General features: G+C 50.7%; 58 protein-coding genes and 2 other annotated features (2 of these 60 cut by a window edge). Of the genes, 9 read left to right on the top strand and 49 right to left on the bottom strand.

The annotated features are described in order from the left end of the window. Positions 1 to 15, top strand: the end of a protein-coding gene (locus OUY18_RS06310) for a putative ABC transporter permease (protein ID WP_268057909.1). Its footprint begins 807 nt before the window's first position; only the last 15 of its 822 coding nucleotides appear in the window; its start codon lies beyond the left edge, outside the window; its stop codon occupies positions 13 to 15. A 56-nt stretch (positions 16 to 71) separates the two neighbouring features. Here the strand turns inward: OUY18_RS06310 and OUY18_RS06305 are convergent, their stop codons facing one another. The 36 genes from OUY18_RS06305 to OUY18_RS06130 form a co-directional block, all read right to left on the bottom strand. Continuing rightward, positions 72 to 449, bottom strand: a complete 378-nt coding sequence (locus OUY18_RS06305; RefSeq protein WP_268057908.1) for a RidA family protein — start codon at positions 447 to 449, stop codon at positions 72 to 74. 48 nt (positions 450 to 497) lie between these two features. Further along, positions 498 to 1,700, bottom strand: coding sequence for a threonine ammonia-lyase (ilvA, locus tag OUY18_RS06300; protein WP_268057907.1), 1,203 nt, complete (start codon positions 1,698 to 1,700; stop codon positions 498 to 500). Positions 1,701 to 1,735: 35 nt separating this feature from the next. Continuing rightward, entirely contained in the window at positions 1,736 to 2,224 is a 489-nt protein-coding gene (gene ilvN / locus OUY18_RS06295; protein ID WP_268057906.1) for an acetolactate synthase small subunit, read from the bottom strand. A 12-nt stretch (positions 2,225 to 2,236) separates the two neighbouring features. Beyond that, entirely contained in the window at positions 2,237 to 3,907 is a 1,671-nt protein-coding gene (gene ilvB, locus OUY18_RS06290) for a biosynthetic-type acetolactate synthase large subunit (protein ID WP_268057905.1), read from the bottom strand. A gap of 64 nt (positions 3,908 to 3,971) precedes the next feature. Then, positions 3,972 to 4,205: a binding site (T-box leader), on the bottom strand. Positions 4,206 to 4,279: 74 nt separating this feature from the next. Beyond that, positions 4,280 to 4,579, bottom strand: coding sequence for a DUF2087 domain-containing protein (locus tag OUY18_RS06285; RefSeq protein WP_268057904.1), 300 nt, complete (start codon positions 4,577 to 4,579; stop codon positions 4,280 to 4,282). A 121-nt stretch (positions 4,580 to 4,700) separates the two neighbouring features. Continuing rightward, positions 4,701 to 4,967 carry a hypothetical protein gene (locus tag OUY18_RS06280; RefSeq protein WP_268057902.1) on the bottom strand — a complete coding sequence of 89 codons (267 nt, stop codon included), beginning with the start codon at positions 4,965 to 4,967 and terminating at the stop codon, positions 4,701 to 4,703. 293 nt (positions 4,968 to 5,260) lie between these two features. Then, positions 5,261 to 5,641, bottom strand: a complete 381-nt coding sequence (gene dhaM / locus OUY18_RS06275; protein WP_268057901.1) for a dihydroxyacetone kinase phosphoryl donor subunit DhaM — start codon at positions 5,639 to 5,641, stop codon at positions 5,261 to 5,263. A 21-nt stretch (positions 5,642 to 5,662) separates the two neighbouring features. Continuing rightward, positions 5,663 to 6,286: a dihydroxyacetone kinase subunit DhaL gene (gene dhaL / locus OUY18_RS06270; protein WP_268057900.1), complete on the bottom strand. Its 624-nt coding sequence runs from the start codon at positions 6,284 to 6,286 to the stop codon at positions 5,663 to 5,665. Positions 6,287 to 6,399: 113 nt separating this feature from the next. Continuing rightward, on the bottom strand, positions 6,400 to 7,389 hold the full coding sequence (dhaK, locus tag OUY18_RS06265; RefSeq protein WP_268057899.1) for a dihydroxyacetone kinase subunit DhaK: 990 nt from the start codon (positions 7,387 to 7,389) through the stop codon (positions 6,400 to 6,402). A 52-nt stretch (positions 7,390 to 7,441) separates the two neighbouring features. Then, positions 7,442 to 7,795, bottom strand: a complete 354-nt coding sequence (locus OUY18_RS06260; RefSeq protein WP_268057898.1) for a DUF1667 domain-containing protein — start codon at positions 7,793 to 7,795, stop codon at positions 7,442 to 7,444. After that, a complete protein-coding gene (locus OUY18_RS06255; RefSeq protein ID WP_268057897.1) occupies positions 7,792 to 9,060 on the bottom strand; it encodes an NAD(P)/FAD-dependent oxidoreductase in 1,269 nt (422 codons plus the stop codon). Before OUY18_RS06255 ends, OUY18_RS06260 begins: the two co-directional genes overlap by 4 nt. Continuing rightward, positions 9,053 to 10,504 carry an NAD(P)/FAD-dependent oxidoreductase gene (locus tag OUY18_RS06250; protein WP_268057896.1) on the bottom strand — a complete coding sequence of 484 codons (1,452 nt, stop codon included), beginning with the start codon at positions 10,502 to 10,504 and terminating at the stop codon, positions 9,053 to 9,055. The genes OUY18_RS06255 and OUY18_RS06250 overlap by 8 nt, the downstream gene beginning before the upstream one ends. Positions 10,505 to 10,657: 153 nt before the next feature. Continuing rightward, complete coding sequence (locus OUY18_RS06245) at positions 10,658 to 11,374, bottom strand: MIP/aquaporin family protein (protein WP_268057895.1); 717 nt, start codon at positions 11,372 to 11,374, stop codon at positions 10,658 to 10,660. A 111-nt stretch (positions 11,375 to 11,485) separates the two neighbouring features. Beyond that, complete coding sequence (gene glpK / locus OUY18_RS06240; protein WP_268057894.1) at positions 11,486 to 12,982, bottom strand: glycerol kinase GlpK; 1,497 nt, start codon at positions 12,980 to 12,982, stop codon at positions 11,486 to 11,488. 336 nt (positions 12,983 to 13,318) lie between these two features. Further along, a complete protein-coding gene (locus OUY18_RS06235; RefSeq protein ID WP_268057893.1) occupies positions 13,319 to 13,882 on the bottom strand; it encodes a TetR/AcrR family transcriptional regulator C-terminal domain-containing protein in 564 nt (187 codons plus the stop codon). 144 nt (positions 13,883 to 14,026) lie between these two features. Next, positions 14,027 to 14,584, bottom strand: coding sequence for a DUF5317 domain-containing protein (locus OUY18_RS06230; protein ID WP_268057892.1), 558 nt, complete (start codon positions 14,582 to 14,584; stop codon positions 14,027 to 14,029). A 16-nt stretch (positions 14,585 to 14,600) separates the two neighbouring features. Continuing rightward, entirely contained in the window at positions 14,601 to 15,893 is a 1,293-nt protein-coding gene (locus OUY18_RS06225) for an HD-GYP domain-containing protein (protein WP_268057891.1), read from the bottom strand. A gap of 237 nt (positions 15,894 to 16,130) precedes the next feature. Beyond that, positions 16,131 to 16,766, bottom strand: a complete 636-nt coding sequence (locus tag OUY18_RS06220) for a hypothetical protein (RefSeq protein ID WP_268057890.1) — start codon at positions 16,764 to 16,766, stop codon at positions 16,131 to 16,133. A gap of 252 nt (positions 16,767 to 17,018) precedes the next feature. Next, positions 17,019 to 17,423 carry a hypothetical protein gene (locus tag OUY18_RS06215; protein ID WP_268057889.1) on the bottom strand — a complete coding sequence of 135 codons (405 nt, stop codon included), beginning with the start codon at positions 17,421 to 17,423 and terminating at the stop codon, positions 17,019 to 17,021. A gap of 106 nt (positions 17,424 to 17,529) precedes the next feature. After that, a complete protein-coding gene (locus OUY18_RS06210) occupies positions 17,530 to 18,567 on the bottom strand; it encodes a hypothetical protein (protein ID WP_268057888.1) in 1,038 nt (345 codons plus the stop codon). Positions 18,568 to 18,743: 176 nt separating this feature from the next. Beyond that, positions 18,744 to 19,226, bottom strand: coding sequence for a Cys-tRNA(Pro) deacylase (gene ybaK / locus OUY18_RS06205; RefSeq protein WP_268057887.1), 483 nt, complete (start codon positions 19,224 to 19,226; stop codon positions 18,744 to 18,746). A gap of 29 nt (positions 19,227 to 19,255) precedes the next feature. Continuing rightward, on the bottom strand, positions 19,256 to 20,662 hold the full coding sequence (cysS, locus tag OUY18_RS06200) for a cysteine--tRNA ligase (RefSeq protein WP_268057886.1): 1,407 nt from the start codon (positions 20,660 to 20,662) through the stop codon (positions 19,256 to 19,258). After that, positions 20,649 to 21,311, bottom strand: coding sequence for a serine O-acetyltransferase (gene cysE / locus OUY18_RS06195; RefSeq protein ID WP_268057885.1), 663 nt, complete (start codon positions 21,309 to 21,311; stop codon positions 20,649 to 20,651). Before cysE ends, cysS begins: the two co-directional genes overlap by 14 nt. 41 nt (positions 21,312 to 21,352) lie before the next feature. Beyond that, positions 21,353 to 21,554 (bottom strand) — a binding site (T-box leader). 103 nt (positions 21,555 to 21,657) lie between these two features. Continuing rightward, complete coding sequence (gene pgsA / locus OUY18_RS06190) at positions 21,658 to 22,257, bottom strand: CDP-diacylglycerol--glycerol-3-phosphate 3-phosphatidyltransferase (RefSeq protein ID WP_268057884.1); 600 nt, start codon at positions 22,255 to 22,257, stop codon at positions 21,658 to 21,660. An 11-nt stretch (positions 22,258 to 22,268) separates the two neighbouring features. Next, the gene (gene rimO / locus OUY18_RS06185; protein ID WP_268057883.1) at positions 22,269 to 23,597 is read right to left on the bottom strand and encodes a 30S ribosomal protein S12 methylthiotransferase RimO; all 1,329 of its coding nucleotides are present in this window, start codon (positions 23,595 to 23,597) and stop codon (positions 22,269 to 22,271) included. Next, a complete protein-coding gene (locus tag OUY18_RS06180; protein ID WP_268057882.1) occupies positions 23,597 to 24,208 on the bottom strand; it encodes a regulatory protein RecX in 612 nt (203 codons plus the stop codon). The genes rimO and OUY18_RS06180 overlap by 1 nt, the downstream gene beginning before the upstream one ends. Beyond that, complete coding sequence (recA, locus tag OUY18_RS06175; protein ID WP_268057881.1) at positions 24,208 to 25,320, bottom strand: recombinase RecA; 1,113 nt, start codon at positions 25,318 to 25,320, stop codon at positions 24,208 to 24,210. Before recA ends, OUY18_RS06180 begins: the two co-directional genes overlap by 1 nt. 130 nt (positions 25,321 to 25,450) lie before the next feature. Further along, positions 25,451 to 26,296, bottom strand: a complete 846-nt coding sequence (gene prmC, locus OUY18_RS06170) for a peptide chain release factor N(5)-glutamine methyltransferase (RefSeq protein ID WP_268057880.1) — start codon at positions 26,294 to 26,296, stop codon at positions 25,451 to 25,453. A gap of 21 nt (positions 26,297 to 26,317) precedes the next feature. After that, the gene (locus OUY18_RS06165; RefSeq protein ID WP_268057879.1) at positions 26,318 to 27,274 is read right to left on the bottom strand and encodes a DUF1385 domain-containing protein; all 957 of its coding nucleotides are present in this window, start codon (positions 27,272 to 27,274) and stop codon (positions 26,318 to 26,320) included. After that, a complete protein-coding gene (locus OUY18_RS06160) occupies positions 27,267 to 28,733 on the bottom strand; it encodes an ATP-binding protein (RefSeq protein WP_268057878.1) in 1,467 nt (488 codons plus the stop codon). The genes OUY18_RS06165 and OUY18_RS06160 overlap by 8 nt, the downstream gene beginning before the upstream one ends. Before the next feature lie 34 nt (positions 28,734 to 28,767). Beyond that, positions 28,768 to 29,472: a response regulator transcription factor gene (locus OUY18_RS06155; RefSeq protein WP_268057877.1), complete on the bottom strand. Its 705-nt coding sequence runs from the start codon at positions 29,470 to 29,472 to the stop codon at positions 28,768 to 28,770. A gap of 24 nt (positions 29,473 to 29,496) precedes the next feature. Next, the gene (locus OUY18_RS06150) at positions 29,497 to 30,834 is read right to left on the bottom strand and encodes an FG-GAP repeat domain-containing protein (RefSeq protein ID WP_268057875.1); all 1,338 of its coding nucleotides are present in this window, start codon (positions 30,832 to 30,834) and stop codon (positions 29,497 to 29,499) included. 291 nt (positions 30,835 to 31,125) lie between these two features. Further along, positions 31,126 to 33,159, bottom strand: a complete 2,034-nt coding sequence (locus OUY18_RS06145; protein ID WP_268057874.1) for a DUF5107 domain-containing protein — start codon at positions 33,157 to 33,159, stop codon at positions 31,126 to 31,128. Between the two features lie 31 nt (positions 33,160 to 33,190). After that, entirely contained in the window at positions 33,191 to 34,054 is an 864-nt protein-coding gene (locus OUY18_RS06140; protein ID WP_268057873.1) for a carbohydrate ABC transporter permease, read from the bottom strand. Positions 34,055 to 34,069: 15 nt separating this feature from the next. Beyond that, complete coding sequence (locus OUY18_RS06135) at positions 34,070 to 34,981, bottom strand: carbohydrate ABC transporter permease (protein ID WP_268057872.1); 912 nt, start codon at positions 34,979 to 34,981, stop codon at positions 34,070 to 34,072. Between the two features lie 79 nt (positions 34,982 to 35,060). After that, positions 35,061 to 36,359, bottom strand: a complete 1,299-nt coding sequence (locus OUY18_RS06130; RefSeq protein ID WP_268057871.1) for an ABC transporter substrate-binding protein — start codon at positions 36,357 to 36,359, stop codon at positions 35,061 to 35,063. Between the two features lie 447 nt (positions 36,360 to 36,806). On the opposite strand from OUY18_RS06130, the gene OUY18_RS06125 reads away from it, so the two are divergent. The 4 genes from OUY18_RS06125 to OUY18_RS06110 all read left to right on the top strand — a co-directional run bounded on the left by OUY18_RS06125 (position 36,807) and on the right by OUY18_RS06110 (position 40,788). After that, the gene (locus OUY18_RS06125; RefSeq protein WP_268057869.1) at positions 36,807 to 37,721 is read left to right on the top strand and encodes a helix-turn-helix domain-containing protein; all 915 of its coding nucleotides are present in this window, start codon (positions 36,807 to 36,809) and stop codon (positions 37,719 to 37,721) included. A gap of 358 nt (positions 37,722 to 38,079) precedes the next feature. After that, positions 38,080 to 39,009, top strand: a complete 930-nt coding sequence (locus tag OUY18_RS06120) for a sugar phosphate nucleotidyltransferase (RefSeq protein WP_268057868.1) — start codon at positions 38,080 to 38,082, stop codon at positions 39,007 to 39,009. After that, on the top strand, positions 39,006 to 40,121 hold the full coding sequence (locus OUY18_RS06115) for a phosphotransferase enzyme family protein (RefSeq protein ID WP_268057867.1): 1,116 nt from the start codon (positions 39,006 to 39,008) through the stop codon (positions 40,119 to 40,121). The genes OUY18_RS06120 and OUY18_RS06115 overlap by 4 nt, the downstream gene beginning before the upstream one ends. Positions 40,122 to 40,149: 28 nt before the next feature. Continuing rightward, entirely contained in the window at positions 40,150 to 40,788 is a 639-nt protein-coding gene (locus OUY18_RS06110) for an SGNH/GDSL hydrolase family protein (protein ID WP_268057865.1), read from the top strand. 41 nt (positions 40,789 to 40,829) lie between these two features. Here the strand turns inward: OUY18_RS06110 and OUY18_RS06105 are convergent, their stop codons facing one another. Further along, the gene (locus OUY18_RS06105) at positions 40,830 to 41,033 is read right to left on the bottom strand and encodes a hypothetical protein (RefSeq protein WP_268057864.1); all 204 of its coding nucleotides are present in this window, start codon (positions 41,031 to 41,033) and stop codon (positions 40,830 to 40,832) included. 112 nt (positions 41,034 to 41,145) lie between these two features. Here OUY18_RS06105 and OUY18_RS06100 point away from each other — a divergent pair, with 112 nt between their 5' ends. From OUY18_RS06100 to OUY18_RS06090, 3 genes are read left to right on the top strand one after another with little or no spacing between them, the layout of a single operon-like run. After that, complete coding sequence (locus OUY18_RS06100) at positions 41,146 to 41,370, top strand: helix-turn-helix domain-containing protein (protein WP_268057863.1); 225 nt, start codon at positions 41,146 to 41,148, stop codon at positions 41,368 to 41,370. Between the two features lie 30 nt (positions 41,371 to 41,400). Continuing rightward, positions 41,401 to 41,607, top strand: a complete 207-nt coding sequence (locus OUY18_RS06095) for a helix-turn-helix transcriptional regulator (protein WP_268057862.1) — start codon at positions 41,401 to 41,403, stop codon at positions 41,605 to 41,607. Between the two features lie 24 nt (positions 41,608 to 41,631). Next, positions 41,632 to 41,829 carry a helix-turn-helix transcriptional regulator gene (locus OUY18_RS06090; protein WP_326492982.1) on the top strand — a complete coding sequence of 66 codons (198 nt, stop codon included), beginning with the start codon at positions 41,632 to 41,634 and terminating at the stop codon, positions 41,827 to 41,829. Positions 41,830 to 41,904: 75 nt separating this feature from the next. Here the strand turns inward: OUY18_RS06090 and OUY18_RS06085 are convergent, their stop codons facing one another. The 12 genes from OUY18_RS06085 to OUY18_RS06030 form a co-directional block, all read right to left on the bottom strand. Then, positions 41,905 to 43,077 carry an ROK family protein gene (locus tag OUY18_RS06085; RefSeq protein WP_268057860.1) on the bottom strand — a complete coding sequence of 391 codons (1,173 nt, stop codon included), beginning with the start codon at positions 43,075 to 43,077 and terminating at the stop codon, positions 41,905 to 41,907. 14 nt (positions 43,078 to 43,091) lie between these two features. After that, positions 43,092 to 44,519, bottom strand: a complete 1,428-nt coding sequence (locus tag OUY18_RS06080; protein ID WP_268057858.1) for a leucyl aminopeptidase — start codon at positions 44,517 to 44,519, stop codon at positions 43,092 to 43,094. A gap of 39 nt (positions 44,520 to 44,558) precedes the next feature. Next, positions 44,559 to 45,521 carry an ABC transporter ATP-binding protein gene (locus OUY18_RS06075; RefSeq protein WP_268057857.1) on the bottom strand — a complete coding sequence of 321 codons (963 nt, stop codon included), beginning with the start codon at positions 45,519 to 45,521 and terminating at the stop codon, positions 44,559 to 44,561. Beyond that, the gene (locus OUY18_RS06070) at positions 45,518 to 46,516 is read right to left on the bottom strand and encodes an ABC transporter ATP-binding protein (protein WP_268057856.1); all 999 of its coding nucleotides are present in this window, start codon (positions 46,514 to 46,516) and stop codon (positions 45,518 to 45,520) included. Before OUY18_RS06070 ends, OUY18_RS06075 begins: the two co-directional genes overlap by 4 nt. A 12-nt stretch (positions 46,517 to 46,528) precedes the next feature. Next, complete coding sequence (locus OUY18_RS06065) at positions 46,529 to 47,425, bottom strand: ABC transporter permease subunit (protein WP_268057854.1); 897 nt, start codon at positions 47,423 to 47,425, stop codon at positions 46,529 to 46,531. Between the two features lie 14 nt (positions 47,426 to 47,439). Then, complete coding sequence (locus OUY18_RS06060; RefSeq protein WP_268057853.1) at positions 47,440 to 48,363, bottom strand: ABC transporter permease; 924 nt, start codon at positions 48,361 to 48,363, stop codon at positions 47,440 to 47,442. Positions 48,364 to 48,440: 77 nt separating this feature from the next. Beyond that, a complete protein-coding gene (locus OUY18_RS06055) occupies positions 48,441 to 50,039 on the bottom strand; it encodes a glutathione ABC transporter substrate-binding protein (protein WP_268057852.1) in 1,599 nt (532 codons plus the stop codon). A 560-nt stretch (positions 50,040 to 50,599) separates the two neighbouring features. Then, positions 50,600 to 51,517 (bottom strand): carbamate kinase, encoded by a 918-nt coding sequence (arcC, locus tag OUY18_RS06050; RefSeq protein ID WP_268057851.1) that lies wholly within the window; start codon positions 51,515 to 51,517, stop codon positions 50,600 to 50,602. Positions 51,518 to 51,532: 15 nt separating this feature from the next. Further along, a complete protein-coding gene (gene ygeW / locus OUY18_RS06045) occupies positions 51,533 to 52,723 on the bottom strand; it encodes a knotted carbamoyltransferase YgeW (protein ID WP_419196122.1) in 1,191 nt (396 codons plus the stop codon). Positions 52,724 to 52,775: 52 nt separating this feature from the next. After that, entirely contained in the window at positions 52,776 to 53,978 is a 1,203-nt protein-coding gene (locus tag OUY18_RS06040) for a YgeY family selenium metabolism-linked hydrolase (protein WP_419196121.1), read from the bottom strand. Positions 53,979 to 54,026: 48 nt separating this feature from the next. Continuing rightward, positions 54,027 to 55,241, bottom strand: a complete 1,215-nt coding sequence (gene dpaL, locus OUY18_RS06035) for a diaminopropionate ammonia-lyase (protein WP_268057850.1) — start codon at positions 55,239 to 55,241, stop codon at positions 54,027 to 54,029. A gap of 509 nt (positions 55,242 to 55,750) precedes the next feature. Further along, a complete protein-coding gene (locus OUY18_RS06030) occupies positions 55,751 to 56,377 on the bottom strand; it encodes a helix-turn-helix transcriptional regulator (protein WP_268057849.1) in 627 nt (208 codons plus the stop codon). 313 nt (positions 56,378 to 56,690) lie between these two features. On the opposite strand from OUY18_RS06030, the gene hydA reads away from it, so the two are divergent. Further along, positions 56,691 to 57,671 carry the 5' portion of a dihydropyrimidinase gene (hydA, locus tag OUY18_RS06025; protein WP_268057847.1) on the top strand. 405 nt of this gene lie beyond the right edge of the window, so only the first 981 of its 1,386 coding nucleotides appear in the window; its start codon is at positions 56,691 to 56,693; the stop codon falls past the right edge of the window.

Here is a 57,671-nt window from a genome sequence, read left to right as displayed (position 1 = left end):
AAACGGCATAAATAAAGAAGAAACAGGAGCCCTTCGGAAAAACCGGAGGGCTCCTGTTTGTTTAGGAAGACTTAGTCCAAAGCAGCTACGACTTCAACTTCAACCAGAACGTTCTTGGGAAGCTGTTTCACAGCGACGCAGGAACGCGCGGGCTTGCCGGTGAAGTACTTCTCATAAACCCCGTTGAATGCGGCAAAATCGGACATATCCGTGATAAAGCAGGTTGTTTTTACGGCATTTTTAAAATCCGCACCGGCTTCTTTTAAAACCGCCGCGATATTTTTCATCACCTGCTCGGTCTGAACGGTGATGTCGCCCTGTGCAACTTCTCCCGTGGCCGGAACAATCGGAATCTGGCCGCTGAGGAAAAGCATCTTTCCGGCGACAATCGCCTGGGAATAGGGGCCGATCGCGGCCGGAGCGTCTTTTGTTGAAATTACTTGCAGCATCTGTTTTTACCTCTTTCTTTTTATATAAATATTTTGGATTCCCAATGCTCAGTTGGATTTGATAATATGATAACCGGCGTCCGTAATCGCCTTGCGGATTTGCGCCAGATGTTCATGATTCCTCGTTTCCATGCGAATATGCAGATAGCAGTCGTTAATTCCCGTATTTTCACCGCTGCGGTCATGGTGAACGCTTACCACATTTGCGCCGAGATCGGCAATAATCGAGGAAACTTCCTTGAGCTGGCCCGGTTTGTCGACCATCGGAATCACAAGGTCTCCGGAACGCCCGGCTTTGAGAAGGCCGCGGCTGATGACCCTTGAAAGGATGGTTACGTCGATATTTCCGCCGGAAAGCAGGCAGACAACCTTTTTCCCCTTCACGTCAACCTTGTTGAACATGGCCGCCGCAACGGAGACCGCGCCGGCTCCTTCGGCGATCAGCTTGTGCTTTTCAATCAGCGTAAGGATTGCCGTTGCAATTTCGTCCTCCGTAACGGTAACAACCTGATCGACATATTTGCTGCAAAGATCATAAGTCAGGTCGCCGGGGCATTTTACCGCGATGCCGTCCGCGAAGGTCGATACATTAGCCAGCGCTTCCACCTTCCGGTCAGCTAAAGCCTGCACCATGCTCGGAGCGCCGCAGGCCTGCACGCCGTACACCTTGCATTTCGGATTCAGGGATTTTACGGCAAAGGCTACGCCGGAAATCAGGCCGCCGCCGCCGACCGGTACGATTACCGCGTCGACATCCGCAAGCTGGCTCAGAATTTCCAGCCCGATTGTTCCCTGGCCGGCAATGACCTGCGGATCGTTGAACGGGTGTATAAACGTGGCGCCGCTTTCCTTTTGCAGATCGCATGCCTTCTGGTACGCGTCGTCGTATACGCCCTTTACAAGGCATACCTGCGCGCCGTAGCTTTTCGTGGCTTCCACCTTGGAAATCGGCGCGCTGTCCGGGATGCAGATGAGCGACTGGATGCCGTTCTTCGCCGCGGCGAGCGCTACGCCCTGCGCATGGTTTCCGGCCGAGCAGGCGATAACGCCCTTGGCTTTTTCCTCATCCGACAGCTGGGAAATTTTATAATAAGCACCGCGAACCTTGAAAGAACCGGTAATTTGAAGATTTTCGGTTTTTAAGTAAATCTGACTTTCGGGGTTAATAAGCGGTGCATGAATCAGCGCCGTTTCACGAATAACACCTTTTAAAACATAGGCCGCATGATAAACCTGATCTAGAGTAAGCAAGCTGATATCCCCAATCTTTTCAAATTTTTTGGCTCCTACTTCATCATAGCCATTGCGCCGGTGCGAAGAATTTTCAGCACATGATACGGATTGTACAGTTCAATAAAGGAATTTAAGGTTGTCGCGTCCCCCGTCAATTCCATAATCATGGAGTCCTGCTGGACATTCAGAAGATTGGCGTGGAACACATTCGCAATTTCGATCAGCTTTTCGCTGTTTTGCTGATTGCGCTCCACCTTTATCAATAGATGCTCGCGTACGACGGCTTCCTCACGGTTCAACACCGTTACTTCTTCTATATCGACCAACTTACTCAGTTGTTTATCAACCTGGCGAACAATCCGGTCGTCCCCCGACACAACAATCAGGATGCGGGAATATTCCGTATTTTCCGTTTGCGCCGCAACAATACTCAAAATATTGTAACAGCGGCGGCTGAACAGCCCGGCAATGCGAAGCAGCACGCCCGGCGTATTCCTTGCAAGCACGGACAGAACATACTCTTTATCGTTGCTGTAACTCATCATGCGCCCTCCTTACATTTCCAAAATCGGATTTTCCACGGAGCCGCCCGCCGGAACCATGGGCAGCACGTTGACGTCCGGATGAATAGGACAGTTGATCAGCGACGGCCCCGGATAGGACAGCGCCTCTTTCAGAACCGGTTCAATTTCATTCCGGCGGCGGATGGTAAACGCCTTCACGCCGAACGCTTCGGCCAGCATTTCAAAATTCGTGGTTTTATCCAGCGTCGTCTGGGAAAAACGGCTTCCGTAAAACAGCTTCTGCCACTGGCGGACCATGCCAAGCACGGTATTATTGAAAACCAGCTCGATCATCGGAATGTTATACTGTGCCACAGTCGCCAGCTCATTGCAGTTCATATGGAAACTGCCGTCCCCCGCAATATTGATTACACGCTGATCCGGGTTGGCCACCTGCGCGCCGATTGCCGCGCCAAGCCCGTAGCCCATGGTTCCCAGCCCGCCCGAGCTGATAAAATGCCGCGGCGTCCGGAAACGGTAAAACTGCGCCGCCCACATCTGGTGCTGCCCGACCTCCGTTACGATAATCGCCTTGGAATCCGTCAGCCGGTCGAGGGTTTCGATGACCCCCTGCGGCAATACTTCCTCTTCGGATTCGGCTTCCTGTTTGAGCGGATACAGGTCCTTCCATTCCGCAATCTGTTCCAGCCAGCCCTTGTGCTGGCATTGGGGAAGAAGCTGGTTCAGGCGTGCAAGAATCTCTTTGGCGTCGCCCTTCATTTTTAAATCGACATCAATATTTTTATTGAATTCCGCCGTGTCAATTTCAATCTGAATGATCGGGCAGTGCCGCGCAAACAGATCCGCGTTGCAAAGCACGCGGTCGGAAAAACGGGTGCCGACGGCGATCAGCAGATCGCAGTTCTTAATGGCGAGCGCCGAGGTGTTCGTCCCGTGCATTCCCAGCAACCCGATATAGCGCGGATCTGCCTGATCAAAACCGCCCTGGCACATCAGCGAGGAGGCAACCGGCGCGTCCAGAAGATCGGCAAATTTTTTCAGCTCTCCCGAAGCCTCCGCGGCAATCACCCCGCCGCCCGAATAGATAAACGGCCTTTCGCTTTTTTTCAGCATTGCAAGCGCCTGCTCAAACCGCTCGTCGTAGGGAAAGTCGCCTTTCGGAGCCGGAAGCGGCAGGTGCGGCGTATAGTCATACCTCTGCGCGGTAACATCCTTCGGAATATCCACAAGCACCGGTCCTTTCCGGCCTGTTCCGGCGATTAAAAACGCTTTCCGGATGGTATCCGCCAAGTCCTCAATATGCTTTACAAGATAATTATGCTTCGTCACCGGCATGGTAATGCCCGTGATATCCACTTCCTGAAAGCTGTCCAGCCCCAGAAGGGCGCAGGTTACATTTCCGGTGATGGCCACCATGGGCACGGAGTCCATGTAGGCGGTGGCGATGCCGGTTACCAGATTCGTTGCACCCGGGCCGGAGGTCGCGATGCAAACGCCGGTTTTTCCCGTAGAGCGGGCATAACCGTCCGCAGCATGCGCCGCGCCCTGTTCATGGGCTGTGCGGATATGGTTGATTTTGTCCCTGTACTCGTAAAGTGCGTCGTAAATGTTCAGCACGGCCCCTCCCGGATACCCAAATACGGTATCCACACCCTGCTCAAGCAGACATTCCATTAGGATTTGCGCTCCCGTTAACTGCATTTCTGATTCCTCCTTAAAAGCAATCTTCCCGCTCCGAAGTAAAAAAAAGCCTTCGCCTCTACTGTATAGAGGCGAAGGCATCCTTCGCGGTACCACTCTAATTCGCCGCCAAAGCGGCAATCTCACATGCATCCAACAATGCACTCTCGCTTAACGGTGAGAAACCGGGCTTGCTTACTAATTGCTGTTCAGCTGCCTGCTCCGGGGTGATATCCTGCAAATGCCTGCACCGCTTTCCACCATACAGCGGCTCTCTGTGAGCGGGTAAAATGCAATCTGTCCCCATCTGCGCATTTTATCAAATATATTATAGTATAGAATATGGTATTTGAAGTGAATTGTCAATAGTTTTATGTAAACCGATTGAAAATTTTAATTGCTTTCTTTCACCCAGTATACGCTGCCGTCACTCATCCGGTCGAGGTAACCCAGCTCGATCAAGCCGCGGCGCAGGGTAGAATAGTCTTCCTGATAGATCTGCTTCAGAATTCCGTTGACATCCATCTCGGTATATTTTTTCCCTTTTTCAAACTGCCCGGCTATTTTTTTATAAATTACGGCCCTTTTCTTCGCCTTTGATGAAAGAACTTTCAATTTTAACGGTTCGAGCGAACTGAAAACATTCTTTAAAATTTTCTCTTCCTCTTCCGGGGTAATCGTAAAATCTTCCATTTCTATCCTCCGACTTATTTTTATATACGATTTTACATCAGTTTTAAAAAAAGTCAAGTACGCGCACCGCGACGGAAACGTACGAAGGGGAGTCTTCACCTGGGTGAAAACTCCCCTTGCTTTAGCGGTTTTTATCCAAACCGGTTTGCGGATCAATCGGCGTATCGGCTTCCAGCGGGCTTGTCTCCCAGCTGTCGTTTTCATGACGGTCAATCGGTACACGGTTATTGGGTTGATACGAACTTGTATCGGTATTGGCGTTCTTCTGATAGTCCGAATTTTTTTCCGCCTGTTCTATACAATTCGCATCGGTAGTATAATTACATTTTTTTGTATCGTCATCCGAAATGCCATTTACGTTTGTAGGGAAACTATATTTTTTGCTCATTATGATGCTCTCCTTTACATTATAATAGAGGGGAATTCGATTCGAATCCCAATCTTATAATATCCCCTGCCAATTGCCGTTTATTCCTTCCATTTCCGTACAGCAAAATCTGTTTTTATTTTCAATCATTTTAAAAAAATCTTTTAAACAACTGAAAAAGCGGGGGATTCCGGCACAACCGGGAGAAAACTGCGATAAAATAGCAACAGGCGTACCGTTCAAAAGAACCGGCACGCCTGCTGCTATGGTGTGTGTCGAAACATGGAATAAGTAAAGGAGTAATCAAATTTTATTCAGAGCTTTTTCTCTGAAGCGGATTCCTGTGCGGCCTCTATAATTTCCTCCATATTCTGATTCGAACTGGAGCCAATCGCGGCCACGACAGCGCCCTCAACCAGAGGGCAATCGACCATTTTTATTTTTCGATCGGGCATACTTTCCAAAACCATTTCCGCCGTCATAACGGCGCTGCCCATATCCATAAGAATCAAAACTCCGTCATCGGAATAAACCGAATCGACAGCTTTCGTAATTTTTTCAAAACTGGTTCCCAATGTGCCATCATCCAGCCCGCCGGCAGCCACGACCGGTGCCTCACTGGCCATCATGCCGGCCAGCTCCGCAACGCCCTGCGCAAGCTTTTCACTGTGTGATACAATCACAATCCCTACCATACCGTTTTTCCTTCCTGCTTATCAAAGCGACCTTTGAATTACCTTCAGCATTAAGCAGGAAGAAGTTGCGCCCGGATCCTGATGACCAATGCTTCTTTCACCAAGATAACTGGCTCTTCCTTTGGTTGCAATGATGGTTTTTGTATATTCCACGCCTTTTTCAGCCGCTTCTACACCCTGTGAAATTGCAGCTTTAAAATCGTTGTTTTCTTCATAAGTTTTTTTGATTGCATTATAAGCGGGAATCAATGCGTCGAGCATCGTTTTTTCGCCCTCGTGCGCTTTTCCGCGCATTTTGATTCCTTCAATGGCCGCGTCCATTGCATTGAGAAAATCGCCGCCGTCCATTTCATTCTTCGCGCCGACCGCCGCGCCCGCTTTCATAAAAGCGGTACCGTAAAGCGGCCCGGAAGCCCCGCCGACGGTTGAAACCAATGTCATTCCAACAGCCTTTAAAATGGAACCGATATCTTTACCGGAAAAATCGGCCAGTTTTTTCTCTACCTCTTTAAAACCCCGGGCCATGTTAATCCCGTGGTCGCCGTCGCCGATAACATTATCCAATTCTGTTAAAAAATCCTTCTCCATTTGAATTTGTTCGCTGATCTGTTTGATAATTTCAAGTACCTTGTTACTGTCCGTCATAACAACATCCCTTTCAGAAGCAATACGTTTCCCTGTATTCTTAACAAATTATATATATGCAGACAGATAAAGAATATGCGGCGGAGCGGAGAAACTCCGCCGCTTTCCAACGATTATTCTTTAAAGGCCGGTGTGTCGGCTTTCGCATCGAGCAATTCCTTCAGTTCACTGTCCAGCCGCAGCAACGAAATGGAAAATCCCGCCATTTCAATGGAGGTCATGTAATTGCCTACAAAGGTCTTATAGATTTTAATCCCTTTTTCGGTAAGATAATCATGAACCTTATTGTTGACAATAAAGAGTTCCATCAAGGGGGTCGCGCCGGAACCATTGATCATAACGGCCACTTCCTTACCGCTGTAATCAATATCCGCCGTAATCTTATCAAGAAGCATCACGGCGATTTCATCGGCGCTTTTGATTTTCTCTCTGTGTGTGCCCGGTTCGCCATGGATACCGATACCGATTTCCATCTCATCCTCGCTGAGTTCGAACCCGGGTTTTCCCGCCGCAGGAACAGTGCAGGGAGTGAGCGCCATTCCCATGGTTCGCACATTGTCAACTACTTTCTGCGCTACACGGTGGACTTCATCCAGACTTGCGCCTGTCTCCGCCTTCGCACCGGCTATTTTGTGAACAAACACCGTACCGGCAACGCCGCGGCGCCCGGTTGTGTACAGGCTGTCTTTCACGGCAACATCGTCGTTTGTTACAACATATTGCACGTCAATACCGTCGCCCTGTGCCATTTCCGCCGCCATTTCAAAGTTCATCACATCGCCTGTGTAGTTCTTGACTACCATTAGCACGCCCTTATCCGTGGCGATCGCTTTGATTCCTTCGTAAATCTGATCAGGAGTGGGAGAAGTAAACACTGCCCCGGCCACGGCACAGTCGAGCATACCCTCGCCTACATAACCGCCGTGAGCCGGTTCGTGGCCGCTGCCGCCGCCGCTGATTAACGCAACCTTGCCTTCCTTCTTGTGTGCCCTGACAACAACATTTCCGCAGTCCAGCTTGCGAACATGATCCGGATAGGCTTTTACCATGCCTTCGATCATTTCGCGCTCAACATTTTCGACGCAGTTCATTAGCTTCTTCACAAAAATGCCTCCCGTCAAATATTAAATTTTCCAAATACGGTTATTACCCGTATTATTCTACATCCCTCGTTGCAATGATATCAACCGGCGTACCGCACACATTTTTGATTACAACTTCCCCAATGTGAACCGGGCGCATGACGGACTTGCCGGAAATCTCTTTCAAGCAGTCGAAGATCTTGCTTTTTTCAATCGGCTTCGATGTTTTAACTGAAAGTGGCTGATCGGCTCCATAAACATGCATCAGGGCGGTTACCATTCTCGTGGGAACGGTCAGCTCTTCCTGCGCATATTTTTTACCGATATTGCAGGTATATCCTTCGATGGAAAGAATTTTATCCCCATCCAGTTCGGCTGTAATCCTGCATCCCATCGGGCAGCCGATGCAAGTAATTTCTTTTATCATGATTGCTGCGCCTCCACTCTTACAGTGATTTTGTCAGCATTTGTATTTTTCCGGAGGTATTCCGGGCTGAACTTTAATGTTACCATTTCGCCGGGCGTAAGGATACGGCTCTTCTTTGCAGCCACCTGAACATCCCCAACGTCTATGCAAACCTGCGCGTCTTTGAAAACGCCTCTCGGACGGAACATGATTGTAATCGGTTCGTCAAGTTCCTGGGAGATATGCTGCGGAACAGCGCCGGAAACGCCGAAACCACTGACAACTTCAAGGGTATTTTCTTCTTTCGGAAGCTGCCCCTGTACATATTTATGAGCGTTCACGCCCGCTTTCGCGGATTCTTCGGAAACGTAGTCAACCAAATCATGAACATGCAGAACATTTCCGCAGGAGAAGATGCCTTCTACCGAGGTTTCCAGATTTTCGTTTACTTCAGCACCGTTCGTCGCCGGAGAAATCTTAACGCCCGCCATGGTGGTCAACTCATTTTCAGGAATCAGGCCGACCGACAGCAGGAGGGTGTCGCACTCATAATACTGCTCTGTTCCCTCAATGGGCTTGAGTGTCTTCGGATCCACTTCGGCAACCGTAACGCCTTCCAGACGCTCCCGGCCCGCGATATCGACAACCGTATGGCTCAGCAGAAGCGGAATGTCATAGTCGTCAAGGCACTGAACAATGTTTCTCTTTAAACCGGCGGAGAAAGGCATTAATTCGACGCAGGCCAAAACCTTCGCGCCCATGAATGTCATTCTGCGGGCCATGATCAGGCCGATATCGCCGGAGCCAAGGATAACGACGCGTTTCCCCGGCATCATGCCTTTTAAGTTCGTAAACTTCTGCGCGGTACCGGCGGTAAAGATACCGGAGCATCTCCAGCCCGGCGTGCCAAGCGACCCTCTCGGGCGCTCGCGGCAGCCCATCGCAAGGATAATGGATTTTGCCTTGAAGTGCTCAAGGCCGGCGCCTCTGCTGACCGCCGTAACAACCTTGTCCGGTGTAATATCAATAACCATGGTATCGCACTGGGCAGGAATGCCGTATTCGAGTACCTTGTCGATATATCTCTGCGCATATTCCGGACCGGTAAGCTCTTCTTTAAAGGTATGCAGCCCAAAACCGTTGTGTATGCACTGCTTGAGTATGCCGCCGAGATTTTCTTCTCTTTCAAGGATCAGAATATTTCTGCTGCCTGCTTCGTAAGCGGAAATTGCAGCCGCCAAGCCCGCAGGGCCGCCGCCAATAATCAAAATGTCAACATTACGCATTTTCATTATCCCCTTTCTCAAAAAGGTAGCTTTCAATATACTTGGAGTTTCCTCCGAACTTTGTCACCTCAAGCGGGGATATATGAAGCTCTTCACATAATATTTCCACGGTCCTTGGTGTGCAGAAACCGGCCTGACATCTGCCCATTCCGGCTCTGGTTCTTCTCTTGATTCCGTCAACCGATCTTGCGCCGACCGGCCTGCGGATCGCTTCCCGAATTTCAGCTTCGGTTACCGTCTCGCATCTGCAGACAATTTTCGCATAATCCGGGTTAATGGAGATTGCTCTGGCTCTCTGCTCGTCGTTCATCTCGCGGAATTTCGGAATGCCCTTGCGGATCGGATCGAAGTTTTCGTTCTTTTTCGCGCTGAGCTTATCCGCAATCATTCCGGCAAGGTATTCGGCGATCGCCGGGGCGGAGGTCAAACCCGGTGATTCGACGCCTACCGCGTTGAAGAACATCGGGGCATCCGGAACCTCGCCAAGGACGAAATCGTCCCGGTTGCAGTGCGCGCGCAGCCCGGAATAGGTTGTAATAAAGCTTCTCATCGGAATGTGTTCCCATGTGAGGCTCGCATATTTCAATACCTTTGCAAGACCTTCCGTTGTGGTTCTGGTATCCATCTTATCGTCGATGTCTTCCGCGGTTGGCCCAAGAAGAACCGTGCCGTCGACTGTTGGGGAAACCAAAATTCCTTTGCCCATTTTCGTCGGGAGCTGGAAAATAGAAGCATGGAATTCGTTGGCATACTTCTTATCCACAATATAATACTCGCCTCTGCGGGGAACAATCGAAATCTTGTCTTCCGAAACCATGTTGTTAATGACATCTGAGTAAAGTCCGGCGCAGTTTACAACCGCTTTTGCGGTAAAAGTACCGGCTTTGCTTATAACTTTCCAACCGTCCTGCGTTTTTTCAATCGCAGTAACCTCTGCTTCACGGTAGAAATTAACACCGTTCATCGCCGCGTTTTCCGCATACGCCTGAGTCATTTCGTACGGGCATACAATCCCGCCGGTTTCGACCAGCAATGCTTCATACGCTGTAGAGCCGATGTTCGGTTCTCTTCTTCTAAGTTCATCCTGTCCAATAATGCTAAGACCCGGAACTCCGTTCTCAATGCCCTGTTGCTTTAATTTCTCAAGTGCTTCGTGACCGTCGGAACCAAAGGAAACGACTAAAGAGGTATTGCGCTTGTGGGGAACGTCCAGCTCCGCACAAATTCGATCGTACATTTTATTGCCTAAGACATTGAATTTTGCTTTCAGCGTGCCCGGTTTGGCATCATAACCGCCGTGGATAATCGCGGTATTGGCCTTACTTTGGCCATTGCTGATATCATCGGTTTTCTCAAGCAGCGCTATGTTAAGGTTGTATCTTGACAATTCGCGAGCCACACCGCATCCAACAACGCCTCCGCCAATGATAATTACATCTATCATTTTGTGTACACCACTCTTTTAATTATTTGGGATTTTTAAAATAATGCAGGGGCAGACACGATGTTGCCCCTGCAAATATTTTGTGAATATATCGCTATGTACTTACAAGGTATATCGAATACTATAATATAACCTAATAAATAGCGCTTACTCCTACCACGGAATCGCCGCGAATAAAAATGCTGCAACAAGACCGCCGATGATCGGTCCAAAGACAGGAACAATAAGACCATACTTGAAGTTGGAATCGGCCTTATCTTTAATCGGGAGAATCGCATGAGCGATACGAGGACCAAGGTCACGGGCAGGGTTCATTGCGTAACCTGTGAGTCCGCCTAAGCACATGCCGCAAGCAGCGATGATTCCCCATACGAAGAAGAAGCTAACACCTGAGCCAGCTGCGCCCGCAACGTTTCCGAAGCCGAGGAGGGCAAAAACAAGTACGAATGTTGCAAGTGCTTCCTGGAAGATATTGCGGCCCATATTGGGAATGGACGGACCGGTGCAGAAAACGCCGCGTTTCGTTGCTCCATCATCTGTAGCATCAAAATGATCTTTAAAGGCAATATAAACGATGATAGCGCCTACAAAGCCGCCCAGCATTTGAGCAACAATATAACCGGGAACCTGGGCCCATGGGAACTTACCAATTGCCGCCAATGAAATGGTCAGCGCCGGGTTAAAGCTGGCACCGGAAGCCGCACCGAAAATGCAGGCTGGAACCATTACCGCGAGACCCCATCCGATACCTGTCTGAACTGTTCCGGCGCCCTTTTGTCCGGATTTGTTAAGGCTTACGTTGCAGCAGCAGCCGTCGCCGAGGAGAACCAACAGAGCCGTACCTAAAAATTCAGCTAAATAAGGTAACATAAACAATACACCTCAATCTTTTTTAATACCGGCCCCGCGAATGAACTCGCCATCCGGCGGGGCCGGGTTAGAATAACTGTTTTGCTTACTTTTCTATTTCGAACGAGTGAATCAGTCTTCCTTCGCCCAACCGAAAGAGCATTTAACAGCCTTGTTCCACCCTTTAATAATTTCCGTACGATGAGCGCTGTCCATGGAAGGCTCAAAGATCTTGGAAATCTGCCAGTTCTTAATAACATCCTCTTTGCTTGCCCAATAGCCAACCGCAAGGCCTGCCAGGTAAGCCGCGCCCATAGCCGTTGTTTCAATGCAAACCGGTCTGTGAACAGGAGCATTGATGACATCCGACTGGAACTGCATTAAGAAGTTGTTCGCGCAAGCGCCGCCGTCAACCTTCAGGGCGTTCAGCGTAATGCCGGAATCTTCCTGCATTGCTTTCAGAACGTCATATGTCTGATAAGCAAGGGATTCCAAAGTAGCACGGATGAAATGATACTTGTTAACGCCTCTGGTAATACCAACGACTGTACCTCTGGCATACTGATCCCAGTGCGGAGCGCCAAGGCCTGTAAACGCAGGAACGACATAGCAGCCGTTTGTATCCTTAACCTTTGTTGCCATATACTCGGAATCCGGGGAAGAATCTACCAGACGCATCTCATCGCGCAGCCATTGAATCGCAGCGCCGGCTACGAAGATGGAACCTTCGAGTGCATAATTTACTTTTCCGTCAAGTCCCCATGCAATGGTGGTAACCAAGCCGTTCTTGGAATAAACCGGCTTCTCACCTGTATTCATCAGCATGAAGCAACCTGTACCATATGTATTTTTCGCTTCGCCGGGGGTATAGCAAGTCTGGCCAAACAAAGCAGCCTGCTGGTCGCCTGCGGCGCCGGCAATCGGAATTGGGCCACCAAAGAAGGACGAATCCGACTCGCCGTAAACGCAGCTTGACGGCTTCGGGGTCGGAAGCATGCATTCCGGAATATTCAATTCGGAAAGGATTTCTTTATCCCATTTCAGTTCCGTAATGTTGAACAGCATGGTTCTGGAAGCATTGGAATAATCGGTTACATGAACCTTTCCCTTTGTCAGTTTCCAGATCAGCCATGTTTCAATGGTACCGAACAGTAAATCTCCGGCTTCCGCTCTTTGCCTTACGCCCGGAACATTGTCGAGTATCCATTTTAATTTTGTGCCCGAGAAGTAGGCGTCAATCATTAAGCCTGTCTTTTTCCGGTAAGTTTCTGTTAAGCCCTTTGCCTTTAAAGAGTCGCAATACTCTGAGGTACGTCTGCACTGCCAAACAATGGCATGGTAAACAGGCTCGCCTGTTTTCTTGTCCCACACAACGGTTGTTTCACGCTGATTGGTAATACCAATTGCCGCGATGTCGGCGGCTACGGCGCCAATCTTCAGCATTGCTTCCTGCGCAACACCGATCTGGGTGGACCAAATTTCCATTGCATCATGCTCAACCCAGCCGGGCTTCGGAAAATACTGTGTGAACTCCTTCTGCGCTACGCTGCACATTTCACCTTTCTCATTGAAAAGAATGCAGCGTGAACTGGTTGTGCCGGCATCCAACGCCATTACATACTTGGCCATAAAAAAACCTCCCCTAAAATGTTTTTCCGATACAAAAATTGTATCTTTGTTTGCCCTAAGGCACCTTCCCATAACTTTGGTTTTCCGGTTTTCACCGCATCACCATCTATGCGTATATCATAGCACTATCCCACCGGTTTGTATTTAGACAATTCGTTTGCTTTGTTTAGATACGATAATTATTATATAAACCATTCAATTTTTTTGGTGATATTTGTAGAGTATACCACTATTTTTAGGTAATTTTTCTACATTGGATTAATCCATCTTAGTAACCATTAACAAATTCTGCCAATAAAGAAAGGAAAAACCCCGTACAAAATGTACGGGGTTCCGCTAAATTGCGATTCGTTTTTGCTTTTCCGTGCCGTGATAAATCATCCGGAGCAGCGCTTTTATTTTTCCGATAAGAAAATCTTCGTCCTCCGGCATCCCCCGGCTGATCCATTGAATGCCGTAATTTACAAAGGCCAGAGTAAAAAAGTCCACAAGAAATTTTGCATCCTCTTTGCTTATGTATTTGTTGTTTACAATATCGATTCCGAGCTTTTCCACCCAATTGTGGACAACCGGCTGCAAATAGCTTTCCATGGCCTCCTTCTTAAGGGAGCGTATGGTGTTTCTGCAGAAAGCCCGATTGGCTTTGCAATACCGAATCACCTTTAAAGCCGCTGTTTCCCATGGCTCATCTCTTTCCTCAACCACCTGATTAAAGATTTCATTGTTGTAAATCCAGCTCAGGAGCTCATACATGTCCTTGAAATGATAGTAAAAAGTCTGGCGGTTTAAACCGCAGTTGTTTGTCACATTTTGAACGGTAATTTTATTGAATGGTGTATGGCTCATCAGTTCTTTCAGCGAATTCGCTAACTGCTGTTTGGTTTGAGACGGATATTCCATGCTTTCTCCTCCATTTTCACATTCAACTTTTTAAACAAAATAGAAAGGCATGCACTCGACAATAATATATATTATACTATAAAGCAGCAATATGTTTCAAGGGCATTTTTAATTTGCAAAAGCGGATACAGGATGCAGGACGTTCTATTTTTCCCATGCAGATTTATCAGCCAGTATTTGAATAATAAAAAAAGCAGTTCCAAGTCCAAGCAAAAGATCACCAATGCTGATAAATCCGCCGATTCGCGGAACCGGAATATACAGGATATCGCTTAAAAAAGAAAAATTCGCACCGTTTGACGCTACGAAATAATTGGCCCTTTTCGCATATACCGCTTCCGCGGTGATATTCTGATAAACGGAAAGCGCACGCGCGGACACGGGCATACGCCACCCGTTACAGGCTATCACGAAAAAATTGCAGAATGCTCCCAGCCCAATCAGGGAAACCGGAATCCGTTTCTTCCGGTTCAGAATGAGAAAGGCAAAAATGCATAAGTAACTGGAAATCGTGAACAGCCAGCCAACTTTTGCCGCAAAGGCCGGGAAACAGGAAAACGGCAGCTCGAGGGCAAGCCCCAGAATGGGGAGCCACAGGCCGCGGATTTCCATTATATTTTGATACCGGTTTTTCTCCCCATGAAAAAGATTCATCAAGGTTGCAATCAGGATACCGGCGAGCGCAAAAAACAGTAAAATCATTCTCGTCCTCCCGTTTTTAAATTTCGCCCTTTTCGCACAGCACTTCCAGAAAGGCGGATACCACTTTCGGATGGAACTGCTTCCCGCTTTCCTCCTTCAGAATGCTGACCGCCCGCTCAACCGGCATGCTTGCACAGTAAGCCCGATCGCTCGTCATCGCGTCAAAAGCGTCCGCGACCCCGATAATATAGGCTTCCAGGCCAATCTCGTCCCCCTTTGTGTGGTCGGGATAACCGCCCCCGTCGTACCGTTCATGGTGGTGGCGTATGGCCGAACGAACTTTTCGGTTCAGTTTCACATTTTTTAAGATCGATTCGCTGATCAGCGGATGCGTCATAATCACCTTTCGCTCCTCGGGCGTAAGCGGGCCGGGTTTGTTCAGAATTTCATCGTCAATCCCGATTTTACCCACATCATGGAGCAAAGCCGACACCTTTATATCATCCTGCTCCACCGGGGAACAGTGCAGTTTGCGCGAAATCAGTTCGGCGTAATCCTCCACGCGGTGGGAATGCCCTTCGGTGTATTTATCCTTTGCCTCAAGCGCCGCTGTAAGCGTTTTCAGCATATTGTAATAATTTTGTTTTACATCAAGGTACAATACGAAACTGTATCTTGCCAGCAGCAGGGGAAGCATGATCAGAAGCACCATAAATTCCCCGTTTTCCATATGCATAATTCTTACAATAAAATAGGCGATCGGAGCCGAAGCAACGATATTCGGGAAAAACTGGTACAGGCTGGTAAACAGCGACGGAAAAAACGGGGCCTGGCGGTTCAGGTAAAACAAAAACATCAGGATTGCGCAATTTAAAATAAAAAATGTAAGAATGGAAAGAAACGCCGGAATGAAATTCCGGGTCAGATTGATGTTTTCTATGACTCCTCCGGTCTTCTGGTACACAAGGGCGGCCAGAAAAGCGGAAATTGTGATATTTCCGGCGTTAAAGGCCGTCTTAATCGGCGGCTTGTTGAAAAGATGGTCATATGTCCTGTCCCCGGTATTGGTCGGAACAATAATAAACGGCGTCGCAATAAGAACCATCGCCGCCGATACAACCGGCCCTTTGCACAGAATCGTAGCCAGATTGCAGATAAAGGACATATCGATGGCGTAATCTTTTCTTATGTAAATCGGAAGACACCGGCAAAGGATATACAAAAGCAAAAGAACGCCAAACTGCATCAGTTCGGCTTTGGGATTCGGATCGAAAAAAACAGAATGAAAATATTGAAAAACACAGTATGAGCCAAGCGTAATTCCGATTACTGAAATGAAATAAGCGTATATTTTTGAAGTACGGCTCATATGTAACCTCCTTCTATATAAAAAATCAGGTTTGCAGTTTATGTTAACGAGTTATTGCCAGGTAAATGCAGCGCCTGCAGCCGCAATAACAGAAAGAACGGACATCAGCGCGAAGATGATTTTTTTCATCGATATAGCCTCCGTAAAACAAACTCTGTTCTCCGCTAATAAACAGGCTATATCCGCTACGCTAAAAAAAATGACTGCAAACCTGATTTTTTGCAAATGGGAACCGGCCTACGTATTGGCCAGTTTTCGGTTCAGGGCGTCCAGCGTGGCTTTTACAACCGCCGAACCCGCGTCGTCGCCGATAAAGGAACTTCCCAGAAAGTGCTCCACACTGCTCTGAATTTTCACGGCAATGCTGACGGCGACCGCCTTTTCACCGGCCAAATCAAATACGTTAACCGCAACCGGCGAAAGCCGGACACCCGGGTCGGCAAAATTCGCAACCGCATTCAACGTCGCCTGGCAGATCATTTTGTTGACCTCCATACAGTCGTTCAGGCCCGAAGCCTCGCCGTTGAAGGTGGAATCTCCGTCGCGAAGGGTAACGCAGGCGGAGGAATGCTGCTTGCTCTTGGAAATACTGATTTCCTCAAAAACAAGGCGGTCTTTAAACTTAACGGTATTCTCAGACGGGATCTGCGCGATACTGATCAGTTTATGATCAACATTCAGGCCGAAACGCACCATTAAAGCGGACTGGATGTCCCGCGCGATTTGCTTTGGGGAACGGCTTGTATCCGAAAGCGCATGGATTTCGGTAATTTCCTCCCCGCTGATCACAATATGGGATTTGATAATTCCCGACAGTTTGTCTACCAAATCCGCATATTCCTTCGCCGCATTCATTTGGCGTATCTCCTCCATTTGAGAGCCTCCCCTATATCAAAATGATCGTACATTGTCAAATTTCCGTTCCTTTAGATTATATTAAATTGTGGTTCGCTTAGCAATGCCTTTGGAAAATATTATAACAGATTTATCCTGCATTTGCTAAAAAATTATTTTTCCCTTCCCCTTTTTCGTTCGGGTTTTCCCGCTGAAAGCGCTTCCGGCCCCGGCGGGATCGCCGCACAAAAAAATCGCATGGATTGTAAGCGATACAAGCCATGCGGAAGTTTATGTTTTTTTAATAAATTCTGTCTTGCAGACGGGACAGGTAATACAAATTTTCCCCTTCCCCCTCGGCACGCGAAGGGTATTGGAACAATGCGGGCATTTAAAATAGCGGTGGGTCTGCCGATCCTTTAAACGGCTGTTTGAACGGCTGAAAAACTTTTGCACCCGGGTTTTTACAGGATACCACCATCGAAGGAACCGGTTGTTTTCCTCATAGCGGCGGTTGATATTTCTCGAAAATATCCGGTAAAAACAAAAGATAAGCGGAATCAGGGAAAGCAGATATAAAAACGGTATCCGGATAAACTGCAAAACAAGGGAAAGCACCATATAAAGAACAAGCAGCGCAATGGAAAGCTGATCCGTTCCATATCTGCCCATCATCATTCTTCTGAACCAGTTCATAAAAAGGATCTCCTTTGTATAAAATACGGGATTTGCGGCTTTCGTCCCCGTATTATTTTATTATAACATGGAGAGCCAACCTATGTTTGAATGAATCGTGAAGGTTTTATGAAGCAAATTGAATTCCCGGTGTTTTCACCATATCGGACAGTAAGACGCTGTGCATATCGGCCGACCGGCCGCCGGCGAGCCGAACCTTGCCGTCCGGGCCAACGCAAAGGTCTTTTCCGCACAGGATCTTATCCGAAATATACTGCTCGTCCCGGTTAAAATCAAACACGAACAGCGGTTCCCCCGCTTTCCCTCTGTGCGAACAGACATGGCGGTACACCTGATCTTCAAGCTGCTGATCCTTTAAGTCACTGTTAATATAGCAGCCGAAGAGACAGCCCAGATCAATCATGCGCTGGGTAAAGCCGTCCCCCGTCAGATCATCCACATTTTCTTGATTGTAGTACGCATGGAAGCCGTAAAAACACTTCCATTCATGCAGATTCCGAAGAATTTGTTCCTCCGTTCCCTCTTTCCCGTCCCCCGTCATATCGGCGGAAAGAATCAGGTTCGGCGTTTTTATCATTTGTTCCCTAAACGGGGACAACGCGGCCGTCGGTTTCACCGCAACAAAGAAGCAGCATTCCCGGTGACTTTTGCAAAGCTTCAGCACCTGCCCCATTTTTTCACCGCATCCCCCGAGCTGGATGATACAGGTATAAATGCCGAGGGAAACGGAGTCGGCAAGGATTTTATCCATTTCCCGAAAACTCAACGTATTCTCCCCGTCCACGCTACAGTCAAAACGCAGGAGCCACGGGATGTTTTTGCCCGCGGCCGCCTCTTTGCCGCGCAGGATTTCCGCTCCGTAGTTCAGGCCGGTGTATCCGAAATTCAGGCTCACGGTCTTTACGGTATCCGGACAGACGTTCCGGATCATATTGAGAACCAGCTTGTTATAGGGATTGTCCGGCTTTTTCAATACCTCCTGCGCAGTTTTAAAGAACTGTTTCTGCGCCGACGTTTTGGAAAAGTTGTCTCCCATATCCGCCAGGTTGCGGATACTTCTCTTCGGATCGGACTGAATATCCCGGATGGCTTTATCAATCAGCATACCAACGGCTGTCCGCATCATTTTATGTCTGTATTCCATTTTTTCCGCTCCATTATTTTCCGTTATTTTCATGATTCAAGTATAGAAGGAATCCCCCTGAAAAGGAATAGACAGTTTCCCTATTTGTCCTGTTTTCTTACAGTTAACGGGATATGTCCAAAGCTTTAAAAACGCCCGGCAGTGACCGGATGTTTTAAAGCAGGCCGCAAGCCGCGTTACTGGGCAATTTCCGCGGTTTTTCCGCCGATGAAGTCCAACAGGGCGCGGGGTTCCACTTCCACCTGCGCGCCGATTTTTCCGCCGCTCACGATGATGGACGGAAGTTGTTCACAGCTGGAATCAATGACGGTCGGAAACTGCTTTTTCATTCCGATGGGGGAACATCCGCCGCGGATATATCCGGTTATTTTGTTGATTTCACTCACATGAATCATCTCAACCGATTTTTCGCCCACGCTCTTTGCGGCGGCCTTCAGATTCAGCTCCTTGGCAACCGGAACAACAAAGACATAAAAAGCATGGCCGGCGCCCCGCGTTACAAGGGTTTTAAAAACCTGCTCAACCTTCTGCTCTAATTTTTGGGCTACGGAAACACCGTCGATTTTGCCGTCTTCATGGTCGTAAAAATAAAATTTATAGGGTATTTTCGCCTGATCCAAAATGCGCATCACATTCGTTTTATTGTTATCCTTTGCCATTTCGTCTCACCTTTCGCATCCGCTGAAAACTACTGCTCAATCCTCCACTTGATTCCCTGCGGGGTATCCTCCAGCACGACATGGCGCGCCTTCAGTTCGTCACGGATTTTATCCGCGGTCGCCCAGTCCTTATTTGCTCTCGCCTTTGTGCGTTCGGCAATCAGGTTTTCGATTTCCGTATCGAGCGTGGTTTCTTTCTTCGTATAAAGCAGGCCCAGCACATCCGCAAGCTCGTTAAACAGCTCCAGCGCAAAGCGGCAGAGCTCTTTCGAAGGAGCCGTGGAAGCGTTCAGGTTCGAGTTGATATCGCGCGCCAGATCGAACAGCGCGGAAACCGCGTCCGCCGTGTTCAAGTCGTCTTCCATCGCCTCAATGAAATGGTCCTGATGCTCTTCCAGTCTGCGGCGCGCGGCATGCTCGTCCGGCTTTTCGCCCGCGGGGGACTTCTCCATCAGGAACTGCAGGTTGTCCCGGCAGTTGTAAAGCCGTTCAAGCGCGGCCCTGCACTGCTCGATCACCTCTACGCTGTAATTGATCGGCGTGCGGTAATGCGAAGCGACCATCAGGTAGCGGATCGGCTCGTAGCCGTACTGGTCGGCAACGTCGCGGACGGTAAAGAAATTGCCGAGGCTTTTGCTCATTTTACGGTTGTCCACATTGATATAGCCGTTATGCATCCAATAATTTGCGAAAGGCACGCCGTTGCAGCATTCGCTCTGCGCGACTTCATTTTCATGGTGCGGGAAGATTAAATCCTGCCCGCCGCAGTGGATGTCGATCGTTTTGCCGAGGTAGCGGCGCGCCATGGCGGAGCATTCGATGTGCCAGCCCGGGCGGCCTTCGCCCCACGGGGAAATCCAGCTCGGCTCGCCGGGCTTCGCACCCTTCCAGAGTGCGAAGTCCATGGCGTCCTCTTTAATTTCGCCGGTGGCAATGCGCGCGCCGGCCTGTAAATCCTCCAGAGGCTGATGCGAAAGCTTTCCGTAACCCGCGTCCTTCTTCGTACGGAAATAAACGTCCCCGTTGTCCGTCGGGTAGGCGTATCCTTTTTCAACAAGATCGGAAATCATTTTGATAATTTCATCGATATTCTGGGTCGCAAGCGGATGAATCGTGGCGGGCCGTACATTCAGCCCTTTCGCATCGGTCTTGTATTCGTCGATATACCGTTCGGACACCGTCCGATAATCGCTTCCCTCTTCCATCGCCTTCCGGATGATTTTATCGTCGATATCGGTGAAATTCTGAACGTACGTTACCTTTATCCCACGGTATTCGAAATAACGGCGCAGCACGTCAAACACACAGATCGGGCGTGCGTTTCCGATATGGATGTAATTGTACACCGTAGGGCCGCACGCGTAAATTTTGACCTCTCCTGCCGTCAGCGGTACGAATTCTTCCTTCTGGCGTGTTAACGTGTTATAGATTTTCATCACAATTTTCCCCTCTTTGTTTGATGATTTCATCAAGCTGTTTTTGCAGTTCGCGTAATTTTAATGCCATTTGGCAAAGTTCCTGCGATACGGGGTCCGCAACGTGAATCTGATCCAGGTTGCAGGGACGCACCCCGTTCAGCCGGACAACTCTTGCGGGAACGCCGACGGCCGTCGCGTTGTCCGGAACCTCGTCGAGAACCACCGCGCCCGCCGCAACGCGAGCGTTGTCGCCGACGCGGAACGGGCCGAGCACCTTTGCCCCCGAACCGACCATTACGTTGTTGCCAAGGGTCGGGTGGCGTTTTCCGTGGTCTTTCCCGGTGCCGCCCAGCGTTACCCCCTGATATAGCGTGCAGTTGTCGCCGATAACGGTAGTTTCCCCAATTACGACGCCCATACCATGGTCAATAAACAATCCTTTTCCAATGGTTGCTCCGGGATGAATTTCGATTCCTGTTTTATGTCTCGCCCGCTGCGACAGATAACGGGCGATAAACTTCATGTTATGTTCGTAAAACCAGTGCGCCCTCCGGTACGCGCGTACCGCCTTGAAACCGGAATACAGAAAATAGACCTCGAGTCTGGACCTGGCCGCCGGGTCGCGTTCCATAAAGGAATCCAGTTCTTCTTTGAGTTGTTTAAACATTGCTTGCCTCCACACAAAAAAGCCGCCTGCGTCCCTAAAGGGACGGAGGCGGCGTCTCACCGCGGTTCCACTCCGTTTTATCACTTTAAAGCCTGTAACGGAGCCTGCCGTGCGGGGATACTGATTTCCCCCCGCCTGCTCACGGATGCATTTCGCCGTCTGCTCTGCAAAGGACGTTTCCAGCCTGGGCGTCCTCTCTCTGATGCATACAGTACGGTTACTTCTTCCGTTCATCGCATTTGAGTCATACTGATACTATAGCACTCTCTTCGTAAAATGTGACAATAGTATATACCAAAATTCAAAGGAAGTAAACCCCCATGGATTTTCACAAAAGGGCGAATCTCTATTTCATGGTATGAATCACACCGAAATTCTGTACAATATAAATCACGCCGGAAAGCAGCGCGAAAAACGTCGCGATAAGAATCAGAACATAACCGACCGCGCCGAATGCCGCCTCGCTGGACATTCCGCCGATTGTAAAGGCTTGAAGCTTGCCAAGGGTAACCAGTTCCTGCACGTACTGAAAAACCAGAATGGCAATGATGGCGATAATCTGGCTGACGGTTTTTGTTTTGCCCCATTTGTTCGCGGCGATCACCACGCCGCTGTCCATCGCGACAAGGCGGATGGAAGTCACCATGAATTCGCGCGCGATAATCAGCAGCACACACCAGGTCGCCGCAAGCCGGAGGTCGACAAAACAGACCAGCGCGGAAACCACCAGAATTTTATCGGCAAGGGGATCGAGGAATTTCCCGAAATTGGTAACCTGATTGTTTTTACGCGCAAGCTTCCCGTCGTAATGGTCTGTAAGCGCCGCCGCGCCGAACAAAACAGCCGCCCAAAGATAATGGTGCGGGATGCCGGGAATTAAAAGTACAGCGACAAAAAAAGGAACCAGTATAATGCGTATTACCGTTAATTTATTCGGAAGATTCATGTACGCGCCTCCTATTCAGCAATCATTCCATACAGTTCACAGTCGACACATTCCAATATTTTTACATCTGTAAAGCTGCCGGTCTTTAAACGTTCATTTGCTGTAAAATAAATACGGCCGTCAATATCCGGCGAGTCCGCCCAGGAGCGGCCCACCCAGCATTCGGATTCCTCCTCGTAACCTTCCGTCAGAACCCGGAAGGTCTTTCCGGCCTGCTGCTCGCCCCACTCCTGCATGATATTCATCTGGTCTTCCATAATCAGCTCCATCCGGCGCTGTTTCACATCCTCGTCAATCTGGCCGGGCATTTCCGCCGCAGCCGTCCCCTCTTCCTGCGAATAGGGGAAACATCCGAGGCGCTCAAAGCGGATGTCATGCACAAACTCCGCAAGCTCCGTAAAATCTTCTTCCGTTTCGCCCGGGAAACCGGTAATGAGCGTGGTGCGAAGAATCAGATTCGGTATCTTTGCGCGCATCTTCTGAATCAGCGCGGTTAATTCTTCGCGGTTCCCCGTACGGCGCATGGATTTTAAGAGCCGCTCGCTGCAATGCTGAAGCGGCAAGTCCATATACTTTACAATCTTTTCTTCCCCGGCGATTGTTTCGAGCAGTTCGTCGGTAATGTAATCGGGATAACAATACAAAACGCGAATCCAGGAAACGCCGTCAATTGTACACAGTTCCTTTAAAAGCTGGGAAAGCATCAGCTTTCCGTAAAGATCCCAGCCGTATCTTGTGGTGTCTTGCGCGATCAGAATCAGTTCCTTTGCGCCGTTTTGCACCAGCGTTTTCGCTTCCCCGACAATGTCCTCCATTGTTCTTGAACGGTAATGTCCGCGGATAAACGGAATTGCGCAGTAGGCGCAGCGGTTGTCGCAGCCTTCCGCAATTTTGATATACGCGGAGTAACCCGGGGTGGAAAGACGGCGTTCGCCGCTGAGCGGCAGAAGCGTTTTCTCCGGAAAGCTTTGGAGCTTTACACCATTGAGCGCTTTCCCGACCACGGCGGCAATGTCGCTGTCCGCGCCGATTCCCGCCACAGCGTCCACTTCCGGCAGTTCTTTTAAGATTTCCTCGCGGTACCGTTCGGCAAGGCAGCCGGTAACGATAATCGCCTTAAGTTTCCCCTGTGCCTTGAACCCGGCAAGCCGCAGGATTTCGTCAATGGACTCTTTTTTCGCCGCGTCGATAAAGCCGCAGGTGTTCACAATCGCGGCATCCGCGTCTGCGGCGTCGTCCTTTATTTCATAGCCCGCCCTTTGCAGCGCAGCCATCATCATTTCGGCATCCACCTGATTTTTGGCGCAGCCAAGGCTTACCAAGCCTACACTATATGCCATCATTCGTCCTCGTTTTCCATTTCATTTATCGCTGTTCGGATATCATCCCAATGGTAGCCGAGCCTTTGCAGCGCGGCGATGCTTCTGCGGCGGCCTTTTTCATCCTGCGGCAGAAGCCCGTATTTTCTGCGGATAATCTCCTGTATTTTCTGAACGGGGTCCGGCGCGGTTTCCTCAATAATCTGCTCCGCAAGCTCCCGGTCTATTCCCTTTTGCTCCAATTCCCTTCGCGTGCGGGAAGCGGAATAGCCTTTGCGGCACAGCAAATCTGCCGCCAGACGTCTTCCGTAGTCCTCGTCGTTGACAAGGCCGATATCCGCCATGTGCTGCGCCGCCGCTTCCGCGGCTTCGCGGGAAGCAACGCGGCTGATCTTATCCGCCAGCTCCTTCTGCGAATGGCTCCGGTGCTCCAGAAGATAAAGCGCTTTTTCGCCGGCGCGCCGGCTGTCGCTGTTCTGAATCAATTCGTGAAGCTGCTCGTCGCTGATTTCACGCCCGGCCCGAAAGCCAGACTTTAAAAGCGTTTCGGTATCGATATTCACCGCGAATTCCCCGTCGATAAACAGCGCCGAAAGGCTTTTCCTGCGCGGTTCGACCGCCGTAATCAGCATCAGTCGTCGTCCGCGGAAATGTCAATATCGGCGGACTTGCCGCGGGAAGTGTTTTTCGCCGGTTCGGGAGTTTCCGCTTCAACCGGTTTTGCCGCGGAAGCAGAATCCGAGGCGTTTTTCGTGAACAGTTTCGAAACATTCTCCTTGACCAGCGCTTCTACTTCGCCGGCGATATCACTGTTTTCCGCTAAGAAGTTCTTCGCGTTGTCGCGTCCCTGCCCAAGGCGCGTTTCTTTATAAGAGAACCAAGCGCCGCTTTTTTGGATAATGTCCAGTTTAACGGCAAGATCGAGCAGTTCCCCTTCGCGGGAGATGCCCCTGCCGTACATTACGTCAAATTCCGCCATACGGAACGGCGGGGCGATTTTATTTTTTACCACCTTCGCACGGGTACGCGAGCCGATCATCTCGGTGCCGTTTTTCAATGTCTCAATTTTACGGATATCGATGCGTACGGAAGCATAGAACTTCAGCGCGCGCCCACCGGGAGTAACCTCCGGATTGCCGTATGAAACCCCAACCTTTTCACGGAGCTGGTTGATAAAGATGGCGACGCAGTTCGATTTCGAAATCGCGCCCGCCAGCTTGCGCAGCGCCTGGCTCATCAGGCGCGCCTGCAAACCGACGTGGCTGTCGCCCATTTCCCCTTCGATTTCCGCGCGCGGCACCAGCGCGGCAACGGAGTCAACCACGATTACATCAATGGCTCCGGAACGCACGAGCGCTTCCGTAATTTCCAGCGCCTGCTCGCCGGTATCCGGCTGGGAAACCAGAAGCGAGTCGACGTCTACGCCCAAGGCGCGGGCATAAACCGGGTCGAGCGCGTGCTCAACATCGATAAACGCGGCGTTCCCGCCGTTTTTCTGCCCCTGCGCAATGCAGTGCAGGGCAAGCGTGGTTTTACCGGAACTTTCCGGCCCGTAAATCTCGGCGATTCTTCCGCGCGGAAGCCCGCCGATTCCCAGCGCCAGATCAAGCGACAGCGAACCGGTTGGAATTGCCTCCACATGCATTGCCTCATTCTGGCCGAGACGCATCACCGCGCCTTTGCCGAATTGTTTTTCAATGTTCGCGAGCGCCGTTTCCAGCGCCTTGTTCTTATCAGTCGCCATATCGTCCTCCGGTTTATGACAGGCCTTGCATCCTAAGATTTCCGGCCTCAAATTTGCTGTTTCTATCTTAAAATTATACCGTATCTCCAAACGAAAAGCAATATACGAACGGATAATCTCGAACGTACGTTTAATCCTTTTCCCGTACTCCGGCTACCACGCGGTCAATGCCGTTAAAGTCCTTTTCCACCCGTATCTGTCCGAGTCCGGCGTCCCGAAAAAAGGACGCAACCTTCGCCGCCTGCTTGTCTCCGACCTCGACCGCCGCAATGCCGCCGGGCTTTAGCTTCGGCAGCCACAAATCCGCGATTGCGCGGTAAAAAACAAGGCCGTCCGCGCCGCCTTCCAGCGCTGTGCGCGGCTCATGCTTCACTTCCGCCTGCAAAGTCTTCATTTCATCGGCTGTAACATAGGGCGGGTTGGAAACGATGCAGTCCAAAGGAGGAAATTCCTCCGTTCCCGGATGCAGAACATCCAAACGGACGGGTTTTACGTTCCGGAACCCTGTTTCTATAATATTTTTTTGCAGATAGGAAAATGCGCCGTCGTAAAGTTCCGCGGCGCAGATTGGCGCATTGGGAAACAAAGAGGCAAGGCCGAGCGCGACCGCGCCCGTACCGGAGCAAAGATCAAGGATTTCCGGATTTTCCTTTCCCTTCAAAAGCTCCGCCGCCGTGCGCACCAAAAGCTCCGTTTCCTCGCGCGGAATCAGAACGCCCTCCCCGACCAAAAGCTCCAGCTCCATAAACGGCCATTTGCCGAGGATATACTGAAGGGGCCTGCCTTGCGCGCGTTCTTCAATCAGCGCGGTATATTCCCCGATTTTTGGTTCCTGCGCCGGTTCACCGTCGTGAACCGCCAGCTCCTGCCGGTTATAGCCGAACACCTTTTGGAACAGGCAGGCCGCATCAAACGCGGGGCTTTCGTTCCCGGCAGCCGCCAGCGCGCTTTTGCCCTTACGGTAGGTTTCTGCCAAAGTCAACGTCCACACCGCTTTTCAAGTGATATTGATTTTATCCTCGCCATTTTCCGGAATGACCTGCTTCATGGCGGCAATGGCAACCTCGATCATGCTGTCGTCGGGCTCCTGCGTGGTGATGCGCTGCATCCAAAGCCCCGGCGCGGCGATAATGCGGGTCGCGGTGTTGTCGCAGCGCCCGCAGAGCCGGATAAATTCATATCCGATTCCCATGATCAGCGGGATGCACAGGATTTTTACAATTGTCCGGACCAACGGGTTGCCGAACGGGATAAAGAAGCCCACAATAATCCCCAGAATCAGCATAATAACCAGAAAGCTGGTGCCGCAGCGCGGATGAAACCGGCCGTGGCGGCGCACGTTTTCCACGGTGAGCTCCTCGTTGTTTTCGTAGCAGAAAATGGTTTTATGTTCGGCTCCGTGATACTGGAAAAGACGGTGGATTTCCGGCATGCGGGAGCAAAAATAAATGTAAAGGATAAAGATGGCGATGCGCATAACGCCTTCCACGATGGAACGCCACGGCGCAAAGCCGGGGCCGGCGGCATAGTCGCGGATAAGATTAAAGAGAAAGGTGGGAAGCATGAAGAACAGAACGACCGCCAGCAGAACACCCAGAACCGTGCTTGCTACCATAATTGCGTTCATCATTTTATCGCCGAAGGTTTTTTCCACCCATTTGTCAAATTTGGATGGCTCCGCGTCCTCCTCGATGCCCGCCTTTTCAACGGAAAGGGAAAGGGCTTTATAGCCCATGGTAAGCGAATCGACCATCGCCGCAATGCCGCGAAGCAGCGGCAGGCGGAGGATGGGGTACTTGTTCTTTACAAATTCCGTATTCATATCCTCAAGGGAAATGCTGCCGTCGCTCAGCCGTACGGCGATTTCTGTCTTCTTGGGCCCGCGCATCAGGATTCCTTCGATCAGCGCCTGCCCACCGATGGACGTGATGCATTTTGTTTTTTCTCTAGCCATTCTTTTCGGAGTTCCTTTCTTCGTTCTCTGCTTCATTTTCGGGGTTGTCTTCCAGTTGTTTTAAGGTTGGGATAAAAATGGTTACAGCGGTTCCGACATTCTCGCGGCTCTCGATTTCCAGGCTGCCGGAATGGAGCTTCATAATTTCGTCGGCAAGCGCAAGGCCGATTCCCGAGCCGCGGACGGTCTGATTGGCCTTGTAGAATTTCCGCTTGACTTTCGGCAGGTGCTCCGCCGGAATTCCGCAGCCGTTGTCGCTGATCACCACGCGGATAAAGCCGCCCGTTTCCGCGGCGGTAACGTTGATCGTCCCGCCCTCATCGGTATATTTCAAGGCATTGTCGATAATATTGACGAATACCTGCCGCAGTCGGTTGATATCGCCCAGAACCGGCGAGAGCATGGCGGGCTCCTCGTAAAGAAGGAACTTATTCTCCATTTTGGCGCGCTCGCTGAACATATACACGGCTTCGCCCAGTTCGGCAAGAATATCGATCTTGTCCATGGTCAGCGTCATGCGGCCGCTCTGCATGCGGGAAAAGTCGAGAAGCTCCTCCACAATGCCGGAAAGGCGCTCGGATTCGCGGATAATAATCCCCATTCCGCGCTCAATGGTTTCCCTGTCGTTTTCGCCGCCCTGCATGGTTTCCGCCCAGCCCTTGATGGCGGTGAGCGGAGTGCGCAGCTCGTGCGAAACGGAAGAAATAAAATCGTTTTTCATTTTTTCGGCGGCTCCCAGTTCGTCCGCCATATCGTTGATGTTATCACAGAGCTGCCCGATTTCGTCATCGTTTACTTTCTGGATGCGCGCTTTAAAATCGCCCTGCGCGATCCGCTTGGCGGTTGCGCCGATTTCCTTAATCGGGGTAATAATGGAATTCATGAAATAATAGCTGGAGATAATGACGAAAAGGATAATCAGAAGCCCGGCCAGAATCAGCGTGCCGCTGATTAAAAACACCTGTTTGTCGGCTTCTTGAAGGGAAGACACGTAACGGATTGCACCGACGAAGTTCCCGCGGTTATTGCGCATGACACGCGTAACGGCGATCACCTTTTCCCCGCTGGTCAGCTGCCCCGTCCAGGTGCCGTATCCGTTGGAACTGGTCAGCGCCTGGTGGTAATCCGGCATCGGCTGGCTTTCGTCCGGAGCGAAGCCGACGGAGGTTATGATGATTTTCCCGTTGGAATTGAACACCATCAGCTCCATGCTTTCCTTATTCGGAAAGTTTTCCACATAATTGCGGGCGGCTGTGCTGAATTCGCTGGGGGATTTGCGCCCATAATCGGCGAATACGTTGGTCAGCTCGTCGGAACGGCTGCTCAGCGCCGTCTGTATCCCGCTGTAAACATAGTCGCGTATCACATAGGAAAGGGTAAGAATCAGTGTAACCAGGATAAACAGGATGACGCCGAGGCTGTTTAAAAGCCAGCGCTTCGTTATGCCGGTTGCCTTCATACTCTTTCCCTTCCTTCCTTTTCAATTCCGCGGGTCAGGCTTCCCACTTATAGCCGAGTCCCCAAACCGTAACAATATGCTTCGGGTTCGACGGCTCATCCTCCACCTTCATGCGGAGCCGGCGGATGTTCACATCCACGATTTTTTCCTCGCCGAAATACGCGTCGCCCCAGACATGCTTCAGGATTTCCGTGCGGTCAAGCGCGGTACCCGGATTGGAAAAGAAATATTCCATGATCTGGAATTCCACCTGCGTCAGTTCCACCGGCACGCCCTTTTTCAGCAGCGTGCGGCTCCTAAGGTTTAAAGCGAATTCGCCGGAACGGATTTCCTCCTTGAAATTATTTTCATTGCGCATCTGCTCCAGCGCAACCCGGCGGTACACCGCGTCCACCCGGGCAACCAGTTCGCTGGGGCTGAACGGCTTTGTAACGTAATCGTCGGCGCCCATCATCAGCCCGCTGACCTTATCCATCTCCTGCGTGCGCGCGGTAAGAAGGATAATTCCGATCGAGCCGCTTTTCTGCCGGAGTTCCTTGCATACGGCAAGGCCGTCGTACTTCCCCGGCATCATGATGTCCAGCACGGCAACGTCAATATTTCCGTCCTCCCGTTCATACACTTCCAGCGCTTCTTCCCCGTTGGTCGCTTCGAACGTGTTGTAACCCGCGCGTTTCAGATTAATCACAACAAATTCGCGTATTGCCTGTTCATCTTCGGCAACAAGGATGTTTTTCATACCTGCCCCTCCGTTTATCCAAAATTATTCCTGATTCATCAGTTTAAAGCTGTTCTTCACATCGCTTCCGCTTAAAGAAAGCGGATTGTCCGGCGAGGGAGAACACGCCGCAAAGATCATGTTATTCGATTCCATAAGCTCATAAAAGCCGGGAGCCTCTTCCCCGCCGTCCCATTCGCTTTCAGAGAACACCTGTATTTTCAAAAGCGCGTCGCCTATCGTTCCCGTTACTTTCTTTTTGTCCGCCTTCCACTCGTAGAACGTAACCGTACGCGTTGCCGTATCCGCCTTGGTCGTAATCCTGCCGCGCCACATGTCCGGTATTAAAAACCAGTACCCGTCGGAGTAATCAAGCGCCATGCTCATAACACGCACAAGCGCGCCGGTCTGCGTATCGTAGCGGTTCCAGTCCGTAATATAGGCGGAATCGTTATTCGCCTGGTCGTTGTAGCCCGGCATCAGGCTGACCATCGGCACCTCTATAATTTTATCATTGTTGATATCCTTCGATACGACGGAAGTGTTCCGCACGGTGTAATTGGCTGTTTTCGTCCGGGAATCGAAGAAAGGCGATTTTAAAGCCTTGGCTGTTTTATCCCAGTAAAGCATCTCCGTAACAAGCGTATTCGCGCTTTTCATCCCGTCCAGTACGATGCCGTTCTGCTTTTCGTTGATCAGGCCGGTCTGGGCGGACGCGTATTTGGTGACCCCGCTGTCCATCCGGCAGGAGCCCATGATCTCCACGTCTCCGTCCTTGATTCGGAGCAGGCGGGCAAGCGCGGGCTGGTCGCCCACGCTGACGCTCGCGGTAAAAATTTCGTCCTTGCCGTCCCCGTCAAAGTCCATAACCGCCAGCTCGGTATACGTCTGGTCGATCTTCAGTTCGTTCATCTTTCCGTTTTTATAGTAATACACGCAGATGGTGCTTGTATTATTCAGGCTGTTTCCCCATCCGACGATGACATCGTCCTTGCCGTCGCCGGTCACGTCGCCGAAGCAGACTTTGTCCACCTGGGCCGCCGGGTTGTTGAAAAAGCCCATGTCGGTCCATTTGCCGTCCTTCTTCATAAACATAAGATCGGTGCCGGAGGTTTCGTCGCCCTTTTGAAAAATCGCCATGGCCTCGTCGTTTTTATCTCCGCAGACGTCGTGCGTAATGATTGCTGAACGGTAATCCCCGCTGCGCGGGTATTTCAGCGTCATCTTCCCGTCGGTCTTGCTTTCCAGCAGCGCGTGAATATCCGCTTTTTCGCCGGTCGGCTTCGGCGGACGCATCAGCGTCTGCGCGTCCAGGCCCACAAACGAGCAGCCCGATAACGTCAGCGCGAGCACAAGCGCCATTGCTACAGCTTTCAGCTTCATTTCACCACGCCTTTTCGTTTTCTAGTCGATTATTCATTATAGCATTTTCTGACCAAAATGAACAGTATCAATTATGTAATCGATCCCCGCCCGAAAGCCCATGCTCCGTCCGCCGAAAGGCACCTTCTTACCCTGCCGCTCCGCGTGAACCTTGCGGCTTTCCGATTACGCAAAAAAAGCTGTATGACGTATCCCCGTTCGCCGTCCCTCTGATACCGCCGCTGATGCCTTGATGCAACAGCAAAGCCGCCGCACGGTTTCTACCATGCGACGGCTCATTTATTTTATCATTCAGCGGGAAGAAATTGTCATGCGGAAATCCAGATTGTACGGCGGATTGCGCGTTTCCTTTACCTCGTCCAGAAGGGTGTGCCAGTCCGGCCCCCCTCTCTCTTCTGCCAAACGCACCGCCTGCACATTGAACCACGTATCCAACAGCATGGTTTCGCCCTCGCGCAGAACGGCGAAGTCACTTGCAAACTGCTCCTCCAGAAAGTCCCATTTCCGCAGTTCAAACGCGGCCTGCACGGTGTTCAGCCGCACCCGTTCAACGGCTTTCAACGCTTGGGGAAGGTTTCGGTAACAATCCCACGCGCGCTCGAAGCACCCTGCTTTTGTGAAAATGTCGATTGCATCCTGCGCGAAAACCGCGGACTGCTCCGCGCCCCCGAGCGAGAGCGCTTTTTCCATGAAATCACAGGCGGTTTCCCAGTCCTTTCCCTGCGCCGCGGCGCTCGCAAGGTTCCGGCAGCAGATTGCGGTGGGGCGCAGTTTCAACGACTGCTCCATCGCCGCCACGCCTTCTTTCCACTTTCCGCTTTCGTAAAGCATCAGGCCCAGATGCAGCCATGCGGCCGCGCTGCGGTTTTCCGCTTTTTCAAGGGATTGCGCTAAAAGCTCCGCCCAGCGGGAATCGGTCATCCACGAAGCGGGCAGGCTGTTCGGCTCCGGGTCGGGCATCCTGCCGGTTTGCAGCAGCACAAGCCAGGGCTTTTGCATTTCGCCCATGGTTTCCTTCGGAAAAACCAGTCCTTTCGGTACGATTTGCGGGTCGCGCGCAGCTTCCAGCGCACCCCATCCGCTGCCGAAATGCAGGATTTCATCCGGTACGGCGTCTTCCGCACTTTCAAAACGGCTGTCAGCCCGCCGCAATTCCTCTTCGCTCAGGCGGCTTTCCACAAGATCGTAAAGATACGCTTTGGACTGTTCCCAGCCCGTAAAAGCACGGCTCGGGTCAACATTCATGCCGCCGAACGCCTGCGTAAAGCGTACGCAGCCTTTGGGTTCAAGATCTTCCCCGTGCACCTGGGTCGGCGAAAGTCCCGCCTGAATTTCAAGGTAATCGCCCTGCCCGTCCAGAGAAAGGAAGTCTTTCCAGTGCTGTCCGCCGCGCTGGATTCCCCAGCAGAACATTTTGCGGTAGCGCAGCGTCGGTGTGGAGCGCTCCCAAAAAGCGGTTCCGTCATTATACGCCGCCGCTTCCCATGCGTCGGCGAAAAGCGGCCGGTTCTGGAAAAAGTATTCATTGGAGTAAGGAAGGTTCTGGGGGTAGCTTCCGTCCTTGCCGTTCAGGGTTTTTAAAAACGGCATGGTATCGTGTCCGAATCCGTGAACGCACTGGGAGCCCATCGTTTCCGGCTTGATGCCGATTACCCCATCGCTTCCGGAATATACGCGTACATTGCGGTCCTCGCGCACCGCGATATTCGTCCACCAGTAAAGCGGTACGCTTTCCTCTTTGCTGTTGAAAATCTTTACATGCGCGAAAAGGCAGGCGGAATCGTCCGGCAGATGAAAATCGATCTGAAGGAAAAAGCATTTCTGGCGTTCATACTCGTACATACGCAGAAACGGCGTTCCGTCCGAATCCGTACAGCGCGCAAAAAACACAGGCTCGCAGGTAAGGCAGGTATGCCCGAACTGCCCCAGATTCCACTCGATTCCTCCGGAAAACCACGCGTTGCGGATAGCCAGATTGGCAATGCGGAATACCGGGTTGGTAAAAAGGAGTTCGCGCCCGGCCTTTTTATCAAAGAGCGACCACAGCCGACCGCCGTAATCGGCGAGGAATTCCGCGCGGAGAAAATCATTTTCCAGAACGACGGTGGTGAGCTTCCGCTCCTTTAAATCCCTGTGATAATCCTCCTGCACCAAATAGGGCAGTTCCCGGAAACCGGTCTGATAGCCGAATCCCCTGCGTTCATTTTCCAAAAGCCCCGCGTCGACGAGCGTTTGATTCTGTTCGCGGTCGCGAAAGCGCGGCAGCGGGTTTCCGTTTTCCAGAACAGCGCCCGGTATTTTCAATGCAGAACAGTAAATTTTCAATTGAAACGTCTCCCATTCGTTTATTCGGCAGTCATCCCTTGATCGCGCCGCCCGTTACGCCGGCAATAATCTTCTCGGAAAGGAAAATATAAAGGACGAACGTCGGCAGGAACACGATAACGACGGCGGCAAACATTCCGCCCCAGTCGCCCGTGTAGCGCATGGACTGAATCATGGAATACAAGCCGACCGCTACCGGCCGGGTCTTTGCGGTATTGGCAAAGATAAGCGAAATGAAATATTCATTCCAGATCGTTATAAAGTTAAAAATGGTAACGGTAATGATTCCGGGCTGCGCCAGCGGAAGCATAATCTTCCAGAATGTTTTCATCGGGGAGCAGCCGTCGATGGCCGCCGCCTCTTCGAAGGTAACCGAAAGGTTCCGGAAGAACGTATTCAAAAAGAAAATGGTGAACGGAAGGTTGATCGCGATATAAAGGAAAATGATAAGCCCCTTGGACTGGTTCATATGTAACTGGCTGAAAAGGGAGAACAGCGGCATGATAATCATGATCGCCGGAATTCCCAGCGCCGTTGCAAACAGATTCTGAATCAGGGTATTCCCGCGGAATTTAAAGCGGCTGAGTACATAGGCGGCCGGTGCGCCGAGGATAATGACCACTGTGCAGGAGATCATTGTATAAAGGAGGGAGTTCATGAAGTAGCTGGAAACCTTCTGCGTTTTCCACGCCTTTACATAGTTTTCCGGATGCAGTCCGGTTGCAAACTTGAAGATGTGGCCGTCGAAAATCTCTCTTGTGGTAGAGAACGACGCCAAAATAATCCAGCCAATCAGAACAAAGGTAAAAATGACCCAGATACCGACGATGATATATCCCGGGGCGAGAGCCATTTCCTTTTTCCAATTGATTTTCTCTTTCGTCTTCTTCGTCATAGCTTCGTCCCTCCCTTAAAGTTCTACGTCGTCATTTTTGACGATTAGCTGTGAAATCATAAATACGGCTACAACAACAAGTGTCAGAATGACGCCGATTGCCGCGCCCGCGCCGGAGTCACGCACAGTAACTGCCGAATTGCTCGCGCCGAATACCAGTTCATACATGTAGGACATCGGCGTAACGGTGCTTGCGCTCAGGTTGACCGGTGAAAACAACTGGCTCCAAACGAAGAAGGCCATGGTGCTGACGGTCCACAGAACGATATTGGTGCGGCAGACGCCCTTCAGAAGGGGGAGCGTAATTCGAGAGAAGCGCTGGAACACATTCGCGCCTTCAATGGTTGCCGCCTCGTAATAGTCAACCGGAATTCGTTCAATCCCGCTCATCCAGATCAGCATATGATAACCGACCATACCGAAACAGTAGGCGATGAGCATGCTCCAGAAGACCATTTCCGGCCCCGTCCACTGCGTATTTGCCTGACCGCTCAGGCCGATGCCCTTTAAGACGGAGCTGAACAGGCCGAAATCCGGATTATATACATAGTTAATCCACATCGTTCCCATGGCTACCGCCGAAATGACGTTCGGAAGATAGATTACGGAACGAAAAAAGCTTTTCCCGTGAACACCGCTTGTGAGGATTACGCCGAACAGCAGGGATACCAGCATAACGCCGATGCCGCCCACCAGCCAGATCATGGCGATGTTATGCAGGGAACTCATAAACAAAGGGGTATTGAAAAGCGTCTGGAAATTGCCGAAGCCGTTAAACTTCCATTGGGAAATAGAATCCGTTACGCCCTCAACCTTGAAAAAGCTCATAACGATGGTTCTGACCGTAGGATACAGGAATATCGCCAAGTACAGAATTAACGAGGGAGCAAGGAAAAAGATGATCATTGACTTGTTTTTTGTTTTCATAAGAACCTCCCCGCGATTACCATAAACGAAAGGGCAGCAGTGCGTAAACACGATGCCGCCCTTTCGCTGCTGAAAATGATTATTTCTTCATTGCATCTGCGAAGCCCTTCGCGTCCAGCTTCCCGCTGACAAGGAGGGCAAAGTTTGTCTTGATCTTCGCATTGATATCCGCTACGTCTTCCATACCGACGGCCCACGGATAACGGATTGTGGTTGCGCTAAACACCTCTTTTGCTTCCGTAAGCTGCTTCGGCCATGTGGCGTCGTTCGCCATCGGAACGCCGATGGAGTTTTCGGCAAGCTTGGTGTCCCATTCGCCTGTGGTCATGAACACGATAAATTTAAAGGCTTCCTCCGCATGCTTTGTATTCTTGTTGATACCGAAGCACTGCGCGCCGTACTGGTTGGCATTCGTTCCGTCGCCGTCCTTGCCGATGGCCGGGTAAGCAAAGCTGCCCCAGTTAAAGTCCGCCGGTGCGGAATTTTTGATTTCATTCGGGAGCCATGTTCCATTCAAATACATAGCGACATTTCCGCTTGCAACTTCCTGCTGGCCGGCCGGATAAATGTTGCCCGCCGCATTCTTGGAAATATAGCCCTTCTGGTACATTTCCTGCCACTGCTGTCCAAAGGTCAGGACTGCCGGATCGTCGATCTTTTTGTTGTTCACCATGGCAAGCGTCTTGTCCTTGCCGATCAGACGGCCCATATGATAGCCGAAGAGGGAAGCCATGTAAGCGTCGTCCACCGTAATCGGGGTCTTGCCCGCGGCCTTGATCTTCGCGCAGTCGGCGAGCCACTCTTCCCAGGTCTTCGGGGCTGCGGTAATCCCGGCGGCCTTGAAGATGTCCTTATTGTACATCACCATAAAGCTGGAAGGCTGATAAGGAATGGTGGAAAGCTTGCCGTCCGGCCCCAGGGAGCGGGCCAGTTCAACCAGCTGCTTGTTAATGACATCGGTTAACGGTTTTCCGTTTGTTGTGTCATAGGATTTCTTTGCCAGATCTTCAACATCCAGCAGGTATTTGCCCCATGTTTTATTTACGCGTTCCACGTCTTCATCGAAAATATCGATTTGCTGTCCGCCGTCCAGTGCAGGCTGGAGCGTTTTGCGGATATCGCGGCCCTGCCAGTTGACGTCAACGGTAATGCCCGTCTTTTCTTTGAACGCTGCAACCGCCTCGGAAATCGTTTGCCCCTGCGGCTCGGTTTCATTCCACATGGAGTAATACGTCAGGGTAACGTCGCTCTTTGCGTCGCTTTTGGATTCACCGCCGGAAGCGGCCGCTTTGGATTCCGCGGCACCGCCCCCGCAGCCTCCGAGAATCATGGCGCAGGTCAGTAAAACCGCCATAAGAGAACATAACTTCTTTTTCATTTTCAAACCTCCTACATTGTATAAATTTTTAAAGATTCTCAACCAAATTACATATTGACCAATAAACTGGATGATCGCGTTTCTTTTTTATCCAATTCGCTGTTCAATGCTTTTATTTTACGGTCTTTAAGACAATATTGATTTAGAATTTTTAGCATAAAATTTGCACAATCCATAAAACTTGCACAATCTGATTTTATTGAAAACGCAAGAAAGCAGCAAACAAAACAAAATTCCGCCCTTTCCTACCGATACAGCGCCTACTTTAAATCCGCGTGCGGAATTGTATAAATTTTATACGCAAAATGACAAACGTGTTTTATAATTCCTAATTTGTATTATAAATTTGGTAAAAGAAAGGTATAATAAAAATGATAAACATTTCATTACAGAAATGAAAACGCGAGGTGCATTGCGCTTTCCCGGCGCGGGTAAGGAGCGGATAAAATGACACAATTCGTTGGCACGAAACTAAAATCGGATATCGTCATCGATGAACTGATGACCGTTCATTATTTTGAATATACCAGTAATTTTTATTTTCCGGGAGAAACCCATGACTTCTGGGAATTTTTGTATGTCGATAAAGGACAGGTGGACGTTACCGCCGGGGAAAACAATTATGTGCTGAAAAAAGGCGACATCATCTTCCACAAGCCGTTTGAATTTCACAGCCTGAGCGCAAATGGCATCGTCGCGCCCAATCTGATCGTGATCACTTTCAAGAGCAATTCCCCCGCCATGCATTTTTTTGACAACCGGATTCTCCGGGTGGGCGATACCGAACGCAGCCTGCTGGGACAGTTGATCGAGGAAGCGGCCATCGTCTTTTCCTCCCCGCTGGACGACCCCGACACAAAGATGCTGGAACGCAGCGGAGAGGGTGATTTTGCCGCGGAGCAGATCATCCGGGACTGTCTGGAGCTGATTTTAATTAACCTGATCCGCACCGGCGGCACCGGCGAGGAACGGGTGTCGTCTTCCATACGGGAAAAGGCGGAACAGGATACGTTTGCGCGGATCGTGGCCTATCTGAATCAGAATATCCAGAATAAAGTGACTCTGAATGACGTTTGCCGGGACAACATGTGCGGCTGTTCCTTTTTGCAGAAGGTTTTCCGCGAAAAGACCGGCGGCGGCGTGATGGAATACTTCGGCCGCATGAAAGTGGATTTTGCAAAACAGTATATTCGGGAAGGAACCAAGAATTTCACCGAAATCGCCAATGAGCTTGGGTATTCGTCCATTCATTATTTTTCCCGCCATTTTAAAAAAGTAACCGGCATGACCCCCTCGGAATATTCTTCCTCCGTGAAGCTGGTAACCGACAACCAGAAAGGCCGCCTGCCGCATTTTGACTGATCAAGCTTAACTCCCGTCCGTTGATACGGACGGGAGTTTTTTATTACCGGATGTATTGATTCATTGCTTCTTATATAAAACGACCGACCATGCAAATGCAAGGAGAAAAGCGCATAGGATAAAAGTGTATTTCTTATATTTCATTACACTGTAAGAAAACGCCGCTGAAACCTGTTTTTCCTCTGCCATTCAAATTGACCGGTATTTTTCTGTTTGCATAACAGAAAATAGAAATTTTATACAAAAATCATTTATTGTGCAAAAATTGTGAATAAAAAGACATTTATTTATAAAGTATGTTCGACTACAATAATGGCATAGAGACAAGAAAAAACCGATCAAAAAGGAGTAATGCGAAATGAAAGAACCTGTACTCGTTGTAATGGCCGCGGGAATGGGGAGCAGATACGGCGGGCCAAAACAGATTGATCCCGTAGGGGACAACGGAGAAATCATCATTGATTTTTCCCTTTTTGACGCGGTGAAAGCCGGTTTTAAAAAAGCGGTCTTTATTATAAAAAAGTCCATTGAAGCGGATTTTAAAGAGATCATCGGCGACCGGATGTCCAAAATCATGGACGTAAAATACGCTTATCAGGAAGTTGACGTCCTGCCGGAGGGCTACAGCGTGCCGGAAGGCCGCGCCAAACCGTGGGGAACCGCGCATGCCGTCCTTTGCTGCAAAGGGCTGATCGACGCGCCGTTTGCCGTAATCAATGCGGACGACTACTACGGCCGCGACGCTTTTGCGCTCATTTACAACTATTTGCTTCACAGCCAAGACGATAAATATTACCGCTACGCCATGGTGGGCTATACGCTGGAAAACACCCTGACCGATAACGGCCATGTGGCGCGCGGCGTCTGCGTTACTTCCCCGGACGGATTCCTTACGGATATCCACGAGCGCACCCATATCGAAAAACGCGGCGGTCTGGCGCAGTACACGGAAGACGACGGCAAAACCTGGGTAACCATTCCCGAGGGCAGCACCGTTTCCATGAACCTGTGGGGATTTTCCGAAGGGATTCTGGATGAAATTTCCGCGCGCTTCCCCGCGTTTCTGGACCGGGCTTTAAAGGAAAATCCCAAGAAAGCCGAGTTTTTCCTCCCCACCGTAGTGGATGAGCTGCTGATCGGCAAAAAGGCAACCGTTAAGGTCTTAAACTCGCCCGACAAATGGTACGGCGTAACGTACCGGAAAGATAAGCCGGTCGTCGTAGAGGCTATCCGCAGAATGAGAAAACAGGGAATTTATCCCGCCAAACTTTGGGAGGGTAGGGAATGAAACCGGTAAACCAGGAACTTTTGCCTTCGATTGTGAAAAAATTTCAATTTGAGGGCCAGTTTGTCGGCCTGCTCCCCTACGGAAGCGGCCATATCAACGACACCTATTCCGTCGTTTTTCAAATGGAGGAACGCGTAAACCGTTACATCCTTCAAAGAATTAACACAAATGTATTCTGCGATCCGGTGGAATTAATGGAAAACGTGGTAAGCGTTACGCGTTATCTTTACAACGCGATCGAAAAAGCGGGCGGAGACCCGAAGCGCGAAACGCTGAATCTGATCCCCACCGAGGACGGCTCCTATTATTTCGAGGATGGAGACGGCGGTTTCTGGCGTGCCTACCTGTTTATTGAGAACACCGTCACGCTTCAGCAGACCAGAAACAAAGAGGACTTCTATGAGTCCGCCCGCTCTTTCGGGCGGTTCCAGCTTTTGCTGGCGGGGTACCCGGCTGAAACGCTCCACGAAACCATCCCGCTCTTCCACAACACCCCCAACCGCATCTTTCAGTTTAAGGAAGCGCTGAAGGCGGATGGAAAAGGGCGCGCCGCCGGGGTTCAAAAAGAAATCGACTTTGTCATGGAGCGCGAGGAGTTCACCCATACTCTGGTGGATTTGCAGGCACAGGGAAAGCTTCCTTTACGCGTAACCCATAACGATACCAAGCTGAACAATGTGCTGATCGACGCGGATACCGGTCTTGGAATCTGCGTAATCGACCTTGACACCGTTATGCCGGGCCTTTCGCTGAACGATTTCGGCGACTCCATCCGTTTCGGCGCCAGCACGGCGGCGGAGGACGAACCGGATTTGTCCAAGGTTCATTTCGATCTTGACCTTTTTGAAGCCTATACAAAGGGATATCTGGAAGTTGCCGGAACCGTGCTGACCGACGCGGAAATCGACAATCTGCCCGTCGGCGCAAAGATGCTCACGCTGGAATGCGGCATCCGTTTCCTCACGGATTATCTCGCGGGCGACGTCTACTTTAAGACGGATCGTCCCGACCAGAATCTGGACCGCGCCCGCACCCAGTTTAAACTGGTTAAGGACATGGAAGAAAAATGGGACGCGATGTTTGAAATTGTAAAGAAACATTGGAATAAATAGAGGACAGACGGGCGGGAGGGAAAGCGGATTGAGAAGCGTTCTTTGTTACGGAGATTCCAATACGTACGGGCTGACTCCCGGAATGACCGGAAGATACCCGAGGGACGTGCGCTGGACAGGCGTTCTGCAAAAGCTTCTCGGAAGCGAATGGTATGTAATTGAAGAAGGCCTGGGCGGCAGAACCACCGTTTGGGACGACCCAATCGAGGAATTTAAAAACGGGAAGACCTATCTTCTTCCCTGCCTCGACAGCCATAAACCGCTGGATGTGGTCGTTATCATGCTGGGGACAAACGATTTGAAAAGGCGCTTCTCCCTCCCCGTTTGCGACATTGCGTATGGAATGGAAAACCTGGTAAAAACGATTTTAAAATCGGATGCCGGTGTGGGCGGGGCCGCCCCGCAGGTGCTTTTGGTTGCACCGGTACCCATTCAGGACATCGGCAAAGGCGATTGGCGGATGATGTTCGGCGACGGAATCGAAAACAGCTTCCTTTTAGCGGAAGAATATCAGCGGGCTGCGCGCCGGAACGGAATCTTCTTTCTGAATCCGGGGCAGACGGTCGAAGTCGGCCGCGAGGACGGCATGCACTACACCCCGCAGGGTCACCGCCGGATGGCGGAGATTCTCGCCGAAAAAATCCACGAAATTTACCCCGATGGCTGAAAATAGAATTGGAAATTAAGCAGTGAACCGGCAGCCGCGTCTTATTGACGCGGCTGCCGGTTGTATGTGCCGTCTTGTTCCGAAGCACTTTTATGTAAATCCCCCTCCTGTTTTATCAGCATGACGGGCGCTTCCCCGGAATCCATATACAACTCCTCCGTTTCCTGCTGTACGGCCTGCAATTGCTCAATTACCCTTGTCACTTCCCGAAACAAAACGCAGTACATTTCTTGATAATTCGGCATCTTTTTCCCCTCTGAATGCATTTTGCACCTATTCAAGTGCAATTATAGCATAAATACGCACTATTATCAATTTATAATTGCTCTTATTTTAGTGCAAGAGGTGTGAATTGGAATGGACTTCAACTATGATAAACAGATGGGAAAAAACATCCGCACAATAAGGAAAAAGAAAGGCTGGACACAGGAAATACTTTCCGCTAAATTACAAATAGCAGGCTGCGATATTCCAAGAGGTACTTTGGCAAAAATAGAAGTGGGTCAGCGTCACCTTTATTCCCATGAAATCAAAGCATTGAAGGAAATATTTAATATCTCATTCGATGATTTATTTGTTTAAATTAATACATTAATATGGAGCCAGAGCGTAATGACATTTAAAGAAAGACTGCGTGCTTTACGCGAAGATGCGGACATAAACCAAACACAGTTGGCCGACGCCGTACACGTTGACCAAAGGAGCATATCCTTTTACGAAACCGGAAGATATGAACCGACTTTAGACACATTAATTGCGCTTGCCAGATATTTTCATGTCTCAACAGATTATCTGTTGGGTTTAACCGATAAAAGGTAAGCCTGAGGTGGATGAAAATTGTACTTGCCTAGACTGAAAGAACTAAGGGAAAAAGCAGAAAAAGGACAAAAAGAAATTGCCGATCTTTTAAAAATATCACAACAACAATACAGCTTATATGAAACCGGTGCAAGAGAAATTAAGCTCTGTTATCTAATTACTCTTTCGAAATATTATAGGGTAAGCATAGATTATATGCTGGGTTTAACCGATAAGAAATGAGCGCGTATAAATTCCATTTTCTGGCAACAAGCTAAGCGCCGACGCGATATGCGTCGGCGCTCTCTTTATCCAAATTTATAAGATTTTGTCAAGCATATTGTAATACGCCAGCGTACCCGCGCCCACAACCGTGCCGTCGGAGCCTAAATCTGAAACCCGGACGTGGAAAGGATCCAGCATATAATCTTTCGTCGCATTCCGATACTGCTTTTCAACCAGATTCCGAAACACCTCGTGGTCTTCAATCAGCCGGCCGCAGAGAATGATAATATCCGGCGAATAGGTACTCGCAAGGATGCTGATCGTGATGGACAGGTATTCCATGACACGGCCGATTAAATCCACCGCCCAGGCCTTCCCCTCGCTGTAAGCCTGAAATACGCCGTCAATGGTAATATCCTCCTGCACCATGCGGGCTTCCCGAAGGATCGCCCAGTCCGCCATATAGGTTTGCAGGCAGCCGCGTTTTCCGCATTCGCACATGTTTCCGTACGGGTTAATGCAGATATGCCCGATTTCGCCCGCCATGTTCAGCCTTCCGCGGTAAAGCTTGTGATTAATCAGGACGGAAGAACCGATTCCGGAACCCATCGTAAGAACCACGCTGCTTTTATACCCCTTTGCAAGGCCGAACATATCCTCGGCCATGCCGTGGGCCTTGACTTCATTGTCGAGAAAGATATCGTTTATTCCGGTATATTCCCGCAGAATATCCACCGCCGGGACATCCTTCCATTTCATCTGGGAGGAAAACCGGATTACACCGTCGTCGATCAGCCCTGGGCAGGCAACCCCAACCGCGTGAATGACCGGAAGCTCCGGATTTTCCGAAAGAATCTGCTTGATGATTTCACTGACTTTTTTCAAAACCGTTTCCGCAGATTCTCCGCTGTAATTGTCCTTATATTCCAGTTTCTTTAAAACCTTCCCCTGAAGGTTGATGATTCCGGCGTAAATTCCGTCGCGGTCGATTTCAACGCCGACGCTCAGAAAATGGTCGGAAGCCACATGAAGAAGCTTTGGCCTTCTGCCGACGGTTGCCGTCGTATCGCTGCTGTCTTCCTCAACAACAATCCCGATGTTGACCAGTTCGTCCACAATACGCCCCACCGTCATCAGGCTCATATGCGTTAAATTGGCAATCTGCACACGCGATAGGAAGCCTTTTCTGTGAATAGCCGAGAAAACGAGTTTCCGGTTTGATTTCCGCATAAGAAATTTATCGAGCCTGGCCCCTGAACTGTCCACTTGCAGCAACTCCTTTAATCCGATTTTCCGCTCCGGCGGTTCGCTCCTTCAAGCATGTCGTACAGGGTGGTTACGCCCGCGCCGGTTGCGCCGACCGCCTGATGTTCAAAGACCGGCTTATCCACCCAGGCCGTACCGGCGATATCGAGATGAATCCACGGCAGGTCCTGTGCAAACGCTTTAATAAATAAACCGGCGGAGATGGTGCCGCAGTAATTTTCGCCCAGATTCCGGATATCGGCGATCGCACTCTTAATAAGGTCCTCATATTCCGGGAAAATCGGAAGCCGCCAGTACTGTTCCCCGGAAACCTTCGCGGCTTCGGAAAACTCGTCCCACCATTCGTCGCTGTTCGTTAACACGCCCGCCGTGGAAAAGCCCAGCGCGCCGACGACCGCGCCGGTCAGGGTGGCGATATCGAGAACCCTTGTCGCCCCTTCTTTACGGATGGCGTAGGTGACGGCGTCGGACAGGATCAGCCTGCCCTCGCAGTCGGTATTCCGGATTTCAATCATTTTCCCCGACATGGAACGGATGACGTCCCCGGGGGCAAAGCTCCGGTCGGATATGCGGTTTTCACAGGCGGGAATCACCGCAACCACATTGGTTTTTACCTTGTTCGCGGCAAGCGCGAACACCGCGCCCGCAACGGCCGCGCCGCCCGCCATATCGCCCTTGATCCCAAACATGGTACCGGGACTTTTCAGGCAGTAGCCGCCCGTGTCAAGGGTAACCCCTTTACCGACCAGCGCAGTTCTCTCCTTTGAATCCGGGTCTGCCAGATAACGCAGGACAATCAGCTTCGGCGGGTTGCCGCTGCTGCTTGCGACTGCCAGAAACGCGCCCATGCCCAATTCTTGAGCCTGTGCCGCGTCCAGAATTTCCGCCTGCACGCCAAGCTTCTTCGCCCTGCGCTCCATATTTTCCGCCATAAGCTCCGGGGTCAGCAGATTTCCGGGCGTGTTCACCAGTTCCCTGGCGTAAAGGACGCTGTCCGCAAGGTTCGACGCTTTTTTCAGGCATTGTTCGGCCTCCGCGGATTTTTCCACTCCCTTCAGAAAGAAGCGATAGCTTTCTTCCTTCCGGCCGGAGTGGTACGCGTCGTATTCATATAGTCCCAGCTTGATGCCGAGAACGGCGCTGCGCGCGCTTTGCAGCCCAAAGCTTTCCCATACGGGCGACAGGTCCGCCTCCGCTTCGTACCGGTTGTATTTTTTCAGTTCGCGCACACCTTTGGAAACGGCGTCCATCAGCTTCCGGCCGGTAAGCTCCTCCTTCTTCCCCAGCCCGATATAAACCGTCAGGCGGTTTTGGCAAAGCTGCGGAAAGCCGGCCAGAAATTCTCCTGTAAATACTTCTTTTATATCCGGAAACGCGTCCGAATCCTCATAAACAAAGGCAATCTGCGATTTGCAGGTTCCTTCAAATTCAATGTTGATCATGATGGCCTCTCATTCGTCTGTTGCGCCGCCCGAACCCTTTTACACATAGGGGCAGGCGACAAAATGGTCTTTCGAAACTTCGCGCAGGACGGGTTTTTCCGCCTTGCACTGTTCGGTGCAGTTGGGACACCGTGTATGGAACATACAGCCGGAAGGCGGGTTTACCGGGCTCGGCAGATCGCCTTTTAAAATAATCCGGTTGTGTTTGTGCGTCGGGTCGGGAATCGGTACCGCGGAAAGCAGCGCCTTGGTGTAAGGATGCAGCGGATTGCTGTACAGTTCCTCTTTCGGCGCGGATTCCACCAGTTTTCCCATATACATTACGCCGATTTTATCCGCAATCATTTCCACAACGCTCAGGTTATGGGAGATAAAAAGATACGTAAGCTCATATTTCTGCTGAAGCTCCTTGAGCAGGTTCAGAACCTGCGCCTGAATGGAAACATCCAGCGCGGAAACCGGCTCGTCGGCCACAATCAGCTTCGGACGCACGGACAAAGCGCGCGCAATACCGATGCGCTGGCGCTGGCCGCCGGAAAACTCATGGGGATACCGGTCGGCGTGTTCGGGGCGGAGCCCGACCACTTCCAGAAGCTCGTGAACAGCCTTGCGCCGTTCCTCGGCGCTGAGCTTCGTATGGATTTTCAGCGGCTCCGCAATCAAATCCTCTATTTTAATACGCGGATTCAGCGAGCCGTAAGGGTCCTGGAAAACCATCTGCATGTCGCTTCGAAGGGGCCGCATCTGGTTTTCCGTATAATCGGTAATATCGGTGCCGTCAAAAAACACCCGACCCGAATCCGGGTGAAGCAGGCGCATAACAAGGCGGCCCGTTGTAGACTTTCCGCAGCCGGATTCCCCGACCAGCGCAAAGGTTTCCTTCGGATTGATCGTAAAAGAAACGTCCGTAACGGCGTGTACATATTTTTTCGGAGAAAGCAGGCCCTTTGATGAAGCAAAGGTTTTCACCAGATCTTTCACCACTACCAGAGGTTCGCTCATGTTTTTGCCTCCTCTTTCATTTGCTGCTCGACGAACCAGCAGCGGCATTTGCAGCCCGGCTGATCCATATCGATCAGCTCCGGCTCCTCTTTCGCGCAGATTTCCATCGCATATTTGCAGCGCGGCGCGAATTTACAGCCGGCGGGCATATGGGCAAGGTCGGGAACGGTGCCGGGAATGGACGGCAGCATATCGACGTGCTGTCCGAGCCGCGGCAGGGAAGCCAGAAGCCCCTGCGTATACGGATTTTTGGGATGGGCAAACAGCGTTTCCACATCCGCCTGTTCCACGATTCTTCCCGCGTACATCACCATGACGCGCGAACACATTTCGGCAACAACACCCAGATCATGAGTGATCAAAAGGATACTCATTCCGTTTTTCTGATTCAATTCCCGCATCAAGTCGAGAATCTGCGCCTGAATGGTAACATCCAGCGCGGTAGTCGGTTCATCCGCGATCAGCAGATCAGGGTAGCAGGACATCGCCATCGCGATCATAACGCGCTGGCTCATGCCGCCGGAAAGCTGGTGCGGATAGGAGTTCATAACCTGCTGCACATCGGGGATTCCCACAAGGGTCAGCATTTCCTCCGTGTGTTTCAGCGCCTGCGCGTGATCCATATCCAAATGCAGGCGGATCGCTTCCACGATTTGGTCTTTCACACGCATAACCGGGTTTAACGAAGTCATCGGCTCCTGAAAAATCATCGACATCTGTTTGCCCTGAAATTCATGCATCTGCTTATCGGATAATTCCAGCAGGTTTTTTCCTTCTAGAATCACGCTTCCGTTGGTGATTTCTCCGGGGGTGTCCCGCAGCAGACGCATGATGGAAAGGGAGGTAACCGATTTTCCGCAGCCGGATTCCCCCACCAGACCGACAATTTCCCCCTTGTCTATATGGAACGATACATCGTTAATGGCGGTAACTTTTCCTTTGCGCTTTCTAAATTCCGTGCGCAAATGATTCACTTCTAATAAAACTTCAGCCATACTCACACCTACTTACTGGATTTTGGGATCGAGCGTATCCCGTAAACCGTCTCCCAAAAGGTTAAATGCCAGAACCGTCAAAAAGATGATTCCGCCCGAAAAATAGACGATGTGCGGAGCAACTCCAAGATAATTTCGGCCCGTGGAAAGCATGGCGCCCCAGTCCGGCTCGGTCGGCTTCGCGCCGAATCCCAGAAAACTGAGGGATGCCGCGGCAAGAATCGCGGTACCGATGCGCATGGTAAAATTCACAATAATGCTCGCGACGGTTCCGGGGAAGATATGCTTCCACATAATGCTCCGGTTGGTGCAGCCGAGGGAACGCGCCGCTTCCACGTATAGCGACTGTTTCACCGCAAGGGTGGAGCTTCGCATGATTCTTGCAAAGGAAGGAATACTGAACACGGCGACCGCGATGACAACGTTCGAAAGTCCCGGCCCGATTACCGCGACAATGGCGATTGCCAGAAGGATATCCGGGAAGGCAAGCAGTACGTCCGCGGTGCGCATAATCAGGCTGTCCAGCCATCCGCCGTAATAACCGGCGAGAATTCCTAGGATTGCGCCCAATCCCGCGCCGAGCGTTACCGAGCTCAGCGAAACCGAAAGGGAAAGCCGGCTGCCCGCGAGCAGTCTGCTCAAAATGTCCCTTCCGTATTCATCGGTGCCAAACAGATGCTTGGCGCTGGGAGCGGAAAGGATCGCGTCGTAATCCGGCGTTGCGGGGTTATAGGGTTCCAATGCGGGCGCCAGAAACGCGATAATAACGAGTAAAATGATAAAACCGGCTGCGATAACGGCCGTTTTCCGGCCAATAAATTTTAGAATAAATGCTTTTGCCCGGCTTTGCCTCGGAGCAAGCGCCTGTTCCTCCTGAGGTACGTTTAGAGCCACTTTTTCTTCAGCCATTTTGTGAATCCTCCTTAACTTTCATAACGTATCTTCGGATTTAAGACGCCGTAAAGCAAGTCAACGATCAGGTTGATGACGACAAATTGCAAAGAAAACAGCAGCAGCTCCGCCTCAATAACAGGATAGTCACGGAACTTAATGGAATCAACGAGCAGGCGGCCCATACCGGGAATGGTAAACACGGTTTCCACCAGAATGGAACCGGCAAGCAATCCGCCGATTTGCAGCCCCGCGACCGTAACAACCTCAATCAGGGAATTCCGGAAGGCATGCTTCAGAACCACCATGGATTCCTTTTGTCCTTTCGCGCGCGCGGTGCGGACGTAATCCTCCCGCATATTTTCCAGCATGGAGGAACGCGAAAAGCGCGCCATGACGGCCATAACGCCGACCCCAAGGCTGAGGGACGGAAGGATATAGCTCTGGATACTATCCAGCCCCCCGGTCGGCAGCCACCCAAGCTGTACGGAAAAGATCTGGATAAGGACCAGGCCCAGCCAGAAGACCGGTATGGAAATACCGGAAATGGCGATCAGCATCCCTATGTAGTCCTCCCATTTTCCCCGCATGACCGCTGAGAACACGCCCAAAAGCACACCGATGATCAGCGACCACACCAGGGCGCACCCCGCCAGGGTAAAGGTAGGCTGAAAGCGCGGGCCGATCATTTCGGCTACGCTCTGTCCCGTTGTAGTGGACGTTCCCAGATCACCGTGGAACATCCGGTTAAGATACATAAAATATTGATTCAGAAGGGGCTGATCCAGCCCCAGAGTCTGACGCGTCCGGTTGATTTCCTCCAAAGTAGCGTCTTTTCCCGCCATAATGCGGGCCGGGTCACCGGGAATCATGTGCACAAACATGAAGATAATAAAGGAAATCACCAGCATCAGGGGGATGGTCCCCAACACTCTTTTTAAACAATAACGGCCCAATTGACGACCTCCAGTCAATTATTCTTAAAAAGGGTTCGGTAACACGGCAGTTACCAAACCCTTTCCAGATACAAAGATTAGTGAGCGAGCGTTGCCTGTGCACAGTCGATGGAACCGTCCGCCATCATGTAAACATTGCTTACATAATTCTTGATCCCGTACTGTACGACCGGCTGGCCGAGGAACAGCCACGGCGCGTCGTTCCAGATGGTCTTCTGCGCTTCGGCGTATACAGAAGTCAGTTTGTCCGGTTTCGTTTCGGAAAGGCCCTGATCCAGCAGTTTGTCAACGGCCGGATTGCTGTAATAAGCCGTATTTGCATTGGCCGGAGGAATCATCTGGCTGTAGAACAGGGAACGGAGGGCGCCGTCCGCGTCGCCGCTGGACGGAGACCAGTTCACGTACCACATGTCGATCTTGGATTCCGCCGCGTTTTTCGCTTCGTTGATCTTCGCGTTCAGCGTCGCGCCTTCCATCGGCACAACTTCCGCGGTAATACCGACCTGTGCAAGCTGCTGGTTAATGAACTGCATGCCCTTTACGGAGTCGGACGTATTGTCGGACCAGATCGTGGTTTTAAATCCGTCCGGATAGCCGGCCTCTTTCAAAAGCTCTTTGGCTTTCTCGATATTGAAAGCGTATTCTTCCTGTTTGCTGTAATACTGGGTTGTGGAGGCCATCGGGGAGGTTGCGTGGTCGCCGTAGCCGCCGTAAACCGCTTTCACAAAGGCGTCCTTGTCAATCGCATAGTTCATGGCCTGACGAACCTTCACATCGTTGAACGGCTTGTGGCTCATGTTCAGCGTTACATAATAAACGATATTGGAAGGCACGGATTCGACCTTGATATCCTTTGTGCCGTCGATCGTTTTGATCTGCTCCGGAGGAATCGGGTAAATCATATCGGCTTCGCCTGTCTGGAGCATGGCGATACGGGAACCGGCTTCCGGAACAACCTTAAAGGTGATGGAGTCGACGCCCGGTTTGGTGCCCCAGTAATTGTCGTTGCGGGTTACGATCAGGTGGTCTGCCTGATCCCATTCCTTCAGCTTGTACGGGCCGGTGCCGACGGCAACAGAATTCAGCTTTACGCCGTCTTTAATCGCCTTCGGGCTGATGATGCCAAAGTTGGTCATCTTGTTGATGAATACGCTGTAAGGTTCTTTCAGCGTAATCTGGACGGTATTGGCATCCGGACATTTTACCTCTTTTACTTTGGCGAAGTATCTGCGTGATTTCAGATTGTTCTTTTCATCCATGCAGCGGTCGATGTTTGCCTTCACCGCTTCCGAATTGAAGTCCGTGCCGTCTGTGAACTTAACGCCCGTCTGAAGGGTAAAGGTGTAAACCAGGCCGTCGTCGGAAACAGTGTATGATTTTGCGAGCTGCGGCACGATGTTCTTCATGTCCTTGTCGAAGGTGAGAAGGCATTCATACATGGAACGGTTTGCAGAGATCGACATGGTTGATGTCAGATTGTGCGGGTCAAGGGACAGTACGGATTCGGACATTGCAATGACCATATCGTTGTCCTTGGATTTGGCGGCTGTGCTTGCCGCCGCCGCGCTCTGAGCCTGAGAGCCGGAAGCCGTTGAGCCGGAACCGCATGCCGAGAACAGCATCGCAGTAACCAGAGCCAGCGAAACAATCGCACCTACTTTTTTTCGAATTTTCATAATACCACTCCTTTTTGTTCGCAATTTACATTTTTATTCGTATCACCCGGTTATTGAGGTAACCGGACAATGCTTCCAAAATTCATCCACCGGTTTGCAGGAAAACGAACGAACGATTTCAAGTCCCGGAAAACAAGCTGATTCACAGCCAATGCTAACATCATGTTAGCAACGGGGTCGAACCAGCCGCAATATATCCCGTTATATTCGACATTTTTCACAGGATTTTACGAATTGTTACAAGGATAACACTCTATTTTACTTGATATTCCTAAACTCAATTTATTAACTCGAGTTTATAATAGCAAAAGAACTATCGAAAGTCAACAGAAAATATAGGAAAAATAAGGAATTTATTTATCAATATTTTATTTTTAAAGAAGTTCAAACGCGACGACCGTATCCCGGCAGGTATCTTGGGCGAACCGCCCCCCATTCCGATTTTTCAAAATTTACGGCGACGCAGCCGTAAATACTGCCCCCGTTTTTCCGTCCCATAAACGAAAGCAGGCCCGGCAAAACCGGGCCTGCTTTCAGAGCATTAAATAATTATGAGGAGATTATCGAATAATGGTTCCCGTTTTCCCCTGAATGGCCTCTTTGGCCTTTTCAAGCAGGGTAATAATGGAATACCGTCCTTCTTTTGACCGGACAAACTGGACTGCCGCTTCAACCTTCGGAAGCATGGAGCCGGGGGCAAACTCTCCCTGTGAAATATATTCCGCCGCCTGTTCCGGCGTAATGGTATCCAGATTCGTCTGATTTTCTTTTCCGAAATGAATGGCTACCTTTTCCACCGCCGTCAGAATAATCAGGCAGTCGGCGTTCATCTGCTGAGCCAGCGTACAGCTTGCAAAATCCTTGTCGATGACCGCGTTGACGCCCTTCAGATGGTTCTTTCCGCTTTTTACAACAGGGATTCCGCCGCCGCCGCAGGCGATAACGATATGGCCGCTGTCCACCAGGGTATGAATCGAATCAATTTCCACGATTTCAACCGGCTTCGGGGACGGCACGACTACGCGGTATCCTCTTCCGGCGTCTTCCATAACGGTTTCGCCCTTGGCCCGCGCGACCTCCGCTTCCTCCGCCGTCATAAAACGGCCGATCGGCTTCGTCGGATGCTGAAACGCCGGGTCGGCGGAATCCACCACGACCTGTGTAACAATCGTGGCGACCGGCCTTTTGATCCCGCGGTCGAGCAGTTCCTCACGCAGGACGTTTTGCAGGTCATACCCGATATACGCCTGGCTCATCGCGCCGCTCATAGTCATTGGGAAGGGTTCCCCGGTAAACTGGGAAATGGCACTGTTGATGAACCCGACCTGCGGCCCGTTCCCGTGCGACACCACCACATCGTTTCCGGCTTCAATAAGATCGACAATCGTTTTCGCGGTGATACGGGCCGCGGCGTACTGCTCCGCCAGATTTTTGCCCAGAGCGTTGCCGCCCAGAGCAATTACAATCTTTTTACCCATGGCGCAGGGCCTCCCTTACTTCATCCAGCGTTTCAGATCGCGCTTTACGCAATTTTGCAGGAATTCCTGCGGATTCTTGATTTTGGACATCAGGATCATCGAAGCAATGATATAGGGTTTAAAGCTGGCTTCCTTATAGAGCGGGTCGCGGTAACGGTCGAATACGCTTGCATCGACCTCGCCGGTTTCGCAGCTTACGCCGGTAATATCGGCGGGCAGGCAGTGGAGATACAGCGCCTTGCCGTTCTTCGTTGTCTTCATCAGTTCCTCGGTGCACTGCCAGTTGATATTTTCTTTATTATGCTCAAGCAGTTCCTTTTCGAGCTTGTCGATTCCGGCCATGTCGCCCCTGCCGTACATTTCAGTACGGGTCTCCATTGCGGCGAACGGCGCCCAGCTCTTCGGATAGACGATATCGGCATCCTTGAACGCTTCCGCCATATTGTTTGTCTTGGTAAAGGTACCGCCGGAAGCCGCCGCATTCTTTTTCGCGACTTCTTCTACATCGGACATAACTTCGTAGCCTTCCGGATGAGCCAGAACAACGTCCATGCCGAAACGGGTCATCAGGCCGATCACGCCCTGCGGAACGGAAAGCGGTTTGCCGTAGGACGGGGAATACGCCCATGACATGGCAAGCTTCTTGCCTTTCAGGTTTTCTACGCCGCCGAATTCGTGGATGATGTGGAGCATATCGGCCATGCACTGGGTCGGATGGTCAATATCGCACTGGAGGTTTACCAAAGTGGGGCGCTGCTCCAGAACGCCGTCGTCGTGGCCCTGACGGACAAAGTCGGCAAAATCATGCATATACTTGTTACCCTTGCCGATGTACTTGTCGTCGCGGATGCCGATAACGTCCGCCATAAAGGAAATCATGTTGGCGGTCTCGCGGAACGTCTCGCCGTGGGCTACCTGGGATTTTCCCTCATCAAAATCCTGTACCTCCAAACCGAGCAGATTGCAGGCGGACGCAAAACTGAAACGGGTGCGGGTGGAGTTGTCGCGGAAAATGGAAATGCCAAGGCCGCTGTCGAACGCTCTTGTGGAAATGTTGTTCTCGCGAAGATGGCGAAGCGCGTCCGCCATGGTGAAAATGGCCTTGAGTTCGTCGTCCGTCTTTTCCCATGTAAGGAAAAAGTCGTTATCATATAAATTTTTAAAATCGGTTTTATTCAATATATTGATGTATTGCTCGATGTTCATTGTTATTCTCCTTTATATCTTCCTGTTCCGGGTTTTCGTCGGTGATTGCCGATTACTTGCAGTATTCGGAAGGTACTGCGGCATAAACGGCGGCGCAGCGAACGAGGTCTTCTTTCCAGGTCCTTTCATTCGGCGCGTGTGCCTGTGCTTCCTTGCCGGGACCGAAACCAATGCAGGGGATTCCGAAACGGCCCATAATGGAAACGCCGTTGGTGGAGAAGGTCCATTTGTCGACTTTCGGCTCGCCGTACATGCCTTTGTACGCTTCGACCATTGCTTTGGTTGCCGGGGCGTCCTCCGGAATAACCCATGTCGGGAAGTAGCAGTCCGTCGGGTAAGTGAGGCCGGTGTAGCTGGGGCGCTCGTAAGTGTACATGGTTACCTGCGCGTTGTACTTCTTGCAGAAAGGCAGATTGCGGACTTCTTCCAAAGCCATCTGGTAGGTTTCGCCGTCCGTCAGGCGGCGGTCAAGGGAAACCGCGCACATATCGGCAACCGCGCAGCGGGACGGGGAATTGAAGAAAATCTCGGATACGGTAACGGTACCCTTGCCGAGGAACGGGTCGACATGCAGGTTGTTGTTCAGCTCGCGGACCTCCTGCAGAATGTCGGCCATCTTATAGATTGCGTTATCGCCGCGCTCCGGTGCGGAACCGTGGCAGGAAACGCCCTTCACCTCTACACGGATTTCCATACGTCCGCGCTGTCCGCGGTAAATGTTGCCGTCCGTCGGCTCGGTAATGACAACGAATTCCGGAATAATTTTATCTTCATTATGGATATACTGCCAGCAGAGACCGTCGCAGTCCTCTTCCTGCACCGTGCCGGTTACAAGCACCGTGTATTTGTCGGAAAGCAGTCCCATATCCTTCATGATCTTTGCGCCGTAAGTGGCGGAAACAATCCCGCCGAGCTGGTCGGAAGTGCCGCGGCCGCCGATTTCGGTCTCGGTTTCATAGCCCTCATACGGGTCGAATGTCCAGTTGCTTTTTTCACCGATGCCAACGGTATCAATGTGGGCATCGAAAGCAATGAGCTTTTTGCCGCTGCCCATCCAGCCGAGGACGTTGCCCATCGGGTCAATATCGACCTTGTCGAATCCCACGGAGCGCATTTCCTGCGCGATGCGCTCAATTACTTTTTTCTCTCCGCAGCTTTCACCCGGAATCGCAACCAGGTCGCGCAGAAATTTGGTCATTGCCGCTTCATAGCCTTGTGCTTTTTGTCTTATTCCTTCATAGTCCAACACAATCATTTCCTCCTAATATCAATTCATCAGCCGGTTTCTTTGACCGGTCCAATCTTAAACGAACGACGGATGCTCCCCGTCGTGTACGATCCGGCAGTATTTTTCCGGATCGGTGTCTCCCTCTGTGGAAAACAGAAGTACTTTCGAATTTTTATCAAGCTTTAAGGCATCGCGCAGTTCTTTTAAGTCCTCGCGCTCCATAATCGAGGCCAGCAGGCCCATGGTAACCGCTCCGGATTCGCCGGAAACCACCTGCGGGTCTCCTTTGAACGGCGCGCCGAGGGTGCGCATTCCCTTTGCCGAAATTTCGTCGGGGCAGGAAACAAAATAAGCGCTGTGATTTTTCAGGATATCCCAACCGATCGTATTCGGCTCGCCGCAGGCAAGGCCCGCCATAATCGTCTGCATATCGCCCTCTACAATCCGGATCTTTCCGTCTCCGGCGGCGGCGGAACGGTAAACACAGTCGGCCGCGTTCGGTTCCACAATCACCGTGGTCGGGCAACATTCCGGATACAGATTGGCAAACACGCCCTGCACCGAGGAAGCAAGGGAACCGACGCCCGCCTGAACAAAAATATGGGTCGGACGGTCCACGCCGCAGCTCTTTAACTGTTCCGCCGCTTCCAAGGACATGGTTCCGTAGCCCTGCATAATCCAAGCCGGTATTTCTTCATAACCGTCCCAGGCGGTGTCCTGAATCACCACGCTGTTGGGTGTTTTCGCGCTCTGCGCCGCCGCAATGCGGACGCATTCATCATAATTGACTTCTTCAATGGCGGCGGTCGCGCCTTCCCTGCGGATATTTTCCAGCCGTACCCTGGAAGAGCCCTTCGGCATATAAACGACCGCTTTCTGGCCCAGTTTATTGGCCGACCAGGCAACGCCGCGTCCATGGTTGCCGTCGGTGGCGGTAAAGAAGGTAAACTGCCCGAATTCTTCTTTTAATTTTGGGGAAGTGAGCACTCCGTAAGGAAGCTCCGATACATCCCTGCCAAGGCGCTGCGCAATAAAGCGCGCCATGGCGAAAGAACCGCCCAATACCTTAAAGGCGTTCAGGCCAAAGCGGTAGGATTCGTCCTTAACATAGATTCCGCCGAGACCCAGTTTCTCTGCCGCGTGAGAAAGCTCCGCCAAAGGCGTTGGGGCGTACTGGGGGAAACTTTTGTGGAAGGCTCTGGCCTTTTCCACATTCTTTAGGGACATGACCTGCAAATGTTTGTCATCTGTTTTGGGAAGATGATTTGGAACCCATTTGATACTTGCCATTTCATAACCTCCGTTTGGATTGCTTCCGCAGGGTAATGTTTCTTTTCCGGACATTGGGGACTGCCGGAAAAGAAACTCCCTTTGGCGGATTGGGGCTTCTCTTTACCCAGAGGGATCCAAGCCGCTTAAGGTTCTGACAGTGTTTCGTCGTTGGAACGTTGAATTTTGTAATGGGAGATTGTCGTCTGTCTTTTCCCTACAATTGAACTATAACACGCCCCGGAACCAAAGGCAATAGATTTTCAAAAAAATTTTTAGGTTTTCAAAAAAATATTATGATTTTTATTTTTTACAGAATAATTTGTCTATTCATTCTCAAATTTTTACAAAAAAGCTTTCTTTTTTATAAGTTTTGCAGTTTTTTTCGACATTTTCCTCAAACAGACGATCTTAACCCCCTAAATCCTTTTGCAGATTCCTTCCATCGGCCGGTTCTGCGGCTTCCCTGTCGTTATGGCATACAAAAAGCGGCCGCATTTCTGCGGCCGCCCTGTTTTGCTAAAAGGGATTTACGTATTCATGTAATTGTAAAGCGTAAACTTTGATATATCGAAGAACTTCGAAATTTTATCGCCGGATTTCGTGATGCGGAAGGCACCCTTCTTCTCCAGATACTGAATGGCGCGCATCTTGTCTTCCCTCGTCATAACCGCAACCGGCTTGCCGATCATCCGCACGCTTTCGTCAATCAGGATTTCCAGCAGATCATCCACGTTCGAAGGGATGGTTTCCAGCCCCTTCGCTTCGTCGTCCGCACAGGTTGTAAAAGCGGTCAGAGAATTCTGCACCACCAGCAAATCGGTAATATCGTAATTGATTCCCAGAATGCCAATCACTTTTCCGCTATCGTCCCGAATGCAGATGGAAGACGCCTTCAACACCCGCCCATCGTTGGTGCGCATATGATAATTATACTTGTCGTGGAGTTCTCCTTCCGTACCGATGGTTTCCAGCACGATTTCCGAAGCGCCGTCCCCCACCTCTCTGCCGGAAATGTGTCCGTTTTCAATCGCTACGATCGTATGCTCCAGATCCTGCGACAGATCGTGTAAAACCACTTCGCAGTTTGAACCGAACTGCGAGGCGATTCCCTTTACCAGCCTTTTCAGAAAATCCATATTTGCATTAAATTCCATTCTTTTTCCCCTTCCGGATAGGCACCATATTGCTCGTTACCGTCAGAAAATGAAGGGTAACTCTTTACAATGTTTATATTATTATATATCATACTCAATTATAATTACAATTAACAAATAATAAAATTATTTATTATTTACAATATTTTTATGAGATTCTTGTGAATTTCAGTGCTATACACGGTATGCGGGATGTGCTATGATGAAACTCGGATCATAAAAACAATTAGATTGTCTAAAAAATATTTAGATTCAGGGATAAGCTCCCCAAAAGAAGACGGTTTTCCGTCCTATGGTGAAAGGAGTCTGGTTTATGAAAAAAATCATTGCAAACGGCATTGTCGTTTTTCCGGACGAAACCCTTCCTTGCGACCTTCTGATCGAAAACGGAAAAATCGCGGCGATCGGCAAAGACCTTTGCCGGGACGGCGCAGAGGTGATCGACGCCGCGGGGAAATGCGTTCTTCCCGGCGCGGTCGACGTACACACCCATATGGATTTGGATGTGGGCATTGCGCGCGCGGTTAATAATTTTTACGACGGAACGGTTGCCGCAGCCTGCGGGGGCACCACAACCATTGTGGATCATCTGGCCTTCGGCCCGAAGGGCTGCGCGCTTCGCCATCAGATTGACGAATATCACCAGCTTGCCGACGGCAAAGCTGTGATCGACTATGGTTTTCACGGTGTCCTCCAGCACGTTGACGAACAGGTGCTCGCCGACATGGGAACCCTGTTTCACGAAGGGTATACCAGCTTTAAAGTCTATATGACCTACGATAATAAACTAAACGACGCAGAGATTTTTCAGGTTCTGAAAAGGGCAAAAGAACTGGGCATGGTGATTCCCGTTCACGCGGAAAATGACGGGGTCGTAAATTATCTGCGCGCATGGTATAAAGCACAGGGTCTCTGCACCCCGGCTTACCACCCGAAAAGCCGTCCGGACGGAACCGAAGCCGAAGCGGTCAGCCGTATCCTCCATTTAGCCGCGATGGCGGGCGACGCGCCGGTTTATATCGTCCATCTTTCCACAAGAAAAGGCTTAAAGGAAATTCAAAAGGCCCGGGCGGGGGGCCAGAAGAATATCATTGTGGAAACCTGTCCCCAATACCTTACCCTGACCGACGAGAAATATCAGGACGAGCAGGAAGGCCTGAAATACATCATGTCCCCGCCGCTCCGCAAAAAAGAAGACAATGAAGCGCTCTGGAAGGCGACGGCAGACGGAGACATCCAGGTAATCGCCACCGACCACTGCCCGTTTACCTTTAAAACACAGAAACAGCGGGGT

It is taken from the genome of Caproiciproducens galactitolivorans (genome assembly GCF_026672255.1).
GTDB lineage: Bacteria > Bacillota > Clostridia > Oscillospirales > Acutalibacteraceae > Caproiciproducens > Caproiciproducens galactitolivorans_A.
The sequence above is the reverse complement of the archived record's forward strand: the minus strand, read 5'-3'. Positions and strand labels throughout refer to the sequence as shown.

Bases quoted from the DNA above. Each gene is read 5' to 3' on its own strand.
- OUY18_RS06100 (WP_268057863.1), top strand. From the start codon at position 41,146: ATGGACTTCAACTATGATAAACAGATGGGAAAAAACATCCGCACAATA.
- OUY18_RS06150 (WP_268057875.1), bottom strand. From the start codon at position 30,834: ATGAAGCTGAAAGCTGTAGCAATGGCGCTTGTGCTCGCGCTGACGTTA.
- recA (WP_268057881.1), bottom strand. From the start codon at position 25,320: ATGGCGACTGATAAGAACAAGGCGCTGGAAACGGCGCTCGCGAACATT.
- dpaL (WP_268057850.1), bottom strand. From the start codon at position 55,241: ATGGCAAGTATCAAATGGGTTCCAAATCATCTTCCCAAAACAGATGAC.
- OUY18_RS06040 (WP_419196121.1), bottom strand. From the start codon at position 53,978: ATGATTGTGTTGGACTATGAAGGAATAAGACAAAAAGCACAAGGCTAT.
- pgsA (WP_268057884.1), bottom strand. From the start codon at position 22,257: ATGAATCTTCCGAATAAATTAACGGTAATACGCATTATACTGGTTCCT.
- OUY18_RS06180 (WP_268057882.1), bottom strand. From the start codon at position 24,208: ATGCTGATTACGGCGGTCGAACCGCGCAGGAAAAGCCTTTCGGCGCTG.
- OUY18_RS06260 (WP_268057898.1), bottom strand. From the start codon at position 7,795: ATGATAAAAGAAATTACTTGCATCGGCTGCCCGATGGGATGCAGGATT.
- dhaL (WP_268057900.1), bottom strand. From the start codon at position 6,286: ATGACGGACAGTAACAAGGTACTTGAAATTATCAAACAGATCAGCGAA.
- OUY18_RS06135 (WP_268057872.1), bottom strand. From the start codon at position 34,981: ATGAAAACAAAAAACAAGTCAATGATCATCTTTTTCCTTGCTCCCTCG.
- OUY18_RS06305 (WP_268057908.1), bottom strand. From the start codon at position 449: ATGCTGCAAGTAATTTCAACAAAAGACGCTCCGGCCGCGATCGGCCCC.
- OUY18_RS06215 (WP_268057889.1), bottom strand. From the start codon at position 17,423: ATGAACTGGTTCAGAAGAATGATGATGGGCAGATATGGAACGGATCAG.
- OUY18_RS06120 (WP_268057868.1), top strand. From the start codon at position 38,080: ATGAAAGAACCTGTACTCGTTGTAATGGCCGCGGGAATGGGGAGCAGA.
- OUY18_RS06115 (WP_268057867.1), top strand. From the start codon at position 39,006: ATGAAACCGGTAAACCAGGAACTTTTGCCTTCGATTGTGAAAAAATTT.
- dhaM (WP_268057901.1), bottom strand. From the start codon at position 5,641: ATGGTAGGGATTGTGATTGTATCACACAGTGAAAAGCTTGCGCAGGGC.
- OUY18_RS06245 (WP_268057895.1), bottom strand. From the start codon at position 11,374: ATGTTACCTTATTTAGCTGAATTTTTAGGTACGGCTCTGTTGGTTCTC.
- OUY18_RS06155 (WP_268057877.1), bottom strand. From the start codon at position 29,472: ATGAAAAACATCCTTGTTGCCGAAGATGAACAGGCAATACGCGAATTT.
- ygeW (WP_419196122.1), bottom strand. From the start codon at position 52,723: ATGAACATCGAGCAATACATCAATATATTGAATAAAACCGATTTTAAA.
- rimO (WP_268057883.1), bottom strand. From the start codon at position 23,597: ATGGCATATAGTGTAGGCTTGGTAAGCCTTGGCTGCGCCAAAAATCAG.
- OUY18_RS06065 (WP_268057854.1), bottom strand. From the start codon at position 47,425: ATGGCTGAAGAAAAAGTGGCTCTAAACGTACCTCAGGAGGAACAGGCG.
- OUY18_RS06235 (WP_268057893.1), bottom strand. From the start codon at position 13,882: ATGGAATATCCGTCTCAAACCAAACAGCAGTTAGCGAATTCGCTGAAA.
- OUY18_RS06230 (WP_268057892.1), bottom strand. From the start codon at position 14,584: ATGATTTTACTGTTTTTTGCGCTCGCCGGTATCCTGATTGCAACCTTG.
- OUY18_RS06030 (WP_268057849.1), bottom strand. From the start codon at position 56,377: ATGGAATTTAATGCAAATATGGATTTTCTGAAAAGGCTGGTAAAGGGA.
- ilvB (WP_268057905.1), bottom strand. From the start codon at position 3,907: ATGCAGTTAACGGGAGCGCAAATCCTAATGGAATGTCTGCTTGAGCAG.
- OUY18_RS06130 (WP_268057871.1), bottom strand. From the start codon at position 36,359: ATGAAAAAGAAGTTATGTTCTCTTATGGCGGTTTTACTGACCTGCGCC.
- cysE (WP_268057885.1), bottom strand. From the start codon at position 21,311: ATGTTTAAACAACTCAAAGAAGAACTGGATTCCTTTATGGAACGCGAC.
- glpK (WP_268057894.1), bottom strand. From the start codon at position 12,982: ATGGCCAAGTATGTAATGGCGTTGGATGCCGGCACAACCAGTTCACGC.
- OUY18_RS06080 (WP_268057858.1), bottom strand. From the start codon at position 44,519: ATGATCAACATTGAATTTGAAGGAACCTGCAAATCGCAGATTGCCTTT.
- OUY18_RS06285 (WP_268057904.1), bottom strand. From the start codon at position 4,579: ATGGAAGATTTTACGATTACCCCGGAAGAGGAAGAGAAAATTTTAAAG.
- OUY18_RS06250 (WP_268057896.1), bottom strand. From the start codon at position 10,504: ATGATAGATGTAATTATCATTGGCGGAGGCGTTGTTGGATGCGGTGTG.
- arcC (WP_268057851.1), bottom strand. From the start codon at position 51,517: ATGGGTAAAAAGATTGTAATTGCTCTGGGCGGCAACGCTCTGGGCAAA.
- OUY18_RS06255 (WP_268057897.1), bottom strand. From the start codon at position 9,060: ATGCGTAATGTTGACATTTTGATTATTGGCGGCGGCCCTGCGGGCTTG.
- OUY18_RS06210 (WP_268057888.1), bottom strand. From the start codon at position 18,567: ATGGAATACAGACATAAAATGATGCGGACAGCCGTTGGTATGCTGATT.
- OUY18_RS06160 (WP_268057878.1), bottom strand. From the start codon at position 28,733: ATGAAGGCAACCGGCATAACGAAGCGCTGGCTTTTAAACAGCCTCGGC.
- cysS (WP_268057886.1), bottom strand. From the start codon at position 20,662: ATGAAAATCTATAACACGTTAACACGCCAGAAGGAAGAATTCGTACCG.
- OUY18_RS06105 (WP_268057864.1), bottom strand. From the start codon at position 41,033: ATGCCGAATTATCAAGAAATGTACTGCGTTTTGTTTCGGGAAGTGACA.
- OUY18_RS06125 (WP_268057869.1), top strand. From the start codon at position 36,807: ATGACACAATTCGTTGGCACGAAACTAAAATCGGATATCGTCATCGAT.
- OUY18_RS06140 (WP_268057873.1), bottom strand. From the start codon at position 34,054: ATGACGAAGAAGACGAAAGAGAAAATCAATTGGAAAAAGGAAATGGCT.
- OUY18_RS06280 (WP_268057902.1), bottom strand. From the start codon at position 4,967: ATGAGCAAAAAATATAGTTTCCCTACAAACGTAAATGGCATTTCGGAT.
- OUY18_RS06095 (WP_268057862.1), top strand. From the start codon at position 41,401: ATGACATTTAAAGAAAGACTGCGTGCTTTACGCGAAGATGCGGACATA.
- ybaK (WP_268057887.1), bottom strand. From the start codon at position 19,226: ATGGCAAAGGATAACAATAAAACGAATGTGATGCGCATTTTGGATCAG.
- OUY18_RS06055 (WP_268057852.1), bottom strand. From the start codon at position 50,039: ATGAAAATTCGAAAAAAAGTAGGTGCGATTGTTTCGCTGGCTCTGGTT.
- OUY18_RS06075 (WP_268057857.1), bottom strand. From the start codon at position 45,521: ATGAGCGAACCTCTGGTAGTGGTGAAAGATCTGGTGAAAACCTTTGCT.
- OUY18_RS06070 (WP_268057856.1), bottom strand. From the start codon at position 46,516: ATGGCTGAAGTTTTATTAGAAGTGAATCATTTGCGCACGGAATTTAGA.
- OUY18_RS06220 (WP_268057890.1), bottom strand. From the start codon at position 16,766: ATGGAGGAGATACGCCAAATGAATGCGGCGAAGGAATATGCGGATTTG.
- OUY18_RS06225 (WP_268057891.1), bottom strand. From the start codon at position 15,893: ATGAGCCGTACTTCAAAAATATACGCTTATTTCATTTCAGTAATCGGA.
- ilvN (WP_268057906.1), bottom strand. From the start codon at position 2,224: ATGAGTTACAGCAACGATAAAGAGTATGTTCTGTCCGTGCTTGCAAGG.
- OUY18_RS06165 (WP_268057879.1), bottom strand. From the start codon at position 27,274: ATGGCTAGAGAAAAAACAAAATGCATCACGTCCATCGGTGGGCAGGCG.